Source organism: Cellulosimicrobium cellulans (assembly GCF_006539945.1).
Classification (GTDB): Bacteria; Actinomycetota; Actinomycetes; order Actinomycetales; family Cellulomonadaceae; genus Cellulosimicrobium; species Cellulosimicrobium cellulans.
Genome location: NZ_BJNZ01000012.1, coordinates 57,672 through 114,429, shown reverse-complemented (window position 1 = coordinate 114,429; position 56,758 = coordinate 57,672). Strand labels below are relative to the sequence as shown.

At 74.4% G+C, this 56,758-nt stretch carries 51 protein-coding genes (2 of these 51 only partly in view); 12 read left to right on the top strand and 39 right to left on the bottom strand.

Annotated features, from left to right (window positions below; translation table 11 throughout):
- The 23 genes from CCE02nite_RS11120 to mraZ all read right to left on the bottom strand — a co-directional run.
- On the bottom strand, window positions 1–455 hold the 5' portion of the coding sequence (locus tag CCE02nite_RS11120; protein WP_141389700.1) for an NUDIX domain-containing protein. The gene continues 61 nt to the left of window position 1, outside the view; only the first 455 of its 516 coding nucleotides appear in the window; its start codon is at window positions 453–455; its stop codon lies off the left edge, out of view.
- 5 nt (window positions 456–460) lie between these two features.
- Window positions 461–3,994, bottom strand: coding sequence for a DNA polymerase III subunit alpha (dnaE, locus tag CCE02nite_RS11115; RefSeq protein WP_141389699.1), 3,534 nt, complete (start codon window positions 3,992–3,994; stop codon window positions 461–463).
- Between the two features lie 98 nt (window positions 3,995–4,092).
- Window positions 4,093–4,614: a GNAT family N-acetyltransferase gene (locus CCE02nite_RS11110; protein WP_218027090.1), complete on the bottom strand. Its 522-nt coding sequence runs from the start codon at window positions 4,612–4,614 to the stop codon at window positions 4,093–4,095.
- Window positions 4,611–5,543 (bottom strand): RluA family pseudouridine synthase, encoded by a 933-nt coding sequence (locus CCE02nite_RS11105; RefSeq protein ID WP_141389698.1) that lies wholly within the window; start codon window positions 5,541–5,543, stop codon window positions 4,611–4,613. The genes CCE02nite_RS11110 and CCE02nite_RS11105 overlap by 4 nt, the downstream gene beginning before the upstream one ends.
- Window positions 5,540–6,223: a signal peptidase II gene (locus CCE02nite_RS11100; RefSeq protein ID WP_141389697.1), complete on the bottom strand. Its 684-nt coding sequence runs from the start codon at window positions 6,221–6,223 to the stop codon at window positions 5,540–5,542. Before CCE02nite_RS11100 ends, CCE02nite_RS11105 begins: the two co-directional genes overlap by 4 nt.
- Window positions 6,224–6,292: 69 nt before the next feature.
- Window positions 6,293–6,754: a TraR/DksA family transcriptional regulator gene (locus CCE02nite_RS11095; protein ID WP_141389696.1), complete on the bottom strand. Its 462-nt coding sequence runs from the start codon at window positions 6,752–6,754 to the stop codon at window positions 6,293–6,295.
- A gap of 134 nt (window positions 6,755–6,888) precedes the next feature.
- Window positions 6,889–7,557 carry a DivIVA domain-containing protein gene (locus CCE02nite_RS11090; RefSeq protein ID WP_141389695.1) on the bottom strand — a complete coding sequence of 223 codons (669 nt, stop codon included), beginning with the start codon at window positions 7,555–7,557 and terminating at the stop codon, window positions 6,889–6,891.
- 226 nt (window positions 7,558–7,783) lie between these two features.
- On the bottom strand, window positions 7,784–8,074 hold the full coding sequence (locus CCE02nite_RS11085; RefSeq protein ID WP_255318802.1) for a YggT family protein: 291 nt from the start codon (window positions 8,072–8,074) through the stop codon (window positions 7,784–7,786).
- Between the two features lie 154 nt (window positions 8,075–8,228).
- The gene (locus CCE02nite_RS11080) at window positions 8,229–8,714 is read right to left on the bottom strand and encodes a cell division protein SepF (protein ID WP_047234000.1); all 486 of its coding nucleotides are present in this window, start codon (window positions 8,712–8,714) and stop codon (window positions 8,229–8,231) included.
- 62 nt (window positions 8,715–8,776) lie between these two features.
- The gene (gene pgeF / locus CCE02nite_RS11075) at window positions 8,777–9,667 is read right to left on the bottom strand and encodes a peptidoglycan editing factor PgeF (protein WP_141389694.1); all 891 of its coding nucleotides are present in this window, start codon (window positions 9,665–9,667) and stop codon (window positions 8,777–8,779) included.
- Window positions 9,668–9,694: 27 nt separating this feature from the next.
- Window positions 9,695–11,032 (bottom strand): cell division protein FtsZ, encoded by a 1,338-nt coding sequence (gene ftsZ, locus CCE02nite_RS11070; protein WP_141389693.1) that lies wholly within the window; start codon window positions 11,030–11,032, stop codon window positions 9,695–9,697.
- Window positions 11,033–11,193: 161 nt separating this feature from the next.
- Complete coding sequence (locus CCE02nite_RS11065) at window positions 11,194–11,919, bottom strand: cell division protein FtsQ/DivIB (protein ID WP_255318801.1); 726 nt, start codon at window positions 11,917–11,919, stop codon at window positions 11,194–11,196.
- Between the two features lie 347 nt (window positions 11,920–12,266).
- Complete coding sequence (murC, locus tag CCE02nite_RS11060; RefSeq protein WP_308463694.1) at window positions 12,267–13,745, bottom strand: UDP-N-acetylmuramate--L-alanine ligase; 1,479 nt, start codon at window positions 13,743–13,745, stop codon at window positions 12,267–12,269.
- Window positions 13,742–14,893: an undecaprenyldiphospho-muramoylpentapeptide beta-N-acetylglucosaminyltransferase gene (gene murG, locus CCE02nite_RS11055; RefSeq protein ID WP_141389691.1), complete on the bottom strand. Its 1,152-nt coding sequence runs from the start codon at window positions 14,891–14,893 to the stop codon at window positions 13,742–13,744. The genes murC and murG overlap by 4 nt, the downstream gene beginning before the upstream one ends.
- 100 nt (window positions 14,894–14,993) lie before the next feature.
- Window positions 14,994–16,343 (bottom strand): FtsW/RodA/SpoVE family cell cycle protein, encoded by a 1,350-nt coding sequence (locus CCE02nite_RS11050; RefSeq protein ID WP_141389690.1) that lies wholly within the window; start codon window positions 16,341–16,343, stop codon window positions 14,994–14,996.
- Window positions 16,344–16,355: 12 nt separating this feature from the next.
- Window positions 16,356–17,804 carry a UDP-N-acetylmuramoyl-L-alanine--D-glutamate ligase gene (gene murD / locus CCE02nite_RS11045; RefSeq protein ID WP_141389689.1) on the bottom strand — a complete coding sequence of 483 codons (1,449 nt, stop codon included), beginning with the start codon at window positions 17,802–17,804 and terminating at the stop codon, window positions 16,356–16,358.
- Entirely contained in the window at window positions 17,804–18,886 is a 1,083-nt protein-coding gene (mraY, locus tag CCE02nite_RS11040; protein ID WP_141389688.1) for a phospho-N-acetylmuramoyl-pentapeptide-transferase, read from the bottom strand. The genes murD and mraY overlap by 1 nt, the downstream gene beginning before the upstream one ends.
- Entirely contained in the window at window positions 18,883–20,331 is a 1,449-nt protein-coding gene (locus CCE02nite_RS11035) for a UDP-N-acetylmuramoyl-tripeptide--D-alanyl-D-alanine ligase (protein WP_141389687.1), read from the bottom strand. The genes mraY and CCE02nite_RS11035 overlap by 4 nt, the downstream gene beginning before the upstream one ends.
- Complete coding sequence (locus CCE02nite_RS11030; protein ID WP_141389686.1) at window positions 20,328–21,995, bottom strand: UDP-N-acetylmuramoyl-L-alanyl-D-glutamate--2,6-diaminopimelate ligase; 1,668 nt, start codon at window positions 21,993–21,995, stop codon at window positions 20,328–20,330. The genes CCE02nite_RS11035 and CCE02nite_RS11030 overlap by 4 nt, the downstream gene beginning before the upstream one ends.
- Before the next feature lie 148 nt (window positions 21,996–22,143).
- Window positions 22,144–23,865, bottom strand: coding sequence for a peptidoglycan D,D-transpeptidase FtsI family protein (locus CCE02nite_RS11025; RefSeq protein ID WP_255318800.1), 1,722 nt, complete (start codon window positions 23,863–23,865; stop codon window positions 22,144–22,146).
- A gap of 281 nt (window positions 23,866–24,146) precedes the next feature.
- Window positions 24,147–24,590, bottom strand: a complete 444-nt coding sequence (ftsL, locus tag CCE02nite_RS11020) for a cell division protein FtsL (protein ID WP_141389684.1) — start codon at window positions 24,588–24,590, stop codon at window positions 24,147–24,149.
- The gene (gene rsmH / locus CCE02nite_RS11015; protein ID WP_141389683.1) at window positions 24,587–25,621 is read right to left on the bottom strand and encodes a 16S rRNA (cytosine(1402)-N(4))-methyltransferase RsmH; all 1,035 of its coding nucleotides are present in this window, start codon (window positions 25,619–25,621) and stop codon (window positions 24,587–24,589) included. The genes ftsL and rsmH overlap by 4 nt, the downstream gene beginning before the upstream one ends.
- Before the next feature lie 160 nt (window positions 25,622–25,781).
- A complete protein-coding gene (gene mraZ / locus CCE02nite_RS11010; RefSeq protein WP_141389714.1) occupies window positions 25,782–26,216 on the bottom strand; it encodes a division/cell wall cluster transcriptional repressor MraZ in 435 nt (144 codons plus the stop codon).
- Window positions 26,217–26,578: 362 nt separating this feature from the next.
- Here mraZ and CCE02nite_RS11005 point away from each other — a divergent pair, with 362 nt between their 5' ends.
- From CCE02nite_RS11005 to CCE02nite_RS10995, 3 genes are read left to right on the top strand one after another with little or no spacing between them, the layout of a single operon-like run.
- On the top strand, window positions 26,579–27,586 hold the full coding sequence (locus CCE02nite_RS11005) for an AAA family ATPase (RefSeq protein WP_141389713.1): 1,008 nt from the start codon (window positions 26,579–26,581) through the stop codon (window positions 27,584–27,586).
- Between the two features lies 1 nt (window position 27,587).
- Window positions 27,588–28,928 (top strand): DUF58 domain-containing protein, encoded by a 1,341-nt coding sequence (locus tag CCE02nite_RS11000; RefSeq protein WP_141389682.1) that lies wholly within the window; start codon window positions 27,588–27,590, stop codon window positions 28,926–28,928.
- On the top strand, window positions 28,925–31,225 hold the full coding sequence (locus tag CCE02nite_RS10995; protein ID WP_141389681.1) for a transglutaminase TgpA family protein: 2,301 nt from the start codon (window positions 28,925–28,927) through the stop codon (window positions 31,223–31,225). The genes CCE02nite_RS11000 and CCE02nite_RS10995 overlap by 4 nt, the downstream gene beginning before the upstream one ends.
- Here CCE02nite_RS10995 and CCE02nite_RS10990 read toward each other — a convergent pair.
- The 3 genes from CCE02nite_RS10990 to CCE02nite_RS10980 are packed head-to-tail and all read right to left on the bottom strand — an operon-like array spanning window position 31,173 to window position 33,344.
- Window positions 31,173–31,568, bottom strand: a complete 396-nt coding sequence (locus tag CCE02nite_RS10990) for an SCO2097 family morphological protein (RefSeq protein ID WP_141389680.1) — start codon at window positions 31,566–31,568, stop codon at window positions 31,173–31,175. The genes CCE02nite_RS10995 and CCE02nite_RS10990 overlap by 53 nt on opposite strands.
- A 36-nt stretch (window positions 31,569–31,604) precedes the next feature.
- A complete protein-coding gene (locus tag CCE02nite_RS10985) occupies window positions 31,605–32,861 on the bottom strand; it encodes a DNA polymerase IV (RefSeq protein WP_141389679.1) in 1,257 nt (418 codons plus the stop codon).
- Window positions 32,862–32,900: 39 nt separating this feature from the next.
- Complete coding sequence (locus CCE02nite_RS10980) at window positions 32,901–33,344, bottom strand: SAV_6107 family HEPN domain-containing protein (protein ID WP_141389678.1); 444 nt, start codon at window positions 33,342–33,344, stop codon at window positions 32,901–32,903.
- A 79-nt stretch (window positions 33,345–33,423) separates the two neighbouring features.
- Between CCE02nite_RS10980 and CCE02nite_RS10975 the strand changes: the two genes are divergently transcribed.
- Window positions 33,424–34,383, top strand: a complete 960-nt coding sequence (locus tag CCE02nite_RS10975; RefSeq protein WP_141389677.1) for a spermidine synthase — start codon at window positions 33,424–33,426, stop codon at window positions 34,381–34,383.
- An 85-nt stretch (window positions 34,384–34,468) separates the two neighbouring features.
- On the opposite strand, the gene CCE02nite_RS10970 is transcribed toward CCE02nite_RS10975, so the two are convergent.
- The 5 genes from CCE02nite_RS10970 to CCE02nite_RS10950 form a co-directional block, all read right to left on the bottom strand.
- Window positions 34,469–34,672, bottom strand: a complete 204-nt coding sequence (locus tag CCE02nite_RS10970; protein WP_034655075.1) for a cold-shock protein — start codon at window positions 34,670–34,672, stop codon at window positions 34,469–34,471.
- Window positions 34,673–34,992: 320 nt separating this feature from the next.
- The gene (locus CCE02nite_RS10965) at window positions 34,993–35,919 is read right to left on the bottom strand and encodes a proteasome assembly chaperone family protein (protein WP_141389676.1); all 927 of its coding nucleotides are present in this window, start codon (window positions 35,917–35,919) and stop codon (window positions 34,993–34,995) included.
- Between the two features lie 160 nt (window positions 35,920–36,079).
- The gene (locus tag CCE02nite_RS10960; protein ID WP_141389675.1) at window positions 36,080–36,520 is read right to left on the bottom strand and encodes a response regulator; all 441 of its coding nucleotides are present in this window, start codon (window positions 36,518–36,520) and stop codon (window positions 36,080–36,082) included.
- 49 nt (window positions 36,521–36,569) lie between these two features.
- On the bottom strand, window positions 36,570–38,195 hold the full coding sequence (locus CCE02nite_RS10955) for a sensor histidine kinase (RefSeq protein WP_141389674.1): 1,626 nt from the start codon (window positions 38,193–38,195) through the stop codon (window positions 36,570–36,572).
- Window positions 38,196–38,214: 19 nt separating this feature from the next.
- Window positions 38,215–39,546, bottom strand: a complete 1,332-nt coding sequence (locus CCE02nite_RS10950) for a PP2C family protein-serine/threonine phosphatase (RefSeq protein WP_308463693.1) — start codon at window positions 39,544–39,546, stop codon at window positions 38,215–38,217.
- Window positions 39,547–39,727: 181 nt separating this feature from the next.
- On the opposite strand from CCE02nite_RS10950, the gene CCE02nite_RS10945 reads away from it, so the two are divergent.
- From CCE02nite_RS10945 to CCE02nite_RS10935, 3 genes are all read left to right on the top strand, one after another.
- A complete protein-coding gene (locus CCE02nite_RS10945; RefSeq protein WP_141389673.1) occupies window positions 39,728–42,010 on the top strand; it encodes a HelD family protein in 2,283 nt (760 codons plus the stop codon).
- Between the two features lie 96 nt (window positions 42,011–42,106).
- Window positions 42,107–43,306 carry a phosphoglycerate dehydrogenase gene (serA, locus tag CCE02nite_RS10940; protein WP_141389672.1) on the top strand — a complete coding sequence of 400 codons (1,200 nt, stop codon included), beginning with the start codon at window positions 42,107–42,109 and terminating at the stop codon, window positions 43,304–43,306.
- 118 nt (window positions 43,307–43,424) lie between these two features.
- Entirely contained in the window at window positions 43,425–43,844 is a 420-nt protein-coding gene (locus CCE02nite_RS10935) for a pyridoxamine 5'-phosphate oxidase family protein (RefSeq protein WP_141389671.1), read from the top strand.
- A 58-nt stretch (window positions 43,845–43,902) separates the two neighbouring features.
- Here the strand turns inward: CCE02nite_RS10935 and CCE02nite_RS10930 are convergent, their stop codons facing one another.
- Entirely contained in the window at window positions 43,903–44,097 is a 195-nt protein-coding gene (locus tag CCE02nite_RS10930; protein WP_141389670.1) for a DUF5302 domain-containing protein, read from the bottom strand.
- 164 nt (window positions 44,098–44,261) lie between these two features.
- Between CCE02nite_RS10930 and CCE02nite_RS10925 the strand changes: the two genes are divergently transcribed.
- Window positions 44,262–45,353, top strand: coding sequence for an aldo/keto reductase (locus CCE02nite_RS10925; protein WP_141389669.1), 1,092 nt, complete (start codon window positions 44,262–44,264; stop codon window positions 45,351–45,353).
- A gap of 62 nt (window positions 45,354–45,415) precedes the next feature.
- Here the strand turns inward: CCE02nite_RS10925 and nrdR are convergent, their stop codons facing one another.
- Window positions 45,416–45,949 carry a transcriptional regulator NrdR gene (gene nrdR, locus CCE02nite_RS10920; protein ID WP_255318799.1) on the bottom strand — a complete coding sequence of 178 codons (534 nt, stop codon included), beginning with the start codon at window positions 45,947–45,949 and terminating at the stop codon, window positions 45,416–45,418.
- A 450-nt stretch (window positions 45,950–46,399) separates the two neighbouring features.
- A complete protein-coding gene (locus tag CCE02nite_RS10915) occupies window positions 46,400–46,768 on the bottom strand; it encodes a LysM peptidoglycan-binding domain-containing protein (protein ID WP_255318798.1) in 369 nt (122 codons plus the stop codon).
- Window positions 46,769–47,099: 331 nt separating this feature from the next.
- Here CCE02nite_RS10915 and lexA point away from each other — a divergent pair, with 331 nt between their 5' ends.
- Complete coding sequence (lexA, locus tag CCE02nite_RS10910; RefSeq protein WP_141389668.1) at window positions 47,100–47,834, top strand: transcriptional repressor LexA; 735 nt, start codon at window positions 47,100–47,102, stop codon at window positions 47,832–47,834.
- 96 nt (window positions 47,835–47,930) lie between these two features.
- On the opposite strand, the gene CCE02nite_RS10905 is transcribed toward lexA, so the two are convergent.
- From CCE02nite_RS10905 to hflX, 3 genes are all read right to left on the bottom strand, one after another.
- On the bottom strand, window positions 47,931–48,941 hold the full coding sequence (locus tag CCE02nite_RS10905) for an L-lactate dehydrogenase (RefSeq protein WP_141389667.1): 1,011 nt from the start codon (window positions 48,939–48,941) through the stop codon (window positions 47,931–47,933).
- A 50-nt stretch (window positions 48,942–48,991) separates the two neighbouring features.
- Window positions 48,992–51,103 carry an ATP-dependent DNA helicase gene (locus CCE02nite_RS10900; protein WP_371861919.1) on the bottom strand — a complete coding sequence of 704 codons (2,112 nt, stop codon included), beginning with the start codon at window positions 51,101–51,103 and terminating at the stop codon, window positions 48,992–48,994.
- A 132-nt stretch (window positions 51,104–51,235) separates the two neighbouring features.
- Window positions 51,236–52,783 (bottom strand): GTPase HflX, encoded by a 1,548-nt coding sequence (gene hflX, locus CCE02nite_RS10895; protein ID WP_141389666.1) that lies wholly within the window; start codon window positions 52,781–52,783, stop codon window positions 51,236–51,238.
- A gap of 158 nt (window positions 52,784–52,941) precedes the next feature.
- On the opposite strand from hflX, the gene CCE02nite_RS10890 reads away from it, so the two are divergent.
- On the top strand, window positions 52,942–53,631 hold the full coding sequence (locus CCE02nite_RS10890; protein ID WP_141389665.1) for a class I SAM-dependent methyltransferase: 690 nt from the start codon (window positions 52,942–52,944) through the stop codon (window positions 53,629–53,631).
- A 57-nt stretch (window positions 53,632–53,688) separates the two neighbouring features.
- On the opposite strand, the gene dapF is transcribed toward CCE02nite_RS10890, so the two are convergent.
- Window positions 53,689–54,741 (bottom strand): diaminopimelate epimerase, encoded by a 1,053-nt coding sequence (gene dapF, locus CCE02nite_RS10885; RefSeq protein WP_141389664.1) that lies wholly within the window; start codon window positions 54,739–54,741, stop codon window positions 53,689–53,691.
- Window positions 54,738–55,793: a tRNA (adenosine(37)-N6)-dimethylallyltransferase MiaA gene (gene miaA / locus CCE02nite_RS10880; protein WP_141389663.1), complete on the bottom strand. Its 1,056-nt coding sequence runs from the start codon at window positions 55,791–55,793 to the stop codon at window positions 54,738–54,740. The genes dapF and miaA overlap by 4 nt, the downstream gene beginning before the upstream one ends.
- A gap of 176 nt (window positions 55,794–55,969) precedes the next feature.
- Here miaA and CCE02nite_RS10875 point away from each other — a divergent pair, with 176 nt between their 5' ends.
- Both CCE02nite_RS10875 and CCE02nite_RS10870 read left to right on the top strand, forming a co-directional pair.
- Window positions 55,970–56,470 (top strand): type III secretion system chaperone family protein, encoded by a 501-nt coding sequence (locus CCE02nite_RS10875; protein ID WP_141389662.1) that lies wholly within the window; start codon window positions 55,970–55,972, stop codon window positions 56,468–56,470.
- 98 nt (window positions 56,471–56,568) lie between these two features.
- Window positions 56,569–56,758, top strand: the start of a protein-coding gene (locus tag CCE02nite_RS10870) for an HSP90 family protein (protein ID WP_443092603.1). The gene runs 1,676 nt beyond the window's last position; 190 of the gene's 1,866 nt are visible here — the first part of the coding sequence; the start codon lies at window positions 56,569–56,571; its stop codon lies beyond the right edge, outside the window.

The window sequence follows — 56,758 nt, the reverse complement described above, 5'->3', positions numbered from 1 at the left end:
ACGTGGAGCTCGTGCGGGACGACAGGGTCCGCAAGCGCGTCGAGCGTGAACCACCGCAGGTCGGCCGCCTTGTCCCGCTCCTGGAGCATCGCGTCGCCGTCCCAGGTCTCGGCCGTGAAGAAGAAGTCGGCGCGCTGCTCGAGCGCCGGCCCTCCGGGCACACCGCGGTGCAGCACGGTGAGGGGCCGCAGGTCCGCGGGCGCGATCTCGACGCCGATCTCCTCGCGCGCCTCGCGCGCCGCGGCCGCCACGACCGACTCTCCCGGCTCGACGTGCCCGGCCGCCGCGGCGGCCCAGTACCCGTCCCGGTAGCCGGTGCCCTGCCGGAGCTGGAGCAGCACCTCGTCGCCCCGGCGCAGCAGGACGTACGCCGCGGGGACGACCCGGAACCGGTGCGACGCCGAGCCGTCGTCCCACAACGTCCGGGCGGCGCCGCCGACGGCATGCTCCGTCATCCGGGTCAGCCGACCAGGCACGACGGCCCGAGCAGGGCCTTGAGGTCGCCGAACAGTGCCGGAGACTTCTCGACGCGCAGCCGGTCGCCCGCGCGGACCACCGTCGTCTTGCCGGGCTCGAGCACCTGGACGTGGACCTCCGCCGACCCGGGGTGCGTCGCGAGCACCTCCCGGAGGCGGAGGATGATCGGCTCCACGCACCGCGTGTGCGACACCTTCACTGCGAGCGGCGACTCCGCGCCCACGGTGATGTCGGGCAGCGACACCTCCATGGCCTGGAGCTGCATCGTGTCGTCGCGACGGCGCACGCGCCCGCGCAGCACGACCACCTGGTCCTCCGCGAGGATCGTGGAGTAGGCGAGGTACGTCTCGCCGAAGAACATGACCTCCACGGCGCCCTCGAGGTCCTCGATGGTCACCGCCGCCCACGGGTTGCCGTTCTTGCTCATCTTGCGCTGGAGCGACGTCACCAGACCCGCGATCACGACCGTCGACCCGTCCGGGCGGCCCTCGTCGGCGAGCAGGTTCGCGATGCCCGTGTCGGCCGCCCGCGTGAGCACGTGCTCGAGCCCCGAGAGCGGGTGGTCCGAGACGTAGAGGCCGAGCATCTCGCGCTCGAACGCGAGCCGCTGCTTCTTGTCCCAGTCCGGGAGGTCCGGTACGTCCACGCTGAAGGACATCGCGGGGTCGTCGCCGCCCAGGTCCGCGAAGAGGTCGAACTGGCCCTTGGCCTCCTCTCGCTTGACGCTGATGACCGAGTCGACCGCCTGCTCGTGCACGACGAGGAGCGCGCGCCGGGGGTGCCCGAGCGAGTCGAACGCGCCCGCCTTGATGAGCGACTCGATGGTGCGCTTGTTGCAGACGACCGCCGGGACCTTGTCGAGGAAGTCAGTGAACGACGTGAACCCGCCCTTCTCCTCGCGGGTGCGGATGATCGCGTCGACCACGTTCGCGCCGACGTTCCGCACGCCCGTGAGGCCGAAGCGGATGTCGTTCCCGACGGCCGTGAACTTCGCCGCCGAGTCGTTCACGTCGGGCGGAAGGACCGTGATGTGCATGCGCCGGCACTCGTTGAGGTACAGGGCGAGCTTGTCCTTGTCGTCCCGCACGCTCTGGAGGAGCGCCGCCATGTACTCGGTCGGGTAGTTCGCCTTGAGGAACGCCGTCCAGTACGCGACGAGGCCGTACCCCGCCGAGTGCGCCTTGTTGAACGCGTAGCCCGCGAACGGGACCAGCGTGTCCCACACCGCCTGGATCGCCCCGTCGGAGTACCCGCGCTCGCGGCAGCCCTCCTGGAACGGGATGAACTCCTTGTCGAGGATCTCCTTCTTCTTCTTGCCCATCGCACGCCGCAGCAGGTCGGCCTGCCCGAGCGAGTACCCGGCGAGGATCTGCGCGGCGCGCTGCACCTGCTCCTGGTAGACGATGAGCCCGTAGGTCTCGTCCAGGATCTCCGCGAGCGGCTGCTCGAGCTCGGGGTGGATCGGCTCGATCTTCTGGAGGCCGTTCTTGCGCAGCGCGTAGTTCGTGTGCGAGTTCATGCCCATGGGGCCCGGGCGGTACAGCGCGATGACCGCCGAGAGGTCGTCGAACTTGTCCGGCTTCATCTGACGCAGCAGCGCGCGCATCGGCCCGCCGTCGAGCTGGAACACACCCAGCGTGTCGCCGCGTGCCAGGAGGTCGTAGGACGCCTTGTCGTCGAGCGTCAACGACTCGATCTCGATCGGGTCCTTGCCGTTCATCTCGATGTTCTCGAGCGCGTCGTCGAGGATCGTCAGGTTGCGCAGCCCGAGGAAGTCCATCTTGATGAGCCCGAGGCCCTCGGACGTCGGGTAGTCGAACTGCGTGATGACCGCGCCGTCCTGCGGGCGGCGCATGATCGGGATAATGTCGATGAGCGGGTCGCTCGACATGATGACGCCGGCGGCGTGCACGCCCCACTGCCGCTTCAGGCCCTCGATGCCGCGTGCGAGCTCGACGACGCGCTGCGCCTCGGGGTCGGTGTCGTGGAGCTGGCGGAACTCCGCGGCCTCGGGGTAGCGCTCGTGCTTCGGGTCGAAGATCCCCGACAGCGGGATGTCCTTGCCCATGACGGCAGGCGGCATCGCCTTGGTGAGCTTCTCCCCCATGGCGAAGGGGAAGCCCAGCAGTCGCGCCGAGTCCTTGAGTGCCTGCTTGGCCTTGATCGTGCCGTAGGTGACGATCTGGGCGACGCGGTCGTCCCCGTACTTCTCCGTGACGTACCGGATGACCTCCCCGCGCCGACGCTCGTCGAAGTCGACGTCGACGTCGGGCATCGACACGCGCTCGGGGTTGAGGAACCGCTCGAAGATCAGGCCGTGCTCGAGAGGGTCGAGCTCGGTGATCCCCATGAGGTAGGACGCCATCGACCCGGCGGCCGAACCACGGCCCGGCCCGACGCGGATGCCCTGCTCCTTGGCCCAGTTGATGAAGTCGGCGACCACGAGGAAGTACCCCGGGAAGCCCATCTGGATGATGACCTCGGTCTCGTACTGCGCCTGCTTGCGCGACGCGTCCGGGATCCCGTTCGGGTACCTGCGGTGCAGCCCCCGCTCGATCTCCTTGACGAACCAGCTCGTCTCGTCCTCGCCGTCGGGGACGGGGAACCGCGGCATGTAGTTCGCCTTCGTGTCGAACGACACCTCGCACTGCTCGGCGATGAGCAGCGTGTTGTCGCACGCCTCGGGCAGCTCCGCGAACACGCGACGCATCTCCGCCGCCGACTTCACGTAGTAGCCGGTCCCGTCGAACTTGAACCGGTCCGGGTCGTCGAGCGTCGAGCCCGAGTTGATGGCGAGCAGCGCCTCCTGGCTCGACGCGTCGTCCTCGCGCACGTAGTGCAGGTCGTTCGTCGCGACGAGCCGCGCGCCGATCGTCTCCGCGAGCCGCAGCAGGTCCTGCGTGACCCGGGTCTCGATGTCGAGACCGTGGTCCATGAGCTCGACGTAGAAGTTCTCGCGCCCGAAGACGTCCTGGAGCTCGCCCGCCGTCCGGACGGCCTCGTCCCACTGACCGAGCCGCAGGCGCGTCTGGATCTCCCCCGACGGACAGCCGCTCGTCGCGATCAGCCCCTTGCCGTAGGTCTGGAGCAGGTCGCGGTCCATGCGGGGCCACTTGCCCATCTGCCCGTCCAGCGACGCGAGCGACGACGCCCGGAACAGGTTGTGCAGCCCTTCGTTGTCCTTGGCGAGGAGCGTCATGTGCGTGTACGCGCCGCGCGCCGAGACGTCGTCGGACTCCTGCCCCTGCTGCCCGAACCGCACGCGCGTCTGGTCGAACCGGCTCGTCCCGGGCGTGATGTACGCCTCGACGCCGATGATCGGCTTGATGCCCTTCGCCTGCGCCCGCGACCAGAACTCGAACGCCCCGAACACGTACCCGTGGTCCGTCGTCGCGATCGCCTTCTGGCCGAGGCGCTCGACCTCGTCGAACAGGTCCCCGATCCGCGCCGCGCCGTCCAACATCGAGTACTCGGTGTGGACGTGGAGGTGGACGAAGTCCTCAGTCGCGGTGGGCATGCACCGATCTTAGGCGTGCCCCACCGACACTCCGGCGAGGTCGCGGCGGGTCGTGCGGCACGTCACGCGGACGGCCCGCGGTGCCCCGCCGCGAACGGTCAGACGTCGGTCGTGAGGGTCTTCGCGGCGTCGCGGTGGTCGATCCCCGCGTCGAGGTAGACGGGGCCGGAGACGACGTAGCCGAGGCGCTCGTAGAACCCGATCGCCTGGACCTGGGCGGACAGCAGGACGCGCACGGCGCGGCGTCCGTCCGTGCCCGACGCCGCGTGCTCGGCGAGCGCGACCTCCTCCAGGGCGCGCATCACCGCGGCACCCGCGCCCGTGCCGCGCGCGGACGCGGACACCGCGACCCGTCCGACGTGGACCTCGCCCGGGTGCGCCGGGTCGGTGAGCAGGCGGCCCGTGCCGACGACCGCACCGTCTCGCTCGCGGTCGCGCACGAGGACGTGCGTCGTCGTCGCCGCGGTGTCGAGGTCGTCGATCTCCTCCTCGACCGGGACGCCCTGCTCGTCGACGAACACGGCGAGCCGCAGCGCGTGCGCGGCGGCCAGCCCGGCGTCGTCGACCACGCGCTCGACGACGAGCCGGCCCGTGCCCGCACCGGGGACGCCGTCGCTCACGCGTACGCCCCGCGCAGGACCTCGAGCGCGTGCGCGAGATCCTCCGGGTACTCGCTCGTGACCTCGAGCCACTGCCCGGTCGACGGGTGCTCGAACCCGAGGCGCACGGCGTGGAGCCACTGCCGCGTCAGGGCCACGCGCGAGGCGAGCACCGGGTCGGCGCCGTAGGTGAGGTCGCCCACGCACGGATGGCGCAGCGCGGAGAAGTGGACGCGGATCTGGTGCGTGCGCCCCGTCTCGAGGTGCACCTCGACGAGCGAGGCCGCGGGCAGCATCTCGAGGACCTCGTAGTGCGTGACCGAGGGCTTGCCCTCCGCGGTGACCGCGAACTTCCAGTCGGCGCTGGGGTGGCGTCCGATGGGCGCGTCGATCGTCCCGGTCGTCGGCTCGGGGTGTCCCTGCACGAGCGCGTGGTAGACCTTCTCGACCGTGCGCTCCTTGAAGGCACGCTTGAGCGCCGTGTACGCGACCTCGCTCTTCGCGACGACCATGAGGCCCGACGTGCCGACGTCGAGGCGGTGCACGATGCCCTGGCGCTCGGCGGCGCCGGACGTGGAGATCCGGTAGCCCGCCGCGGCGAGCGCTCCGACGACGGTCGGGCCGGTCCACCCCGGCGAGGGGTGCGCCGCGACCCCGACGGGCTTGTCGACGACCACGACGTCGTCGTCGTCGTAGACGATGCCCATGCCCGGCACGGGCTCGGCGACGACCTCGACCCCTGCCGGGGCGGCGTCGGGCACGTCGACCTCGAGCCACGCCCCCGGGACGAGCCGGTCGGACTTGCCGACCTCCCGGCCGTCGAGCCGGACGGCGCCGTCCGCCGCGAGCTCCGCCGCGCGCGTCCGGGAGAGGCCGAGGAGGCGTGACAGTCCGGCGTCGACGCGCTCGCCCGCGAGGCCGTCCGGGACCGGGAGGGAGCGCAGGCTCACCGCTCCTCCTCGCCGTCGGCGCGCACCGTCGTCGGGCCGGGCTCGGTCGCCGACCGGGTGGCCGTGTCCGCCTCGGGCGTCTCGTCGCCCCCGTGGCGCGTCCCGTCGATCCCGATGCCGAGGATCGAGAGCACGGCGATCATCACCGCGGCGGCGACGATCGCGATGTCCGCGACGTTGCCGACGAACCAGTTCGCGTAGGCGATGAAGTCGACCACGTGGCCGCGCGCGAAGCCGGGCTCGCGGAAGAACCGGTCCACGAGGTTCCCCAGCGCCCCGCCGAGCAGCAGCCCGAGCGCGACAGCCCAGGCGCGCGAGCCGATCCGGCTGACCATGCGCACGATGACCACGACCACGGCGACGACGACGATCGTCAGGACCCAGGTCATCCCCGTCGCGATGGAGAGCGCCGCACCGGGGTTGTAGATCAGCCGGAGCCCCAGGAGGGAGCCCAGGATCGGGATCGTGTCGCCGCCGAGCGTCAGGCTGGACTCGGCCCACCACTTGGTGAGCTGGTCGAGCACCAGGACGAGGGCGGCGAGGACGACGGTCCAGACCACCAGCACGCGCCGCGGACCGGGGCGCGCTGTGCTGGTGTCGGTGCCGGACGCGGCGCCGGGATCGGTGCCGGCGACGGCGTCAGCGGGTTCGGTGGGCTCGGGGCGCGCGGAGGTGGACATCGGCGGCAAGTCTGCCACGTCGGCCCCGGCCTCGGTGCGTCCCCTGCCCGACCGACAGGAGGACGGACCTCAGCGGCGCTCGGCGCGCTGCTTCGCCTCGACGGAGAGGTTGGCCCGCGGGAACGCCTGGAGGCGCGCCTTGCCGATCGGCAGCCCCGTCTCCTCGCAGGTCGCGTACGTGCCCGCCGCGATGCGGTCCAGGGCGTGCGACGTCTGCGCGAGGAGGTCGCGCACGTTGTTGACCAGGGTCAGCTCCTGCTCCCGCTCCAGGGCGCTCGAGCCGGAGTCGGCCTGGTCGTCGCCCGCCCCGTCGCCGGAGTGTCGCAGGAGGTTCGAGAGCTCCTCGTCCGCGGACGCGAGCTCCCCCTCCAGGCGTTCCTTCTCGGACAGGAGCTCGGAGGCGAGCTCCTCGACCTCCCGCAGGGTCCAGGGCTCCTCCCCGTCGCGCACGGGGAAGGACTTGACGTCCTTCGCGAGGTTCGGGAATCGGTCGCGCACGGCCGTTCGGGCCGCGGTGGTGAGCTTGGTCATGTCGCCCCTCCAAGTTCGAGTCACGCGAGAGTAGACGCAGCGGCCGGTACGCACAACACACCACGCCGGTCCGCCGAGGCGGGAAGACGCTGGTGCGAGGCGTACCGGCCGCTGCCGGACGTTCGACGCAGGTGCTAGATGCCGGGAGCGAGGTCGCTCGTGCGGCTCGCCCCGCCGACGTTGCTGCGCGGCGGGAGGGCGCTGCCCCGGTTGTCCAGGTCGCCCAGCAGGTTCTGGAGGTAGCTCTTGAGGCGCGTGCGGTAGTCGCGCTCGAAGATGCGCAGCTCGTCGATCTTGCGCTCCAGGAGCGAGCGCTCCTGCTCGAGCTGCGACAGCGTGCGGTGCGAGGTCTCCTCGGCCTCGCGCACGATGCGCGTGCCCTCCTCCTTCGCCTCCGCGATGAGCCGGTCGCCCTCCTCCTGGCCCGAGCGCACGTAGTCGTCGTGCAGCTTCTGGGCGAGCTGGAGCATGCCGGTCGCCGACTCGGGCTCGGCGCCGTTCTTCGCGACGACGGCCTGCGAGATCGGCGCGACCGGGACGGGCTCCGGCTCGGGCGCCTTGGGCGTCTCGACGACGGCGGGCTGCACCGCAGCGCTGGACGCGTCGGCCCGGCTGAGCTCGGCGATACGACGCTCCGCGGCAGCGAGCTTCGACTTGAGGTCCTCGTTCTCCTCCTGCACGGAGTTGAGGGTCCTCACCACCTCGTCCAAGAAGTCGTCGACCTCTTCGACGTCGTAGCCCTCGCGGAACTTCGTCGCCGCGAACTTCTTGTTCAGGATGTCCTCTGCAGTGAGCAGTGCCATCGGTTCACCTCATAGCGTTTGCGTGTCGGTCCGGGCGACCTCGCGATCACCAGAGTCCAAAGTAGCGGAGATTGCCCGTGGGGGCCGGGAGCGGCCGCGCGTTCGCGCGCCGCGCGCCCGTGTGGATGACGTGACGGTCCGGCGTCCGGCCCGTCACGGTCGGGGCGAACCGGACGTAGCGCACCCCGGCCGGCGGGGCGGGCGCCCAGGGCGCGTGACGTGCGTCTCAGAGCGACGAGACGATCTGCGCGGCGATCGTCACCGCGAAGAAGAGGATGATGAACGCCAGGTCGAGGCGCACCTGCCCCAGCGAGAGCGGCGGGATGAGACGGCGCAGCGCACGCAGGGGTGGGTCGGTCGCCGAGTAGATCACCTCGGCGATCACGAGGACGGCGCCTCGTGGCCGCCAGTCGCGCGCGAAGAACTGCACCCAGTCGAACACGAGCCGACCGATGAGCAGCAGCAGGTAGAGCCAGAGCAGGAATCCGACGATCCCTGTGATGAGGTCCCAGATCACGGGTCAACTGTGCCAGACGTACGTCCCGCGACCGGGCACGGGACACGCGCCGGCCGTGCGCACAGCAGAAGAGGGACGGACGTGTCTCCACGTCCGTCCCTCACTGCCGTGCGCGGGGCGCGTGCTCGGCGGGCGCGACGCGCCCCGCACGTCGTCAGCTCTGGTTGTAGAACCCGGCGCGCCCGGGAGCCGGCGCGGCGGCCTGCTCCTCGCCGGTGATCTCCACGTGCTCGGGCGAGAGCAGGAACACCTTGTTGGTGACGCGCTCGATGGCGCCGTGGAGACCGAAGATCAGACCCGCGGAGAAGTCCACCAGGCGCTTCGCGTCTGCGTCGTCCATGTCCGACAGGTTCATGATCACGGGCGTGCCACCGCGGAACGCCTCCCCGATCACGCGCGCGTCGTTGTAGGAGCGCGGGTGCACCGTCGTGATCCTGCGCAGCTCGGCGGCCGACATGCTCGTCTGCGGCACCTCGCGCGGTCCGAGCGCGCGGTGCAGCGGCGTCACCTGGGCCTGGTAGTCGTGCGACACGTCCGCCCCCGTCTCGTCGAGCTCGTCGACGTACTCGTCCTGCTCGTCCTCGCCGCGATCATCAGCGAGGCCCAGATACAGCATGGTCTTGCGCAGCGCTCCCGCCATGGGCCTTGCTCCGTCCTCGATCGATCCGTCGGTCCACCGGCCGTCGGACCGGTGCGTTCACGCTAACCGAGGGCGTCGGACGAACCGGGGACGACACGCCCGGCGTCCTCAACCTCACCCGGAGGTCGAGACCAGGGCGGTCGTGCGGCGGAGAGCGCCACCAGCCCGGCGAAGCGACCGGTCGTCGTCCCGCCGCGCGCGGCGCGCCGGTGCGAGAAGAACCGGTCGTCCTCGATCGTGCACGCGTCGACGCGGAGGACGTCCTCGACCCCCGCGGCGACGAGGTCGGCGACCACGCCCGCCGGCAGGTCGAGCGCGGGGGTGCCCCACGACGTCGTGGACCGCGTGGCCGGCCGCGCGAGCGCGACGTCGTCGCGCATGGTGGCGGGAACCTCGTAGCACCGGCCGCACGCGCTCGGCCCGACGGCGGCCCGGACGTTCCCGGTCCGGGCGCCCGCCGCGAGCATCGCCTCGAGGACGGCCGGGACGACGCCGTGCGCGAGCCCGCGCCGCCCGGCGTGTGCGACCCCGACGACACCCGCGTCGGCGTCCGCCAGGAGCACCGGCACGCAGTCGGCCACGAGCACGCCGAGCCCCACGCCCGGTGCGGTCGCGACGATCGCGTCGGCCTCGCCCACCGAGTCGACGGGCGCACCGTCCCCGTCCCGGGGCGGGGAGCCCAGCCGCACGACGTCCGTGCCGTGCACCTGGGAGGAGAAGGCGACCGGAGCCCCGAGCCACGCGGACGCGCGCGCACGGTTGCTCCGGACGCGCGTCACGTCGTCGGTCACGTTGAGGCCGAGGTTGAGCGAGTCCCACGGTTCCGGTGAGACACCACCCGTGCGGGTCGTGAACCCGGCACGCACGCCGGGACCGAGATCCACCTCGAGCACGACGGGAGGGGCGGCGTCGAGGACACCGCCCCTCCCGTCGGACGCGGGTCGGGTGCTCATCGGGTCCGGCCCTGGGTCAGCACCGGGTCACTTGAGGAAGTCGGGGACGTCGAGCTCATCGACCTTGCGGCGCGCGGGCTCCTCGTCGAAGATCCGCGGCGGCACCTCGACGCCCGCGTTCTGGCCGCCGGGCACCGCGTCGGCGTTCTGGTTCGCCACGTCGCCCGAGCCGACCACCGTGAACGTCGGGGCGGGCGCCGGCTGGACGGGGACCGGGCCCGAGCCGCCGTCGAGCGTGACGGGCACGTCGTCGGCCTCCGGCTGGATCGGCACCACCGGGCGGGGCAGCGTGTGCGCGCCCGTCGTCGGCGCCGGCGGCACCGGGCGCGCCGCCGGGACGACCGGGATCGCGCTCGTCGCCGGGCGCTGCGCCCCGGCCACCTGGCCGAGCGCGCGGGCGTCGCCGCGGACCTGCGGCGCTCCGCCGTCGAAGCCCGCGGCGATGACGGTGACGCGCACCTCGTCGCCCAGGGCGTCGTCGATCACGGCGCCGAAGATGATGTTCGCCTCAGTGTGGGCGGCCTCGTGGACGAGTCGCGCCGCCTCGTTGATCTCGAAGAGCCCGAGGTCGGAGCCACCCTGGATCGACAGGAGCACGCCGTGGGCGCCGTCGATGCTTGCCTCCAGCAGCGGCGACGAGATCGCCATCTCGGCGGCCTGGACCGCGCGGTCGTCGCCGCGCGCGTTGCCGATGCCCATGAGGGCGCTGCCTGCCCCCTGCATCACCGACTTCACGTCGGCGAAGTCGAGGTTGATGAGGCCGGGCGTCGTGATGAGGTCCGTGATGCCCTGGACACCGGAGAGCAGCACCTGGTCGGCCTGGTGGAACGCCTGGAGCGCGCTGACGTTGCGGTCGGACATCGACAGGAGGCGGTCGTTGGGGATGACGATGAGGGTGTCGACCTCGTTGCGGAGGTTCTCGATGCCCTGGTCCGCCTGGACGGAGCGGCGACGACCCTCGAAGGTGAACGGCCGGGTCACGACACCGACGGTGAGCGCGCCGAGCGAGCGCGCGATGCGCGCGACGACGGGCGCGCCGCCCGTGCCGGTGCCACCGCCCTCGCCCGCGGTGACGAAGACCATGTCCGCGCCGCGCAGCACGTCCTCGATCTCCTCGGCGTGGTCCTCGGCGGCCTTCTTGCCGACCTCGGGATCCGCGCCGGCGCCCAGCCCGCGCGTCAGCTCGCGGCCGACGTCGAGCTTGACGTCGGCGTCCGACATGAGGAGCGCCTGCGCGTCCGTGTTGATGGCGATGAACTCGACGCCCTTGAGGCCGACCTCGATCATCCGGTTGACGGCGTTCACGCCCCCACCGCCGATGCCGACCACCTTGATCACTGCTAGGTAGTTCTGCGGAGTTGCCACGTCAATGCCTCTCGATCGGTCAGCCCTGAACCTTCACCCTCAACTAGAGGGTTATAGTTATGTCAGGTCGTTCATGGGTCGACCGTAGGTGTCGACGTGCCCATCATCAACGACCGCCTCGCGCGTGTCGGGTATCGCCGTCCACGGCCCTTCCGCGCTGCTCATCGCGTCACCGGCATCGTGGGCGCCGAGACGTCGTACAGCGTCACGCCCGCGTTCTCCGGGACCGCCCGCAGCGTCTGGAGGACGCGCACCTTGAGCGCCGCCTCCTCCGAGCTCCCCCACTCCACCACGACGCCGTCCCGGAGCGTCATCCGGACCGCGTCGCGCGTCGGGGCCGAGACCTCGGCGACCTGCGCGTGCAGATCCGGCGGAAGGGCGTTGAGGAGCACGAGCGCCGCGTCGAGCGCCTTCGCCCCGCGCTCGTCGAGCGGGGCGTCGATCTCCGGCAGACCCTCGGGGACCGCGGGGTCGGTCCGGACCTGGACGCCGTCGGCGTCGAGGAGCGCGAACCCGCCGTCCACCGGGACGGCGACCACGGGCTCGCGCGACTCGAGCAGCACGCTCAGTCCTGTGGGCCAGGCACGGCGGATCTCGACGTCGCGGACGCCGTTGAGGGCCAGGACCCGCTCGCGCAGCGCGACCGTGTCCAGCCGCGGCAGCGGCACCCCGGCGGCCTCGGCGACCACGGACTCGACCTGGGTCGGGTCGATCACCGTCCCCTCTCCCGAGATCGTCACGTCCTCCGGGTCGAGCCCGAGCACCGAGGAGAAGAACGCGACCCACACGAGCGCGGCCACGACGAGGACGCCGGTCGTCCATCCCAGCACGCGGGTGCGCACCCGGTGCCGACGCATCGCGTCGCGCTCGGCCAGGCGCTCGGTCATCCCGTGCGACACGACGCCGACCGGAGCCGTCGATGTCCCGCGCGGCGCGGTCGGCGTCCCGGCGCCGCCGTTCCCCCGCCCCCCGCCGTTCCCCGGCCCTCCGCCGCTCCGCGGGTGCGCCGCCCTGCCCGCGGCGGGACGCTCCGCGGTCGACGGCACGAGCTCGCGCCCGGTCGCGGCCACCCGCCGGACCGGTCGCGTGGGCGTCTCCTCGGCCGGGGCCCGAGGAGCCGGCGTCGACGTCCCGGACCGCGACGCCCCCGGGGCCGTCGGCCGCGCGGCGCGCTCCCCCGCGACCGACCGGTCCGGTCGGGGTGCGGCGGGTCGGGGCCGGGGCGGCGGGCGCATCAGGCCTCGCCCCCTCCGGAGGCCCCGGCGCCCGCGGCCCGCTCGGCGATCCGCGCGAGGACGACCGTGCCCAGCTCCGTCACGTCGCCGGCGCCGACCGTGAGCACGAGGTCGCCCGGCCGCGCGGCGTCCGCGACGCGGTGCGCGGCCTCGACCCGGTCCTCCACGGCCGCCACCACGACGTCGGGGGCGTCCATCAGGTCGGTGATCGTGTGCGCGCCCACCCCCGGGTCGGGGTCCTCGCGCGCGGCGTAGACCCCCGTGACCACGACCTCGTCCGCGGCGCCCAGCGCGTCGGCGAACTCGCGCGCGAACGTCGCGGTGCGCGAGTACAGGTGCGGCTGGAAGAGCACGAGCACCCGGCCGCCCGCGGCGACGGGTCGCGCGGCGGCCAGCAGCGCCGCGACCTCCGTCGGGTGGTGCGCGTAGTCGTCGACGACGCGCACCCCGCCGGCCTCCCCGCGCGCCTCGAACCGGCGCCCCGTGCCGAGGAAGCCGTGCGCTGCGGCGACCGCCGCCGACGCGTCCACGCCGAGCAGGACCGCCGTCACGACCGCGGCCGTGGCGTTGAGCGCGTTGTGGTGGCCGGGCACCCGCAGCCGGAGCTCCAGCCCGTCGAGAGCCGCGGTGCCGACGGCCCCCGTCAGAGACGCGCGCACGCCCGCACGCCCGTCGTCGGTCGTCGGGCGCACGTCCGACACGCAGACGTCCGCGTCGGCGGACGTGCCGTACGTGACGACCGCACCCCCGCCCGCGGCGTGGGCCGCCGCGAGCGCCCGGGCCCCCGGGTCGTCGGCGCACGCGACGAGCGTCCCGCCCGGGGCGATCCGCGCGGCGAAGTCGACGAACGCCCGCTCGAACGCGGCGCGCGAGCCGTAGTGGTCGAGGTGGTCCGGCTCGACGTTCGTCACGACGGCGACGTCGGGCGCGTAGTTGAGGAACGAGCCGTCGGACTCGTCCGCCTCGGCCACGAGGACGTCCGACCCGAGGTGCCCCCCGGCGACGGGACCGTCCGCGGTGAGCACCGTGCCGCCGATCGCGAACGACGGGTCGAGGCCCGCACCGCGCAGGACCGTCGCGATCATCGCGGACGTCGTCGTCTTGCCGTGCGCGCCCGCGACCGCGACCGAGCGGTCGCGCACCATGAGCGACGCGAGCGCCTGCGAGCGGTGCAGCACGCGGAGCCCTGCGGCACGCGCGGCGGAGAGCTCCGGGTTCGACTCGCGGACCGCGCTCGAGACCACCACCGTGTCGGCGCTCGCGACGTGGGCGGCGTCGTGGCCCGCCCAGACCTGCACGCCGTCGGCCCGGAGGGCGGCGAGCGTCTCGCTCTCGCGCGCGTCCGAGCCCTGCACCCGGACGCCGTGGGCGGCGAGGAGCCGCGCGACCACGGACATGCCGGCGCCGCCGACACCGACGAGGTGGACGGTGCCGAGCTCCTCGAGCGGGACCGGGGCGGCCGCACCGTGGGTCGTCACGAGCGCGCCCTGGTCTGGCCGGCGGCGACCGCCTCGGCGACGAGGTCGGCGACGCGCGCCGCGCCGTCGCGCACCCCCGCGCCCGCCGCTGCGCGCGCCATCGCGTCGAGGCGTCCCGGGTCGCCGAGCAGCGCCGGGACCTCGCGCGCGACCCACGCCGCGTCGAGCTGCGCGTCGTCGACGAGCAGTCCACCGCCCGCCGCGACCACCGGGCCGGCGTTGAGCCGCTGCTCGCCGTTGCCGATCGGCAGGGGGACGTACACGGCGGGGATGCCCAGCGCGGCGAGCTCCCCCACGGTCCCGGCGCCCGCACGGCACACGACCAGGTCCGCGACGGCGAGCGCGAGCTGCATCTCGGCGAGGTACTCGCGCACGTCGTACCGCGCGCCCGGACGCGACGCGACGGCGGCCGCGGCCGCGTCGCGGACGGCGGCGTCCTTCCCCTTGCCCGTCAGGTGCAGCACCTGCGCGCCTGCGCCGAGGAGCGCGTCGGCCGCCCCGGAGACCGCCTCGTTGAGGCTCTGCGCCCCGAGCGACCCGCCCGTGACGACGAGCGTGCGCCGACCCGGGTCGAGCCCGAGCCGCGCCGCGGCGTCGGCGCGGACCGCCACCGCGTCGGCGGCCCGGGCGGCCACGAGGTCCTGGATCTCGCGGCGCAGCGGCAGACCGGTCACCACACCGCCCTTGAGCGGCGTGCCCTCGAAGGTCACGCCGACGCGCGCGGCCCACCGGGCGCCGAGCCGGTTGGCGAGCCCGGGTCGGGCGTTCTGCTCGTGGATCACCACCGGGACGTCACGACGGCGCGCGGCGAGGTAGGCGGGGGTCGAGACGTAGCCGCCGAAGCCCACGACGACGCGTGCGTCCGTCTCGTCGATCACGGCGCCCGCGGCGTCGACCGCCGACCTGAGCCGCCCCGGGAGGTTGACCCACTCGGCGCTCGGCCGCCGCGGGAGCGGGACGCGCGGCACGTGCCGCAGCGGGTAGCCGCGCGCGGGCACGAGGTCGTCCTCCAGCCCGCCCGCGACCCCGAGCGCGGTCACCACCACGCCGGGCTCACGCGCCCGCAGCTCGTCCGCCACCGCCAGGAGCGGGTTCACGTGCCCCGCCGTCCCGCCGCCTGCGAGCACCACCGAACCGATCGTCGTCACGTACCTCGTCGTCCTTCCCTGCGGCGGTCGCCGCGTCCTGGCTCTGGTCTGAAGCTGTGGGTCGCGGGTGGCCGGGCGTCGCCCGGTCCCGGACCGGGGGTCATCGCGCCCGGCGCCGGGGCCGGGCGGCCCGGCCGACGACCGCGAGCGAGCGCCGCACGACGCTCCCCCGCGCCGCCAGCGCCTCGGCCGCGCCGGGCTCGGTGCGCGCGAACGAGATCACGACGCCGAGGGCGGCCATGGTCGTCACGAGCGCCGTGCCTCCGGCGGACACGAGCGGCAGCGGTACGCCGATCACGGGCAGGAGCCCGATCACCACGCCGATGTTGATGAAGGCCTGCCCGACGATCCAGCAGCCGATGGCCGCCGTGGCGATCTTGACGAACGGGTCCGGGTGGCGCCGCACGATCCTGCTCATCGCCAGTCCGAGGACGACGAACAGACCGAGGACGAGCAGCGTCCCGAAGAGCCCGAGCTCCTCGCCGATCACGGCGAAGATGAAGTCGTTGTGCGCCTCGGGCAGGTACAGCCACTTCTCCCGGCTCGCGCCGAGCCCCACGCCCGTCAGCCCTCCGGTCCCGAGCGCCCACTGCCCGTGCAGGGACTGGTAGCACTCACCGAGCGGGTCCGTGCACTCCCCGTACGCCGATGCGATCCGGCCGAGACGGTCGCCGCCCTCCTGGAGGTAGATCAACCCGTAGCCGACGGCGAAGGCCGCGGCCGCCGCGCCCAGCCCGAGCAGGCGCGCGCTCGCGCCGGACACGACGAACGCACCCGCCGCGAGCATCATGATGACGAGCGCCGTGCCGAGGTCGTGGCCGGCGAGCACGAGACCGACGACCGCGAGCGCTCCCGGCACGGCGGGCACGAGGACGTGCCGCCACTCACCGAGCAGCCGCTGCTTGCGGCCGAGGACCACCCCGAGCCACAGCGCCAGCGCGAGCTTCGCGAGCTCGGAGGGCTGGAACCGGAACGATCCGATCGGCAGCCAGTTCTGGTTGCCGCCGGTCGCGTCGCCGAACACCACGACGGCGGCGAGCAGGCCGACGGCGACGACCAGGCCGGGCCAGGCCAGGCGCTTGTACCAGCGGACGGGGACACGCGCGGCGATCAGCAGCACGGGGAGGCCCATGAGCGCGAACCGCGCCTGCTCGACGAACGCGCCGAACGGCGACTTGCCCGCCGCGATCTGGGTGACGGCCGAGCTGGAGAACACCATGACGAGCCCGATGATCGTCAGCAGCGCGGTCGCGCCGACGAGGAGGTAGTAGCTCGTCACGGTGCTGTTCCACTGCCCGAGCCAGGGCCGCTCGGTCGGGGCGGTCGTGCGGGGGCGCGCCTCGCGGCCCGTCGGCGCCTTCGTCCGGCCTCGCGTCGCGGTGCGGCCCGCGCCCGCACGAGGGGTCGTGCGGGCCGACGGTGCCCCTCGTCCGTTCGCGGTCTGTGTCATGGCCGGACCGGCCTACCCGTGGTCGGGGCGCAGCGCGCGCGCCGCGTCGGCGAACGCGTCGCCGCGCGCGGCGTACGAGCGGAACTGGTCCATCGACGCACCTGCCGGGGCGAGCAGCACCGTGTCGCCGGCCTGCGCGAGGCGGCGGGCGGAGTCGACGGCGCGGGGCATCACGGTCCCAGTGTCGCCAGGATCGACCCGGACCACCGGGATATCGGGCGCGTGTCGGGCGAGCGCGCCCGCGAACGGCTCCGCGTCGACGCCGATGAGCACCACGGCCCGCAGCCGGTCCGCGCGCGCGGCGACGAGCTCGTCGAACGACGCGCCCTTGGCGAGACCGCCCGCGACCCACACGACCGTCCCGGGCGCGAACGACGCGAGCGACGCGGAGGCCGCGTGCGCGTTCGTCGCCTTGGAGTCGTCGACGTAGGCCACGCCGTCGACCGACGCGACCTGCTCGATGCGGTGCGAGCCCGTCCGGAAGGCGCGCAGCCCGTCGCGCACGGCCACGGCGGGCACGCCGTGCGCACGGGCCAGGGCGGCCGCGGCGAGGGCGTTTGCCACCACGTGCGCGCGCACGACGCCGTCGGCCCCGGCCAGGTGGGCGAGGTCGCCCAGCGTCGCGAGCTCGGCGGCATGCGTGTGCCGGTCGGGCGCGTCCGCGGGCGCGTGGAACGCCCGGTCCACGAGCACGTCCTCGATGACGCCGAGCTGGCCGCGGGCCGGGGCGCCGAGCGTGAAGCCGACGGCGCGCGCGCCCTCGACCACGTCGGCCTCCCGCACGAGCGCTTCCGTGCGCGGGTCCGCGGCGTTGTAGACGCACGCGACCTGCGCGTCCTCGAACACGCGGCCCTTGTCCGCGGCGTACGCGTCGAGGCCGCCGTGCCAGTCGAGATGGTCGGGGGCGACGTTGAGCACCGCGCCCGCCTCGGGCGACGTCGTGTGCGTGAAGTGGAGCTGGAAGCTCGAGAGCTCCACGGCGAGCACGTCGAGCGTCGGGTCGAGCACAGCCTCCACGACGGGCGTGCCGACGTTGCCCACCGCCGCGACACGCAGCCCCGCGGTCCGCAGGATCGTCTCGAGCATCTCGACGGTCGTGGTCTTGCCGTTCGTCCCGGTCACGGCGAGCCAGGGCGCCGGACGCCCGGACGGGCCGTCGACGCGCAGCCGCCACGCGAGCTCCACCTCGCTCCACACCGGCACGCCCCGCTCCCCCGCCGCGACGAGCAGCGGGTGGGACGGAGGCCAGCCGGGCGAGACGACGACGAGGTCGGTCGCCGCGAGGTCGACGTCGTCCGCGTCGCGCAGGTCCGCGTCCTCGGCGCGGTCGTCGAGCGTGACGACGGCGGCGGCCCGGGACGCGAGGGCGGCCACGGCGGCCCGGCCCGAGACACCGAGGCCGGCGACGACCACGCGCGCCGCGTCGAGCGGGACCGCGAGGTCGTGACGGTCGCGTACCACTAGCCGACCACCCACTCGGCGTAGAAGATGCCGATGCCGAGCGCGGCGAACAGACCGGCGATGAGCCAGAAGCGGATCACGATGGTGACCTCGCCCCAGCCCGACAGCTCGAAGTGGTGGTGCAGCGGGGCCATCTTGAACACGCGCCGACCGGTCATCTTGAAGAAGCCGATCTGGATGACGTCGGAGAGCACGATGATGACGAACAGGCCGCCGATGATGAGCGCGAGGAACTCGGTGCGCGTGAGGATCGACAGGCCGGCGAGCGCGCCGCCGAGGGCGAGCGAGCCGGTGTCGCCCATGAAGATCTTCGCCGGGCTCGCGTTCCACCAGAGGAAGCCGAAGCACGCGCCGACGATCGCCGCGGCGACGATCGCGAGGTCCTGCGGGTCCCGGGTCTCGTAACAGCTCGGGCCTGCCGAGGCGAGCCGCTGGCACGTCTGGTTGAGCTGCCAGATGCCCACGAGGACGTACGAGCCGAACACGATGAGCGAGACGCCCGTCGCGAGACCGTCGAGGCCGTCGGTGAGGTTCACCGCGTTCGACCAGGCCGTGATGAGGAAGTTCGCCCAGACGACGAAGAGGACGAGCCCGACCGTCGCGCCCGCGAACGCGAGGTCGAGGTTCGTGTCGCGCAGGAAGGAGATGCGCGTGGACGCGGGGGTCCGGCCGTGCTCGTTGGGGAACTGCAGCGCGAGCACCGCGAACGCGATGCCCACGGCCCCCTGGCCGATGATCTTGGCGCGCGCCGTGAGCCCGAGGCTGCGCTGCTTGCGGATCTTCGTGAAGTCGTCGAGGAACCCGACGATCCCGAGCCCGGTCATGAGGAACAGCACGAGCAGGGAGGACACGCTCGGGAACCGCCCCGAGACGACGTACGACATCGCCCAGCCGAGCAGCGTCGCCCCGATGATCACGACCCCGCCCATGGTGGGCGTCCCGCGCTTGGTGAAGTGCGCCGTGGGGCCGTCCTGGCGGACGAACTGCCCGTAGTTGCGGTGGACGAGGAACCGGATGAACAGCGGCGTCCCGAAGAGGGCGACGAGCAGGGAGACGCCCGCCGCGACGATGATCGCGATCATGCGCGGTCACCTCCGGACGCGTCGCCACCGGCCGCGGCCAGCTCGTCGCCGAGCCGCCACAGCCCGGACCCGTTCGAGGCCTTCACGAGCACGACGTCCCCTTCCCGCAGCTCGTCGCGCAGCAGCGCGGACGCCGCCTCCACGTCGGGGACGAACCGGGTCTCGTCGCCCCACGACCCCTCCTGGGTCGCGCCGTCGTGGATCCCGCCGGCGCCCTCGCCGACCACGACGAGCAGCTTGACGTTCAATCGGACCACGAGCCGGCCGAGGTCGTCGTGAGCGACGCGCGAGTCCTCGCCGAGCTCGAGCATCTCGCCGAGCACGGCGACCGAGCGCCGGTCGCGCCCCGCCATCACGGCCAGCGCCTTGAGCGCGGCCCGCATGGAGTCGGGGTTCGCGTTGTACGAGTCGTCGATCACCGTGATGCCGTCCGGCCGCTCGGTGACCTGCATCCGGTGCGGGCTGAGCGCGCGAGCGTCGGAGAGCCGCGCGGCGACGTCGGGCAGTGCGACGCCGAGGCGCAGCGCCGCCGTCGCGGCCGCGAGGGCGTTCGTCACGTGGTGCTCGCCCACGAGGCCGAGGGTCGCGCGCGCGCGCGTCTCCTCGCTCGGCCGCGCGTCCCCGGCCGCTCCCGGACGCACACGCAGCGTGAAGGACGCCCGGCCGGTGCGGTCGATCCCGAGGTCCTCGGCGCGCACGTCGGCGGCGGGGATGGTGCCGAACGTGACGACCTCGCCCGGCGCGAGGTCGGCCATCGCGGCGACCCGGAGGTCGTCGGCGTTGAGCACCGCGACCCCGCCCGGCGCGAGCCCCGTGACGAGCTCGGACTTGGCGCGGGCCACGGCCTCGATCCCGCCGAACTCCCCGAGGTGGGCGCTGCCCACGACGAGCACGACCGAGACGTCGGGGGGTGCGATGCGCGTCAGGTAGGTGAGGTGACCGACGCCGCTCGCGCCCATCTCGAGCACCAGGAACCGCGTGGACTCGTCCGCCTCGAGCACCGTGAGCGGGAGCCCGATCTCGTTGTTGAACGAACCGCGCGGCACGACCGTCTCGCCCTCGGGCCGCAGCAGCTGACCCAGCAGGTCCTTGGTCGTCGTCTTGCCGACCGAGCCGGTCACGGCGACCACGCGCAGGTCGCCGCGCTCGCGCAGCGTCGCGAGCACGTGCCGGGCGAGCTCGCCGAGCGCGGTCTGCACGTCGTCGACGACGACGCACGGCACGTCGAGCTCACGCGCGGCGAGGACCAGGGTCGCGCCGGCGGCGACGGCGCCGGCCGCGAAGTCGTGCCCGTCGACGTGCTCGCCGGGCAGCGCGACGAAGAGCGATCCCGGCGCGACCCGGCGCGAGTCGACGACGACGGGCCCCCCGACCCGCACCTCCGGGTCGGCGGACAGCCGTCCACCGGTCGCTGCGGCCACCTGCGCCGCAGTGAGCTCGATCATGCGTGGTGCTCCTTCAGGTCGTCGGGGGTGCCGTGGGGTGCGCGGGCCGTGTCCCGCTCCTCGAGCGCGGCGCGCGCCTCGACACGGTCGTCCAGAGGGTGGTCGACGCCGGCGATCTCCTGCCACACCTCGTGGCCGCGGCCCGCGACGAGCACCGTGTCGTCGGGGCCGGCGGCGGCGATCGCCTCACGGATCGCCCGGGCGCGCGGCGCCACCTCGAGCACGACGACGTCGCGCGGCTCGGGCGCGGCCGCCGCCGCCTCGCGCGCGGCGTGCGCGCCCGGCAGCACCTCCGCGCGGATCGCGGTCGGGTCCTCGCCGTGCGGGTCGTCGTCCGTCACGACCACGACGTCGGCGCCCTCGACCGCGACGCCGCCCATCGTGGGCCGCTTGCCGCGGTCGCGGTCGCCCGTGGCACCGAACACGACGACCAGGCGGCCTGCCGTCGTGGGGCGCAGCGCGTCGAGGGCGAGCGCCAGCGCGTCCGGGTTGTGGGCGAAGTCCACGACGACGCGCGGACGGTGCGGCGGGCGAGAGACGAGCTCCATCCGCCCCGGCACCGCCGGGACGAGCCCGCCCGCCGCCTCGAGCGCCGCCTCCACGTCGCGCGGGTCGTTCCCCGCCTCGAGCACGAGCGCGAGGGCCAGGGCAGCGTTGGCGACGTTGAACGCGCCCGGCAGGGCCGTCGTCGTGCGCACGCTCCGGCCGTCGCGGTGCCGCAGCGTGAACGTGGAGCCGCCCGCTGCCGAGGGCTCGACGTCGTGCACGGTCCAGTCCGCGACGGGCTGCCGGGCCTCCGGGCTCGGCGCGCCGACGCGCAGCGTCGCGACGGGGATGCGCGCGGCCGCGACCATGCGCTCGCCCCACGCGTCGTCGACGACGACGACACCGCGGCGGGCGTGCTCGGGCGTGAAGAGGAGCGCCTTCGCCTCGAAGTACTCCTGGAGGTCGCCGTGGAAGTCGAGGTGGTCCTGGCTGAGGTTGGTGAAGCCCACGACGTCGAACACGAGCCCGTCGACCCGGTGCAGCGCGAGCGCGTGCGACGAGACCTCCATCGCGAGGGTGCGCACGGCGTCCTCCCGCATCGCCGCGAGCAGCGCCTGGAGGTCGGCGGCCTCGGGCGTCGTGAGCCGGCTCGGTAGGACGCGGTCGCCCGACCGCATCTCGACCGTGCCGATGAGCCCGCCCTTCCAGCCGAGCGCGCGCAGCGCGTGGTCGACCAGGTAGGTGGTGGTGGTCTTGCCGTTCGTGCCCGTCACGCCGAACGTCGTGAGGTCCTGCGCGGGGCTGCCGTAGACCCAGGCAGCGACCGGGCCGAGCAGCGCGCGCGGGTCCGTGGCGACGAGCACGGGGACCCCGAGGCCCGCCTCGGCCACGAGCGCGGCGCCCTGCTCGTCCGTGAGGACGGCGTGCGCCCCGCGCGCGACGGCGGCGGGCGCGAAGCGCGCCCCGTGCGCGCGGGCGCCGGGGAGGGCGACGAAGAGGTCACCCGCGTCCGCAGTCCGGTCGTCGGACGCGACCGACCACACCTCGACGCCGGCCGGTGCGGACGAGCCACCGGGCCCGCCACCTGCGCGGACGTCGAGACCGAACCGTGCGGCCAGGTCCTCGACCGACCGACGGGTGGTCGCGGCAGGACGAAGACGGTCGATCGGGGATGTCACGTGTAGAACCTACCGTGCCGGGGCCGCCACCCTCGCAAGCCGTCGTGCCCCGGCCACCGCAGCGGTGCACGCTTCACCGGACCTTCACCGACGTCGTCACGGACGACGCGACGGCCTCGTGGCGCGAGGTCGGCCGACGGGGTGAGGTTCACCACGTCGTCGGGAGCGGCACGTACGGCTCCGTGCTCGGCTGCACGCCCTGGTGCTCGAGCGTGAAACCCATGATCTCGCTGAACACGGGCGCCGCGACGACGCCGCCGTAGATCGACGAGTGGGGGTTCTTGAGGAACACCGACACCGTGTACCGAGGGTCGTCCGCGGGGGCCACGCCGATGAACGACGCCATGATCCCCGACAACCGGCCGTCGTCCCCGGCGGCCTCCGCGGTCCCGGTCTTGCCCGCGACGCGGTAGCCGGGCACCGCCGCGCTCGACCCCGTGCCCTCCTCGACCACCGACTCCATCATGTGCAGCACGGTGTCCGCGGTCTCCTGCGAGACCACACGGACCGGATCGGGACGATCCGCGGGCACGAGCTCGCCGCGCTCGTCCGTCGTGCCCGCGACGATGCTCGGCGTCGCCCGGACGCCACCGTTGGCGATCGTCGAGAAGACGCTCGTCGCCTGGATGGCGTTCACCGACACGCTCTGGCCGAACAGCACGGCGTACTCGGTGCGCCCGTCCCACGCGTCGGCGGGGTGCAGGATCCCGGCGGACTCGCCGGGCAGGCCGAGCCCGGACTTCTGCCCGAAGCCGAACTTGTGCAGGTAGTCGTAGCGCACCTGCTTGGGGATCTTCTCCCCGACCTGGACCGTCCCGGTGTTCGAGGACTCGGCGAGGACCCCGGCGAGGGTGAGGCGCTGCACCGGGTGGTCGTGGGAGTCCTTGAACGTCTGTCCGTTGGGCGTGGTGTAGCGGTCGGGTACCTCGAACTGCGTTCCGGCGTCCGCGTAGCCGCCCTCGATCGCGGCCGCCATCGTGACGACCTTGCCCGTCGAGCCCGGGTCGAAGACGTTCGACACGGCCCGGCTCGGCCGGGCGACGGCGTCGGTCGTGCGGTCGTTCGGGTTCACCGTCCCCGAGTCCGCGAGCGCGAGGACCTCGCCCGTGCGGACGTCCTGCACGACCGCGATCGCGTACTCCGCCCCCGTCTCGCTCACCGCGCGGTCCACCGAGTCCTGGGCCTTCCACTGCACGTCGCGCGCGACGGTGAGCTGCACGTTCCGCCCGGGCACCGCGTCCACGACGTCGCACCGGCCGGTCGGGATGACCTGCCCGCCCAGCCCGGCCTCGCACTCGCGCGACCCGGAGACGCCGGCGAGGACGTCGTCGTAGGACGCCTCGACGCCGCCGCCACCCGCCTGCTCCTCGTTGACGAACCCCACGAGGTTGCCCGCGACCGTGCCCGCCGGGTACGTCCGCTCGCTCGTCATGGTGGTGCGCACGTAGGCGGAGAGCTGGAGGTCCGCGATCTGGCGCTGCACCTCGGGCGTGACGTCCTTGGCGAGGACGACGTACCGCGAGGTCCCGTTGAGCTGTGCGGCGAGCTCCGGGGAGGACTTCCCCAGGATCGGGGCGAGCAGCTTGGCCACGCCCACGGCGCCACCCTCCTCGAGCGGCTCGCCGTCGACGAGGTCGGCAGGTCGGGGCTCGAAGTCGGCGATCGTCTTGGGGTCCGCCGCGACCGTGTACCGGTCCACGGACGTCGCGAGCACCACACCGTCGGCGTCGGTGATGTCGCCGCGGTGGGCCAGGAGGGTCGAGCTGCGCGTCCGGTCGGCGCGCGCGTCGGCCGCGAGCGCCGGCCCGCGCAGCACCTGGACGTTGACGAGCTGGCCCACGAAGACCGCCGCGACCACGCCGGCGACCACGATGAGCCAGCGCTGACGTCGCTCGGGGCGGCCCGGCTCGCGGGTCGCCCGCGCGGGGCGGGCCGGCGGGCGGCCGCCACCCCGCGGCGACCGGGAGGGGGCGGTCCTCGACGGGCGGGCGGTCGCCGCGACGCGCGTGCTCGTGCCCGCCGTCCTGCGACCGTCGCCGGAAGCACCACGGCCTCCCGGCGAGGGCCGGGAGGCCGTGGGGGCGGGGCGGGACCGCTGCGTGCTCGCCGCGGGTCGCGACCGGCGGTCGCGGCCGGCTCCGGTCTCGCCCGTCACTGCCCGGCCTCCTCCTGCGCGCCGCCGAGGACCGTGCCGTCGGACAGCCGGACCATCGCCGGGTCCTCCGCGGGCACCATGCCGAGGGAGGCCGCGGTGTCCGGCAGCGAGGTCTTCTGGGCGTCGACCTGCGCCTGCAGGCTCTGCGTGTCCTGGGCCACGCGGCTCACCTCCCGGCGCAGCTCCGACATCTCGTAGGAGTTGCGCGCCATCGTCGTGTTCACCAGGAGAGCACACAGCAGCGCCGCGCCGAGGATCGACATGCAGACGACGAGGAACGGGATCTTGGACCGCGCCTGGAGCGGCGCCCGGACGAGCTCGAGACGCGATCGGAGCGCGCGCTCCGACGCGCCGCCCGGCAGCGCCGTGAGCGACGGGCGCGGTGCCGGGCGCGCGGTGCGCGGGAGCGGGCGGGCGGCGGTCGACCTCTGTGCGCTCATCGTGTCCTCTCCCCCGGGTCGTGCGGTCGGTCGGTCGGTCGGTGCGTCGGGCGGCGGTGCGGCGGCGTGGGCCGGGTGCGCTCGGCGGCGCGGAGCCGGACGGACGCCGAGCGCGGGTTGGTCTCCCGCTCGACGGCCGACGCCTCCTCCGCGCCCCGGGTGAGGAGCCGCAGGTACGGCTGGTCCTCCTCCGGCACGACGGGCAGCCCGGGCGGTGCGCTGATCGTCGCCCCCGCGGCCAGCACGCGCTTGACGATCCGGTCCTCGAGCGAGTGGTACGACTCGACGACGAGGCGCCCGCCCACGGCCAGGATGTCCACGGCGGCGGGGACCGCGCGCTCGAGCACCTCGAGCTCGCCGTTCACCTCGATCCGCAGGGCCTGGAAGGTCCGCTTGGCCGGGTTCCCGCCCGTCGTGCGCGTCGCGGCCGGGATCGCGCCGCGCACGACCTCGACGAGCTCCGCGCTGCGCTCCCACGGGCGCTGCTCGCGGCGCCGGACGATCGCGCGGGCGACGCGCTGCGCGAACCGCTCCTCGCCGTAGTCGCGCAGGATCCGGGTGAGCGCGCGCTCGTCGTAGGTGTTGAGGACGTCGGCGGCCGTCCGGCCGGTCGTCGGGTCCATGCGCATGTCGAGCGGCGCGTCGTGCGCGTAGGAGAACCCGCGGTCGGCCTCGTCGATCTGGAGCGAGGACACCCCGAGGTCCATGAGCACGCCCTGGACCGGCCCGCCGACGACGTCGGCCACGACCTCGCCGATGTCGTCGTACACGGCGTGCACCGCGCGGAACCGGTCGCCGAACCGCTCGAGACGGCGCGACGCGCGGGCGATGGCCTCGGGGTCGCGGTCGATGCCGACGACGCGCGCCGTCGGGACCTGCTCCAGGACGGCCTCCGTGTGCCCGCCCATGCCGAGCGTGCAGTCGACGAGGACGGCGCCGGGCTCCGCGAGCGCCGGGGCGAGGAGGTCGACGCAGCGCTGGAGGAGGACCGGGACGTGCCGCTCGGCGGCGTCGTCGGGGGCGCTCGTCATGTCCGTCTCCTCTCCGTGCTGGTCGTGGCCGTGCCGTCCGGTCGTGCGCCTCGCCGGTACCCGTACGGTCAGGTCTCCCTCCGCGTCCTTTCTGGCGCCGGGGAAGTGCGTCAGACCGGGCGGGAGGAGGCCTCACCGTGCGGGAACCGTGGGTCGTGCTCTAGAAGCGCAGGTCAGGGAACACCTCCTCCGCGGTGTCGGAGTACGCCGACTCCTGCTCCGCGAGGTACGTCTCCCAGGCCTGCGCGTCCCAGATCTCGACCCTCGTGCCGGCGCCGATCACGGCGACGTCGCGATCGAGCCCCGCGTACGCCCGCAAGGGCGCGGGGATCGAGATGCGTCCCTGCTTGTCCGGGATCTCGTCGCTCGCCCCCGAGAGGAAGACGCGCAGGTAGTCCCGGGCCTGCTTGCTCGTCACCGGCGCCTGCCGGATCTGGTCGTACATGCGCCGGAACTCGTCCATCGGCAGCAGGAACAGACAGCGCTCCTGCCCCCGCGTCATGACGAGACCCGGTGCGAGCCGCGACCGGAACTTCGCCGGGAGGATGAGCCTCCCCTTGTCGTCCAGACGTGGCGTGAAGGTGCCCAGGAGCAGGCCGGAGGAACCGCCGAGCACGTCGTCCACGAAACCGGACATGCACCTGGCACCTCCCCTCCTGCTCCCTTCTCCTCCACGGTACTCCACTTCCCTCCACCGCTCTCGGTGAAACCCCGGGCTTTCACCCGCCTTCGCAGGATCTCCGCAGGTCACGTTGGGTGGAGCGCGGTGGAGGGGAGCACTCCCCATGGCGCGTCGCGACGTCGGTCCAGGGGTGGCGCACGCAGCGGCCGCGCGGCGTCCGGTCCTCGCGCGGACGCTCGGCGCAGGGCCGGCGGTCCACTAGGCTCTTCCCACCCGCGGTCTCCCTGGTCCGCGGCACTGCGCCACCGACGACGGAGGTCTCCGTGCTCCCCGACATCGCCCCTGTCGCGCCCTCCGACGAGCCCGGGGGCGACGCGCTCGCCGGTCTCGACGAGCTGGTCGAGACCACGGGCCGGATCCGCTCCGGCATCGAGTCCGTCGTCACGGGCCGTCCGGACCTCGTGACCGTCACCGTCGCCGTCCTCCTCGCCCAGGGCCACCTCCTCATCGAGGACGTCCCCGGCGTCGGCAAGACGACGCTCGCCAAGGCGCTGGCCCGCACGATCGACTGCAAGGTCGGCCGCATCCAGTTCACGCCGGACCTCCTGCCGAGCGACCTCACCGGCGTCAACATCTACCGTGCGGCGAACCACGAGTTCGAGTTCCGCCCGGGGCCGGTCTTCTCCAACATCGTCATCGGCGACGAGATCAACCGCGCCTCCCCCAAGACGCAGTCGGCGCTCCTCGAGTGCATGGAGGAGGGCCAGACCACGGTCGACGGGACCACCCACCCGTTGCCGAGCCCCTTCCTCGTCGTCGCGACGCAGAACCCCGTCGAGATGGAGGGCACCTACCCCTTGCCGGAGGCGCAGCGCGACCGCTTCATGGCGCGGCTGACGGTCGGCTACCCCGACGTCGACGCCGAGCTCCGGATGCTCGACCGGCAGGAGTCGGACAACCCGCTGGCCCACCTCCGCCCCGTGACCACCGGCGCGGCCGTCCTGCGGTTCGCCGAGGTCGCGCGCGCCGTCTACGCGTCGAGCGCCGTCAAGCGGTACGTGCTCGCCCTCGTCACCGCGACGCGCGAGCACCCCGGCCTGCGGCTCGGGGCGTCACCCCGGACGACGCTCCAGCTCCTGCGCGCGGCGAAGTCCCTCGCGGCCATGGCGGGGCGCGACCACGTGCTCCCCGACGACGTGCAGTACCTCGCCGTCCCCGTCCTCGCGCACCGGCTCGTCATCACGACCGAGGCCCGGCTCTCGGGCCAGGACGCCGAGGCCGTCGTCGCGTCGATCGTGGCGCAGACGCCGATCCCCGCCCTGGACGCGACCGAGCGACGCTGACGTGCGCGCCCCGTCGTTCCTCGCGCGGCTCCGCGGCAGGGGCAGGAGCCTCGCCAGCGCGCGCCTGACCCGCCGCGGCACGGTGGTGCTCGCCGCCGGCGCCGCGCTCGCCGTCCTGGGCGTCACGCTCGGGCTGCCCGACCTCGTCGGGCTCGGGGTCGCGGGGGCGCTCGCCGTCGGCGCCGCCTGGTGCTGGATGGCCGTGCGCCGGATCGACCGCGGCCGTGGCGCCCTGCACGTGACGCGCCGCGTCCAGCCGAACCCCGCCGTGCGCGGGCAGTTCACGACGGCGCGCCTCACGGTCGCGGCCACGCGGGCGACGTCGTCCACGGCCACGACGCTCGCCCGCCTGCGGATCAGCGAGCAGGCGGCGCACGAGCTGTGCGACCAGGGCTCCCTGCGGGCTCAGGTCGCGACGGTGGGCGACCACATCGCGGTCCGCTACCGCCTGCGCCCGCTCCGCCGTGGCCGGTGGCCGCTCGGCCCGCTCCTCACGACGCGGGTCGACCTCTTCGGCCTGGTCAGCGCGACCCAGGAGCTCGGCGACCCCACCGCCGTCGCGGTGTGGCCGCGCACGGTCGAGCTGCCCGTCCGCGGGTCGCGGGCGTTCGGCGAGCACGAGCGCTCCGCGTCGGGTGCTCGGCTCGCGTCGAGCGATGACTCGGTGCTGCGCGACTACGTGGCCGGCGACGACCCGCGGCGCGTGCACTGGGCCAGCGCGGCCCGGCACGGCCAGCTCATGGTCCGCGCGGACGAGAGCGCGGGCCTGCCGCCCGTCAGCGTCCTCCTGGACCGCGGGCTCCTGCCCCACCCGGAGCTCGCCGCGTCGAGCCCACGCGCCCTCGCCGACGGCGAGTGGGCGGTCGAGTGCGCCGCGTCGATCGGCGTCTCCCTCCTCCAGGCCGGGCACCCCGTCCGGCTCGTCCCGACGTCGCTCGCTCCCGTCGTGTCGGGCACGGGCTTCCGCGTCAACCGCTCGGGCGAAGGCCCGGCCGACCTCCTGGACGCCACCGTCGACCTCCACGGGCACCACGTGGTCGCGGACGCCGACCGCTCGGTCGTCGCGACCTCCGAGGCGCTGCGGCGGGACCGGCGTCCGGGCGAGATCACCGTCGCGGTGCTCGGCCCGCTCGGCTCCGTCGCCCGGCACACGGTCGCGGCCATGGCCGGCGACGGCCTGCACCGCGCGCTCGTCGTGAGCGCACGGCCCTGGGCGCCCGAGCACGCCGACGCGCTCGAGACCGTGGCCACCCTGCGGTCCACCGGGTGGCACGTGGCGCTCGTCGACCCGTCGGCGTCCCTGGAGCACGCCTGGACCCTGCTCGTGGAGGGCTCGCGATGACCACGTCCCGACCGGACACCTCGACCCCTGTCGGCTTCCGCGTGCTCGCGACGAGCGGGCTCGTCGCCGTCGCCGTCGTCGCGTCGACGTACGCGCTCGGGAGCGTCATCGGGCCGGGTGGCTGGACCGGCACCGCGGTGCGCACCGTCGCGGTCCTGGCGCTCGTGACCGGGATCTCGCGCTACGCCCTCGAGCGCGGCCACGCGGCACGGGGCGAGGTCCTCGCCCCGCCGGCAGCGCTGCTCCCCTCGCTCGCCGGTCTCGTCGTCGGCCTCTGGGCGCTGCTCGGGCTCTACGGGGGCCCGACCGACCGCTTCTCCCTCCTCATCGGCCTCTCCAACGTCGACCGGGTCCTGTCCCGGCTCTCCACGGCGCGGGACCTCACGCTCGCGGAGGTCGCCCCGATCGACCCGAGCCTGCCGATCGCACTCATGGCTGTCGGGGGCGCGATCGTCGTCTTCCTCGTCGCCGACCTCATGGCGGGCGGGCTCCGCCTGAGCGCCGGGGTCGCGCTGCCGCTCCTCGCCCTGTGGATCCCGGGGCTCGTCATCATGGGCGAGATCCCACCCCTGGCGTTCGTCGTGACCGTGGTCGCGCTCGTCCTGCTCCTCGCGGTCGACAACCCGCACCGCACCGTGCGGCGCGGCGCGTCCGCACGCCGCGCGGAGGACCGTGCGGCCGGCGGCCTGCGGGCCGCCGGCGCGCTCGTCGTGGCGGTCGCCGTCGCGGTCGTCGCCCTGGGTCTCGGTTCGGCGAGCGCCTCGCTCCCCGAGGTCGCGTCCGCGTCGTGGTCGCGCCTGTTCTCCTCGACCGGGCAGACGGTGCGGCTCTCCGACGACCTCGACATGCGGCGCGACCTCGCGGAGCGATCGGGCGAGGTGGTGCTGCGCTACCGGACCGACGCGGACGAGGTCGGCCCGCTCCGCGTGTTCACCCTCACGGGCTTCGACGGCACGAACTGGCGGCGCGGCGCGGACCGCGACGGCACCCCGATCGAGGGCGCGGACCAGCTGCTGTGGCCCACCGATCCGGCCGGCGTCGAGGATCCCACGTCCGTGCGCGTCACGCTCGAGTCGCTGCGGGACACCAAGCTCCCCGTCCCGACCGAGCCCCGCACCGTGGACATCGACGGCGACTGGTCGTACGACGACGTCCGCGACGAGGTGCTCGGGGACCAGCCGACCGGCGCGGGCACCGCGTACGAGCTCGCGGTCTTCTCCCGGCCGCTGGACGCGGCGTCCCTGCGGGGGGCGACCGGCGCGGACCCGGACGACCCCAACTACCTCGACGTGCCGGCGACCGAGCACGAGCAGGACATCCGCGACCTGGCCGCCGCCGTCGTCGACGGGGCTCCGACGCGCTACGACCAGGCGCTCGCCCTGCAGACCTACTTCCGCGACGTCTCGCAGTTCACCTACTCGACCGAGGTACCGCCGGGCGACTCCGGCGACGCGGTCTGGGACTTCCTCCAGGACCGGACGGGATACTGCGTCCAGTTCGCGACCTCGATGACGATGATGGCGCGGACCCTCGGCATCCCCGCACGTCTCGGCGTCGGGTTCCTGCCGGGCGAACGCGTCGACGACTCGAGCTTCCAGGTCACCGGGCGCGACTCCCACGCCTGGCCGGAGCTCTGGTTCCCGGGGCAGGGCTGGGTGCGGTTCGAGCCGACCCCGGCCCAGCAGACGGGCCCGACCCCGCGGTGGGCGACCCCCGTGGCCGTGACGCCGGGGGGCCCGGGAGACCCCGGCAACGTGCCGACGCCGGGCGCGACGACCGCGGCTCCCTCCGCCCCCGCGAGCCCGGTGCCCACCACGCCCGGCACGGGCGGGACGAACGGCGGCGCTCAGGACGACGGCGCACCCTGGCTGCTCGTCGTGGGCGTCGCGCTCCTCGTCGCGATCGCCGTCTGCGGCGCGCTGTGGCTCGCGCTCCGTCGACGGTCCGAGACGCAGAGCCTGCGGGATGCCGAGGACGCGTGGGCCGAGCTCACCGGACGGCTCGGGGCGCTCGAGGTCCGGTGGCCGTCGTCGACGACACCCCGGCAAGTTCCCGCGGCGGTCGTCGCGGCGCTGCAGGCGCGTCGCGGGCAGCACCCGCGGGACGAGGACGTCGCCGAGGCGGTCGCCGGGCTGGCGTCCGCCCTCGAGGCCGAGCGCTACGCCCCGGAGCCGCGGACGGTCGCCCGCCCCGATCGGCTCCAGGAGCTCGTCGACGCGGCGGTCGACGCGATCGAGGAGTCGCTCAGCGACCGTCCTGCTCGCGCCGACGGTCCCAGCGCTCTTCCAGTCGGCTGAGGAACGGCTTGCGGCCCGGCTTGCTCGGCGCGGCAGGGCGGACGGTACCGTCCGCCTCGACGGTCCCCACCGGTCCCTTGCGCGACGAGCGCGGAGACTGGAAGACCAGGACGACGCCCCCGAACATGAGGACGAAGCCGATCACCCCGAGCCAGGTCTGCGAGAGCGCAGCACCCAGCACGAGGAGGAGGAGGCCGCCGACGACGCCGACTCCGGCCAGGACGTAACGCAGCGCCGAACGTCGCCGTGGCGCCTGGAGCGTGTTGGCCAACCGCGGATCGTCCGAGGTGAGCGCGCGCTCCATCTGCTCCAATACCCGCTGCTCGTACTCAGACAGAGGCATGAGCACCCCGTTTCTCCACGTGGTCGTGTGTCACCCTCAGGATAGATCGACATCCGCGGGGGTGGTAGTCGAGCGGGCCCTCGCGGGCCCCATGGCGATGGATCTCACCCCGAACCGCCCTCGGACCGCGTCGACGGCTTCCTCCACCCGACGCCGGGCCGCGCTCGTCTCCTCGACGGCTTCCTCGAGCGTGGGCTGCACGACGGCCTCCGCACGGGGTTCGAGACCCTCGGCGCGGACCCCCACGAGCCGGACGGCGAGGCCCCGCAGGTCGACGCTCGCGACGAGCTCGCGCGCCACGAGGTAGATCTCGCGCGCGACGTCCGTCGGGGCGCCGAGGGTCCGCGCGCGGGTCACGGTGCGGAAGTCGCTCGTCCGGACCTTCACGCTCACAGTGCGCGCGACGAGACCCTGGTGGCGCAGCCGGCCGGCGCACCGGTCGGCGAGCTCCAGCACGCGCGCCTGGACCGCCGCGAGGTCGCGCAGGTCGTGCGCGAACGTCGTCTCGGCACCGATGCTCCGTTCCGACCGCTCCGGCTCGACCGGCCGGGGGTCGCGCCCCCACGCGAGGTCGTGCAGGTGCGCGCCCGCGACCTTGCCGACCGCCGCCTGGAGCGACGCCACGTCCGTGTCGGCGAGCTCGGCGACCGTGCGGATGCCCCACTGCGCGAGCACGCTCTCGGTCCGCTCCCCCACGCCCCACAGCGCGCCGACGGGCAGCGTGCGCAGGAACGGGACGGTGGCGGCCGCCGGCACGAGGAGCACGCCGTCGGGCTTGGCGTGCGTCGAGGCCAGCTTGGCGACGAACTTGTTCGTCGCGATGCCGACCGAGCAGGTGATGCCGTGCTCGGCCCGCACGCGACGCCGGAGCTCGGCCGCGATCCGCGTCGGAGGCCCGAGGCGCCGCCGCGCCCCGCTCACGTCGAGGAAGGCCTCGTCGACGCTCACCTGCTCCACGAGCGCGGTGATCTCGCCGATCGCCGCCATGACCGCGCGGGAGACCTCGTGGTAGCGCGTGTGGTCCGGCGGGACGACGATCGCCTGCGGGCACAGCCGGCGCGCGGTGACCATCGGCATCGCCGAGTGGACGCCGAACGCCCGCGCCTCGTAGGTCGCCGCGAGGACGACGCCTCGTTCCGCGCCGCCGACGAGGACCGGCCTCCCCACGAGCTGGGGTCGCCGGGCGAGCTCGACGGACGCGAAGAACGCGTCCATGTCGACGTGGAGGATGGAGCACCCCTCTTCGTCGTCGCCCCAGTCACGGCGGACGACCGCGCGCGGCCCGCGGCTCATCGCCGCCTCACCGGGCGTCCGACGCGGGCCGCGCCAGGGTCACGACGCCACCGTCCGCAGACCGGGCAGCCGGACGAACCCGGCATCCGGGTCGACGAGCATCGCGACCTCGTCGCGGAAGTCCTCGGCGCACGCCATGAGCTCGTCGGCCCGGCGCGGGTCCACGGCGTCGAACCGGCCCGCGTCGACGGCGGCGCGGACACGCGCCCCGCTCGCGAAGTAGCCGGACCATGCGGCGAGCGACGGCTCGGCTTCCGCGAGCTGGTCCCACACCGAGCGGGCTCGACCGCGACGCACCGGTCGGGCGCGCAGCGCGACGACCGCCGCCGCGGCGCGCAGCGCACCGAGATGGGCGTGCACGAACCGCTCGCCCGCGTCCTGCGCGAGAGCCGCCGCGACGAGCTCCGCGTCAGCGCGGTCCAGCAGCCGACGGACCTCGGCGGGGACGGCGGCCGCCCCCCTCGCGCCTGCTTCGTTCGACATCGCGCACCTCCTCCTCCACTATCGAACACCTGTTCGATCCTGTCAACGTCGGGCGTCCTCCAGCCCGTACGGTGAGCACATGGCTCGACGCACCTCCCGACGCTCCTCAGGGTCCTCCGCGCCACCCACACCGCCCCGGCGCCGGGGCAGCGGGGGCCGCGGCGCCGCGGCCGGGCCGGAGCTCCCGACCGGGCCCGTGCCGACGTCGACCGGAACCGCGCACGTCGAGCGCGACCTGGACCACCCGTCGGCCGTCACGCTCTACGTCAACGGCGTCCCGAGCTCGTACCTCGACCTCGACGACCCCGGGATGCTCGCGTTCGAGTACATGCAGCAGATGGCGGCCGTCGTGGACGAGCTCGGCCCAACGCCCCTGCGCGCGCTGCACCTCGGCGCGGCGGGGTGCAGCCTGCCCCGCTGGGTCGAGCACACCCGGCCGGGCTCGACCCAGCTCGGGGTCGACCTCGACGCCCGTCTGCTCGAGCTGGTGCGCACGTGGTTCGACCTGCCGCGGGCACCGCGCCTCCGGCTGCGCCCCGACGACGCGCGGCACGCGGTGGCGAGCCTGCCCGACGCCTCGTACGACGTCGTCGTGCGCGACGTGTTCGACGGCGACCGCACGCCCGACCACCTCACGACCGTCGGCATGGCGGCCGAGGTGCACCGCGTCCTGCGCCCGGGCGGCGTCTACCTGGTCAACTGCGCCGACCGTCCGCCGCTCACGACGGCGCGCCGCGAGGCCGCGACGCTCGCGGCCGCGTTCGGGGAGACGTCCGCCGCACAGGACCGGGTCGCGGCGATCGCGGAGCCGGCGCAGCTCAAGGGCCGGCGCTACGGCAACGTCGTGCTGGCCGCGGTCCGTGCCGGGTCGGGTGCGCCGAGCCTGTCGGGCACGACGCTGGCGCGTGCGGTCCGCTCGCTCGCCGTCCCCGCGCGCGTCGTCACGGGCGACGAGCTCCGCGCGTTCGTCGGCACCGCGCCGGTGCTCGACGATCCCGAGGAGGTGCCGACCGGCGGCACCGCGGCGGTCGGCTCCTGAGACGCGACAGGAGCCGCGCCCGAGGGGGCGCGGCTCCTGCACTGCTGCGGCGACCGGGAGGCCCGGCCGCCAGACGTCGTGGACGTCAGAGCGGACGAACCTTCTCCGCCTGCGGACCCTTCGGCCCCTGGGTGATCTCGAACTCGACCCGCTGCGCCTCGTCGAGCGTGCGGTACCCGTTCGACTCGATCGCCGAGTAGTGCACGAAGACGTCGGCACCGCCGCCGTCCTGCGCGATGAAGCCGTAGCCCTTCTCGGCGTTGAACCACTTCACAGAACCCTGCGCCATGCTCTTCCTCTGACCTTCTGTCCATCCGGGGACATCAGCGAGCGGACCCTTCGTCCACCCCCGTGCGCCGCAATGCCATGTCCCACGTCCTTCGCCGGCGCCCCGGCCGTGTGCGGCCGGCAGGCCCGACGCCGGACCACCCCGCCGGGCGGACCCACGTACCGGCCCTGCACCGGGTCGTGCGCAAGTACGTCACTGCAACGGGTGACAGTGTGGCACGGACCACGTCCGGTCCGCCACGGAACTCGCCACCTCTCGTGATGATTTTTCGGCACATTCCACCCCGGTCCGCGGACCGGGGCGAGCCGGGTCGGCGGGGCTCAGTCGCCCGACTGCTGGGCGAGGAAGCGCTCGAACTCGGCGCCGAGCTCGTCGGCCGTCGGGATCGGCGCGGACTCCGCGAGCAGGCTCGTGCGCCCCACGGATCGCGCGAACGCGTCGTACTGCTCCTCGAGGGCGCGGACCACCGCGGCGACCTCCTCGGAGTCGCGCACCTGGCGCTCGACCTCGGTCTTCGCCTCCTGCACCGCCTCGGCGAGCCCGCTCGTCGCGAGGTCCAGACCGGTGACGCGCTGCACGTGCTCGAGCGCGACCACCGCCGCCGGCGGGTACGACGACTGCGCCAGGTAGTGCGGCACGTGCACGGTGACGCCGAGCGCGTCGTGCTCCGCCCGGCCGAGCCGCAGCTCCAGCAGGGCCGCCAGGCTGGCCGGGACCTTCACCGTCCCGAACCACGACGTGTGGTCCCCCAGCAGCTCCGGCCGCGTCGCGTGGGCGGTGACCGACAGGGGCCGCGTGTGCGGGATGCCCATCGGGATGCCGTGGAAGCCGACCGTGAGCGACACGCCCAGGCGCTCGACGACGTCGCGCACCGCGGCGACCACGCGCTCCCACTGCACGTCGGGCTCGGCGCCGTGCAGCAGCAGGAACCCCGTCCCCTCGGCGTCGCGCACGTGGTCGATCACCAGGTGCGGCTCGTCGTAGTCGGACCACCGGTCCGTGCTGAAGGTCATCGTGGCGCGCTTGGAGCGGTAGTCGAGGAGCTGGTCGACGTCGAACGTCACCACACGGGTGACCTCGCCGATCCCCAGCAGGTGGTCGACCGCGACCTCGCCCGCGCTGCCCGCGTCGACGAACCCCGCGACCGCGTGCAGCAGCACGGGCCCCGCGCCCGGCTCGGGCGGCGTGGGCCACAGGCGTGCGACGGCCTGCTCGTCGAGCTCGTAGATCCCGCGAGGGTCCAGCATGCATCCTCCTCGTGACGTCCTTCGCCCGTGCGCTGCCGACGGCGCGCGACGGGCCTGACGAGGACAACACGGCTCGTGCCGCGGTTCTTCCCGACCAGGCGAGACCGGCTCGGGCCCGCGGCGGGTCCCTGACGGGCCCCCGGACCGGCCCGCGCCCGGGTCAGCGACCGGGTAGCCGCACCACGGAGACGAAGAAGTCGTCGATCTGACGCACCACGTCGATGAAGCGGTCGAAGTCGACCGGCTTGGTGACGTAGGCGTTGGCGTGCAGCGAGTAGCTGCGCACCACGTCCTCCTCGGCCTCCGACGTCGTCAGCACGACGACCGGGATCTTGCGCAGCGCCTCGTCCGCCTTGAGCTCGGCGAGGACCTCGCGCCCGTCCATCCGCGGCAGGTTGAGGTCGAGCAGGATCAGGTCCGGCGTCGGGGCGCCCTCGTGCTCGCCCTCCTTGCGCAGGAACCGGAGCGCGCTCACCCCGTCGGCGACCACCGAGAGGCGGTTGGTGACCTTGTGGTCCTCGAACGCCTCGCGCGTCATGAGCACGTCGCCGGGGTCGTCCTCCACCAGGAGGACGTCGATCGGCTTGCTGCCGTGGCTCATGCGGGGCTCTCCTCGTCGTCGTCGCGCGCGGGCAGGGTTCGCTCGGGGATCACTGCTCCGCGCCGTCGTGGTCGGAGCGAGCGTAGCCGACCTGCGCGTGCACGTACGCGTGGGCGAGCGTGAAGCGGATCGTCGTCCCGCCCTCCCGCGGCTCGATCCAGATCCGGCCGCCGTGGTACTCGACGATGCGCTTGCACAGCGCGAGGCCGATGCCGGTGCCCTCGTACACGTCCTTGGCGTGCAGGCGCTGGAAGATGACGAACACGCGCTCGGCGTACTGCGGGTCGATCCCGATCCCGTTGTCCTCGACCGAGAACTCCCAGTGCGTGTCCCGTGCGAGCACGCCCACGTGCACCGCGGGCGTCCGGTCGGGGTCGCGGAACTTGAGCGCGTTGCCGAGGAGGTTCGCCAGGAGCTGGTGCAGGAGCGCCCGCTCGCCGACGACGACGGGCATCGGGTCGTGCGTGATGCTCGCCCCGGTCTCCGCGATCTTCTCGGACAGGTCCTCGAGCACGCCCTCGAGCTCCCTCTCGAGGTCCACGTCGACGCGCTCGTTGCCCGTGCGGCCGACCCGCGAGAAGCCGAGCAGGTCCTGGATGAGCCGCTGCATGCGCTTGGCGCCGTCGACCGCGAAGTCGATGTACTGGTCCGCGCGGTCGTCGAGCTCGCCGCCGTACCGCTTCTTGAGGAGCTGCGTGAAGCTCGCGACCTTGCGCAGCGGCTCCTGGAGGTCGTGGGACGCGACGTAGGCGAACTGCTCGAGGTCGCGGTTGGACCGCTCGAGCTCGCTCGCCTGCTCCGCGAGGAGCTCGTGCGAGCGGGCGGCGTCCTCGTGCGACGCCTTGATCTCGGCGACCTGGTTCACGAGCTCGACACGCATGTGCTCGACGTCCTGGGCGAGGTCCGCGATCTCCGCCGGGCCGGAGGTCACGACCGGCTCGTCGAGGCTCCCGGAGCTCACGAGCCGCACACGGTGCGCGAGCCCGGCCATCGGCTCGGTGACCCACCGCTTGAGGCACACCCAGAGGATGATCCCGACCGCGAGCGCCGAGCCGACGAGGACGAGGACGCTCCCGAAGAGGGCCCTGCTCCAGCGGTCGAGCGTGTCGAGCCGCTCGAGGCGCTCGGCGCGGATCGCGTCGACGTACCGCGCGGTGTCGGCCCGTGCGGCGCCGAACAGCTCCGCCCCGTGCGCCTGGTCCACGGCGCGCACCCGTCCCGGGCCGTCGTCCTCGGTGGTCGCGATCGCGGGCTCGGCGTACTCGGTGACCCAGGCGCGCACCGACGCGTCGGCCTGCGCGAGCGTCGCCGCCTGCTCCTCGTCCAGCCCGAGCAGGTCCACGAGCGCGGGGTCGGGGACGACTCCCTCGGCGTCCGTCCCGACCGCCCGGGTGTAGGCCTCGAGCGCCGTGTCGTCCCCGGTCGCGACGTACGCCCGCACCGCCACCTCGGCGTCGAGCAGGCCCACGTACGCGGCGTCCGCCTCGGTCACCGCGTCGAAGAACGGCCCGGTGACCTCACCCTGGGTGGTCAGCACGCGCGAGAGGGCGATGGCCGACGTCGCGAGCACGCCGAGCAGGATCACGCCCGCGACGACGAGCGCCCACCCGAGCCGGCGGCGCAGGGTGGGGGCGCGCCGCCGCCCGGCGTGCGCCGTGCCGGTCGTCTCGCTCACCGTGCTGGTCACCGGGCCCTCACCGGGCCCACTCGGCCGAGTCCGCGAGGGTCGCCGTGCGCTCGCCGGGGGTGCCCTCGTCCCCGCCCCAACCGAGCACGAGGAGCGCGGCGTCGTCCGCCAGCGGGCCGCCGTGCAGGTCGCGCACGCGGCGGAAGACGCGCTCCACGACCCCCTCGACGCCCTGCTCGAGCGCGCGGTCGACGGCGCGGCGGAGGCCGTCGACGCCGACACGCTCGGGGCGGGCCTGCGGTCCCGCCGAGACCCCCGGCCCCGCGACCGTCGCCTCGACGAGCCCGTCCGTGTAGAGCATGAGCGCCCAGCGCTCCCCGAGCTCGACGGACTGCGACGTCCACCCTCCCTGGACGGGGATCCCGAGAGCGCGGCCGCGGGCCGTGGGCGTGATCTCGGTCGCGGTGTCGCGCAGCAGGAGCGGCGCGAGGTGCCCCGCGAGGTAGACCTCGGCGCGCCGGCGGTCTGCGGAGACCACGACCTGGCAGAGGGTGACGAAGACCTCGGGGCGGGCCCGCTCGGGCACGAGGACGCGCTCCAGGAGCGGGAGGATGCCCTCCGGCTGGGTGTCGGAGAGCACGATGGTGCGCCAGGCCGTGCGCAGCGTCGCGCCCAGCGCGGCCTCGTCGGGACCGTGGCCCGCGACGTCGCCGATGACGCACAGCACGGTCCCGTCAGGGCGCTCGACCGCGTCGAAGAAGTCGCCGCCCAGGAGCCCGTTGCCGCCGGGGACGTAGCCCACCATGACGTCGAGCCGGTCGTCCTGGACGAGCGGCGTGGGCAGGAGCGCGCGCTCGAGCCGAGCGGTCTCGGCCGCCCGCACCTCGCTGCGGTACAGCGCTCGCTGCTGCTCGACGGACATGCGCCGCTGCACGGCGTAGCGCACCGACCGGCCCAGGAGGTCGCCGTCGACCTCGCCCTTCACCAGGTAGTCGTCGGCGCCCGCCGCGACGGCCTGGACGCCGAGGTCGATGCCCGAGTGCCCGGTCAGGACCACCAGGGCGGGCGGGTGGGTGCCGGTCCGCACCCGCTCGACCGCCGACAGCCCGACGGAGTCGGGCAGCCCGAGGTCCAGCAGGACGCAGTCGACGGGCCGCGAGACGAGCATCTCGAGCGCGGCGTCGAGCGTCGTCGCACGGTGGAGCTCGACCGTGAGGTTCCCGTCGGAGAGCAGCTCCTCGACGAGGATCGCGTCCCCGTCGTCGTCCTCGACGAGGAGGATGCGCAGCTCGTCCGTGGGGGCGAGGACCGCGCGCTCGGACAGCACCTGGTCACGCGCGCCGGCGTCGTCGCCCCGCGCCGAGGGCCGCGCGGGGACCTGACGGTCGGACCCGGTCACGACGCCCGCTCCCCTCTGGTCGCCATGGCCCACGATCCTAGCGTCAGCCGCGCGTCGGGGCCGGTCACGGGTGCGGGACGCGCCGAGGACAGGTCCGGGGCCGGACGCGGGTGGGCCATAATGGACGGCCGTGTCACGGGCGGGTGCTCGGGCGCGACGCCCGGTCGAGGGAAGGGACAGCGTGGGACGCATCGACGAGCTCCGGCTCGAGCAGGAGGTCGTGGACACCCTCTACGCGCGCCTCGACGAGCTGCGTGCCGCCGCCCGCGCGCGGCTCGACGGCGTCCGTCGGTCCGGACCGTCCGGCTCGCCGCAGAACCGGAGCGAGCGCGACGCGTTCGCGACGCTGTACGAGGACCGCGTCGCACAGCTCGACGCGGTCGAGGACCGGCTCGCGTTCGGCCGGCTCGACCTCGACGACGGCACGCGCCGCTACGTCGGGCGCATCGGCCTGACCGACGCCGAGCACACCAGCCTGCTCACCGACTGGCGCGCGCCCGCGGCGCAGTCCTTCTACCGCGCGACGGCGGCCCACCCCGACGGCGTCGTCCGGCGGCGGCACCTGGTGACGCGCGGGCGGGACGTGACGGGCCTGGAGGACGAGCTCCTGGACCTGGACGCGCCCGAGGCCGTGACCGGGACGACGCTCTCGGGCGAGGGCGCGCTCCTCGCCGCGATGGCGGCGGGCCGCACCGGGCGCATGGGCGACATCGTCGCGACGATCCAGTCCGAGCAGGACACGATCATCCGGTCCGGGCTGGCGGGCGCGCTCGTCGTCCAGGGCGGCCCGGGCACGGGCAAGACGGCGGTCGCCCTGCACCGCGCCGCGTACCTCCTCTACGCGCACCGGAGGGTGCTGGAGCGCTCGGGCGTCCTCCTCGTCGGCCCGAGCCACTCGTTCCTGCGCTACATCGACCAGGTGCTGCCGTCGCTCGGCGAGACGGGGGTCGTCAGCACGACGATCGCCGACCTCCTCCCCGGCGTCGTCGCCGACGGCGCGGAGGACCCCCGCGTCGCCCGCGTCAAGGGCCGGGCCGTCATGGCCCGGGCGGTGCGACGCGCGGTGCGCGCGCGCGAGCGCGTACCGGCGGCGGACGTCCCGGTGCGCCTCGACGGCCACGATCTGCTGATCCGGCGCCGCGACGTCCGCGACGCGATCGCGAAGGCCCGGCGCACGCACAAGCCGCACAACCTCGCGCGCGTGACCTTCGTCCGCGAGATGCTCTCGCGGCTCGTCGACCAGTACGGCCGCCGGCTCGGCGAGCCGCTCGTCGGCGAGGACCGCGCGCTCGCCCTCGAGGACCTGCGCTCCCACCGCGACGTGCGCGTCGCGCTCAACCTCGCGTGGCTGCCCCTCACGCCGGAGCGCTTGATCGAGGACCTGTGGACCAAGCCGCACCGGCTCGCCGAGGCGGCGCCCGAGCTCTCGCCGGCCGACCGCCGCCTCCTGGAGCGGCCGAAGGGCTCACCGTGGACGCCGGCGGACGTCCCGCTCCTCGACGAGGCCGCCGAGCTGCTCGGCGAGGACGACCAGGCGGAACGGGCCGAGGCCGCCGCGCGGGCGGCGCAGCGCGCGCAGGACCTGGAGTACGCGCGGCAGGTGCTCGAGTCGTCGGGCGCCGGCGGCGGGATCGTCGGCGCGGACGTGCTGGCCGAGCGCTTCTCGGCGAGCGGCCCGCGCCTCACGACGGCCGAGCGCGCCGCGCAGGACCGCACGTGGACGTACGGGCACGTCGTGGTCGACGAGGCGCAGGAGCTCTCGGCGATGGCGTGGCGCATGCTCGTGCGCCGGTGCCCGACGCGCTCGTTCACCGTCGTCGGCGACGTCGCGCAGACGTCGTCGCTCGCGGGCGCGCGCTCGTGGAAGGGCATGCTCGACCCGGTGTTCCGCGACGCGTGGCGCCTGGCGGAGCTGACCGTCAACTACCGCACCCCGGCCTCCGTGGCCGACACCGCACGGCGCGCCGCCCTGGCCGCCGGGCTGCCCGTCTCGCCGCTGACGTCCGCGCGTGACGTGGAGGACGCGCTGCGCGTCGTCGAGGCGGCGCCCGCCGACCTCGCCGCCCGGGTCCGGGCCGAGGCCGACGCCGCCCGCGCGGAGTTCGTCGCCGCCGAGTCGGGGCGTGTCGCCGTCGTCGCCGCCGCGCCGGCCGTCGCGGACCTGCGCGTCGCTCTCGGCCTCGAGGACGCCGGTCCGGACGCCCCGGTCGCGGTGCTCGACCCGGTCCAGGTGAAGGGGCTGGAGTTCGACGCCGTCGTGCTCGTGGAGCCCTCCGACGTCGCGACCGGCCCGTCCGGCGCGTCGGACCTCTACGTCGCCATGACCCGTCCGACCCAGCGCCTCGTCGTCGTGCACGCGCGCGCCCTCCCCGCGGGCGTCGCCGGCACCGGGCCGGGCGCCGACACGCGAGCGAGCGCCCGGGCGCGCACGGACGCGGACGGCGGTGCGCGCGTCGCCCCGTGACGCGGCGGGCCCGGGCCGTGCGGGTCGGCCGTTCACCTCGTCCCGAAGGTCAAGACCCGTTTGGTCCGGACCGCGGACCGGGCGCACCATGGGAGCGTGCTACGCGCCCTCCTCCTTGAAAACCTGCACCCTCTCGCTGCCTCGAACCTCGAGGCGGCGGGCATCGACGTCACCGTCCGCACCGGCGCCCTCGACGAGTCCGAGCTGATCGAGGCCCTCGACGGGGTCCACCTGCTCGGCATCCGGTCCAAGACGAACGTCACCGCGAACGTGCTCGAGAACGCCCCCGACCTGGTGGCGCTCGGCGCGTTCTGCATCGGCACGAACCAGATCGACCTGCGCTCCGCCGCGACGCAGGGCGTCGCCGTGTTCAACGCCCCGTTCCAGAACACGCGCTCCGTGGTCGAGCTCGCGCTCGCCGAGATCATCGCGCTCACGCGCCGCCTCACCGAGCGCGACCGCGCGCTGCACGAGGGCCGTTGGGACAAGTCGGCGGAGGGCGCGCACGAGGTCCGCGGCCGCACGCTCGGCATCGTGGGCTACGGCAACATCGGGACGCAGCTCTCGGTCGTGGCGGAGAACCTCGGCATGTCCGTGGTCTTCTACGACACGGCGGAGAAGCTCGCGCTCGGCAACGCGCGCCGCATGGACACGCTCGACGAGCTGCTCGAGCAGGCGGACGTCGTCACGCTGCACGTCGACGGCCGCCAGGGCAACGCCGGGCTGTTCGGCGCCAAGCAGTTCGCCCGCATGCGTCAGGGCTCGATCTTCCTCAACCTGTCGCGCGGGTTCGTCGTGGACTACGGCGCCCTGCGCGAGGCGATCGTGGAGGGTCGCGTGGCCGGTGCGGCGGTCGACGTCTTCCCGCACGAGCCCAAGCGCAAGGGCGACGCGTTCGACTCCGAGCTCCGCGGCTTGCCGAACGTCATCCTCACCCCGCACATCGGCGGGTCCACCGAGGAGGCGCAGGAGGCGATCGGCCAGTTCGTGTCGGCCAAGCTGCGCGACTACCTCACGACGGGCTCGACGACGCTCAGCGTCAACGTGCCGAACCTCGCGCTCGAGCAGACCACCGGGATCACGCGCATCACGCACCTGCACCGGAACACGCCGGGCGTCCTCGCGGCCGTCAACGCGACGCTCGCGGAGCACGGCACGAACATCGAGGGCCAGCTGCTCGCCACCCGTGGCGAGATCGGCTACGTCGTCACCGACGTCGGCTCGCGCGTCGAGCCCGCCGTCATCGACGCGCTGGCCGCGATGGAGCAGACGATCGCCCTGCGCATCCTGGACTGACGCCCACCGCGGGCGATCTCGCCGCGTGCGCCGGTCGCCCGGCGCACGCGGCGAAGGTCCTCGGGCGGCATGACCTTCGCCGCTGAGCGCCCCGTCCGCGTCGGTGCCACGATGAGGCATGACCGGATACACGCACGACGGGCCGCAGATCCTCGACGCCGACGCGTCGTGGGACCTCGTGGAGGGGACCCACGTCGCACGCCTCGCCGTGAGCGTGCGGGGCGAGCCGGACATCTACCCCGTCACCGTGCGGGCGCACCGGCGCACGCTCGCGTTCCGCACCGTCCCGGGGACCAAGCTCGCGACTCTCGCGACCAACGAGCGCGTCGCGCTCGAGTGGGACCACGTCGACGACGACGGGGCATGGAGCGTCGTCGCCCGGGGGACCGCCCACCGGATCCGGAGCGAGCACGAGGTGGACGCCGTCCAGGACGGTGCGGACCCGCTCGTCCCCACCGTCGACGTGCCGACCGAGGAGTGGGTCGTGGTCGAGGCCCGCGAGCTCACGGGACGGCGCTTCGCCCGGTCGGAGGACTGACCCCGGACACACGTCGTCCGGCCGCCCCGTGCGGGACGACCGGACGACGGGACGAAGGTCAGCCGGACTTGCGGCGGAACGTGCGCTGGACCGGGCCGACGGTCTCGGAGCCGTGCACCGACCCGGTGTTGGTCTCGCCGTCCGCCGTCCGGTGGCGCGCCGCGTTCTTCCGGTCGAGCGCCTCCCGGAACTTCGCCTTGGCCTCGTCGGTCGGTGCGGTCTCTGCAGCGGATCGCTGCTGGTCGGACGCCATGGCGGTCTCCTCGTCGATGGGAACTCGGTCGTGCACTGCGGTCGGCCCGACGGCGCGGGCATCTCGCAAGCCTCCCGCACCCCGTCGCCGGACGCCACCTGATTTGTCCCCCGGCCTGTCGGCTCCCCGACGGTCGTCGGACGGCGTCGGGTAGCGTCGGCACCGTGCCGTCCGACGCCTCCCCCGCTCCCGCCGCCCGACCCAGCGCGGCGCCGTCGCCCACGGACCCCGCCTCGCTGCCGCACCGCCGTCTCGGTCGTTCCGGGCTCGCGCTGCCGACCGTCTCGCTGGGCCTGTGGCAGAACTTCGGCGACGCCGACCCCGGGGCGACGCAGCGCGAGATCGTGCTCCACGCGGTCGACCGCGGGGTGACCCACCTCGACCTCGCGAACAACTACGGTCCGCCGGGCGGGGCGGCGGAGGAGTCGCTGGGGCGCCTGCTCGCGCGCGAGCTGCGGCCGGTCCGCGACGAGCTCGTCGTGACGACCAAGGCCGGCTACCGCATGGGACCAGGCCCCTACGGCGAGGGCGGCTCGCGCAAGTACCTGCTCTCGTCCCTCGACGCGTCGCTGCGCCGGCTCGGGCTCGACCACGTCGACATCTTCTACTCCCACCGCTTCGACCCGACGACGCCGCTCGAGGAGACCGTCGGCGCGCTCGCCACGGCGGTCCGCTCGGGGCGAGCGCGGTACGCCGGCATCTCCTCCTACTCGGCGCGCCGCACCCGGGAGGCGCTGCGTGTCGCGGAACAGCTCGGGGTCGACCTGGTCGTGACCCAGGTGTCGTACTCGATGCTCAACCGGTGGGTCGAGGAGCCCGACCCGCACGACCCCGCGGGCGCGTCCGTGCTCGACGTCGCCGGGGCCGAGGGCCTCGGCGTCGTGGCCTTCTCACCGCTCGCCCAGGGGATGCTCACCGACCGGTACCTGCACGGGGTCCCGGACGACTCCCGTGCGGCGCGCGGCGGGCCCCTGCGACCGGCGTTCCTCTCGGACGCGAACCTCGACCACGTGCGCCGGCTCGACGGCCTCGCCCGCGCCCACGGGCGCAGCCTCGCCACGACGGCGATCCTCTGGGCGATGCGGGACGAGCGCGTCACCTCGGTCCTGCTCGGCGCGAGCTCGACGCGCCAGCTCGACGAGAACCTCGCCGCGCTCGACGCGCCGGGCCTCTCCGCGGAGGAGCTCGCTGCCGTCGACGCGCTGCCCGCAGACACGGGCATCAACATCTGGGCGTCGCGGTCCAGCGACCTGTAGCACCGCCGACGCGGTCCGGTGACCACGACGCGGGAGCGACGACGAGGCGCGGCATCGCCTGCTCAGGCGTGCGGCGCGGGCTCCTCGCGCACGTCCGCAGCGGGAGCGGCGTCGTCCGAGCCCTCGGCCCGGGCCGCCGACTCGCGCTCCTCGCGCTCGACCCGGAGCGAGGTGATCGCGCTCTCGAAGTCCTCGAGCGAGTCGAACGCCTGGTAGACGCTCGCGAAGCGCAGGTAGGCGACCTCGTCGAGCTCACGCAGCGGCCCGAGGATCGCGAGCCCGATCTCGTACGCGTCGAGCTCGGCGCTGCCGCTCGCCCGGATCGTCTCCTCCACGCGCTGCGCGAGCACCGCGAGGTCGTCCTCGTTGACGGGGCGCCCCTGGCAGGCCTTGCGCACGCCGTTGACGATCTTCTCGCGCGAGAAGGGCTCCGTGACGCCTGAGCGCTTGACCACGGACAGGCTCGCAGTCTCGATCGTCGTGAAGCGGCGGTTGCACTCGGGGCACTGGCGGCGCCGACGGATCGACGCGCCGTCGTCCGAGGTGCGCGAGTCGACGACGCGGGAGTCCGCGTGGCGGCAGAACGGGCAGTGCATGGCGGGCTCCTCCGCGGGTTCGCGCCGACGGGTCGGCGCGACGAACGTATGCCGTCGCGGCGGGGCGGTGCAACACGCCTCCGACGCCGGGGCCTCGCGGAGGGTGGACGACGGCGCAGCCGGGACCCCGCGGAGGGTGGACCCCGGCGCACAGACGGCCGTCCGCGGACAGCAGAACGGGGGCGGTCGTTGTCGACCGCCCCCGTCGGGACGCCCCCGTCCCCATCTCGCGCGTGACTCGCCTCACGCGCGGCGACGTGCACAGGAGTCGCGGTGGACCGCGTGCTCCTCGCCTCGTGCGCCCAGCCCCCCAGCCGGCGTGGTGAGGTAGCACTAACTTAGGTGGACCTAATCAGGGATTGCAACCCCTGGGACACCGCACACGGGGGTTTTGTGCCGTGTCCTGCGTCACACCGCAGTCCGGCCCATGACGGCCGACGGGCGCGCCCCCTAGGCCGGCGCCGGAAGGAGGATCTTCTGCCCGGCCTGGAGGCCCGACGACGAGAGCCCGTTGAGCTCGGCGAGCCCGCTCACGACGTCCCGCAGGTCCTCGCCCGGAGCCGCCACGCCCTGTGCGAGCTCCCACAGCGTCTCCCCCGCGGCCACGACGTGGACCCGGACCTCCACAGGCTCGCCCGGTCCGCTCGCGACGGCGACACCCACGCGCGCGGCGAGCAGCAGCACCACGGCCGCCAGAAGCACGAGGACCACACGGCCCCGCCGCGTGAGCCGCAGCGGCCGCTCGCCCGCGCGCTCCGGCATCGCAGCCCCGCCCGCGCGGCCGAGTGGCCCGACCGCCGAGATCGCCATCGCATCCATGCCTGCTCCGTCCCGGCCCGCGGACCCGATCGCCTTCCCCGGTCGATCGGACGCCGCGAGCCCTTCGCCTCCATGCCGACCGGGTCGGTCGAACACGTGTACGTAGAACACCTGTACGAAGGTGTATCACGAACGACCGGCAGAGTCGAGACATGCTCGAACAGGTGTTTGATTCGTGTCGCAACCTCCCCTAGCCTGGGGTCAGGTCGGTTCGCCGGACATGTCCGCCCGGACCTGGAGGAACGACCGAGGTCCCGGGGCGCACGCCCCGGGGAGGGAGGCCGCAGGCCGGGAGGCGTCGGCGGCCGCGACGGACGAAGGCGGAGCGACCATGGCGGCACGAGGCACGGACAGGGCACGGGGGCTCGCCGAGGTGCGCGAGCTCCCGGACGGGTCGGCAGGGGGTGACGGGCTCACGCCGCGGCAGCGCCTCGTGCTCGAGACCATCCGCGCGTGCGTCGAGCAGCGCGGCTACCCGCCGAGCATGCGGGAGATCGGCGAGGCGGTGGGCCTGACGAGCCCGTCGTCCGTGAAGCACCAGCTCACGACGCTCGAGCGCAAGGGCTTCCTCCGGCGCGACCCGAACCGTCCCCGCGCGATCGAGGTCGTCCAGCCGGACGACGCGCGACGCGCGACGCCGCTCGGGGTGGCGGGCGCCGCGCCCCAGCCCACGTACGACGAGGCGCACCCCGCGCCGTCGTACGTCCCGGTCGTCGGACGCATCGCCGCCGGCGGGCCGATCCTCGCGGAGCAGGTCGTCGAGGACGTCTTCCCGCTGCCCCGCCAGCTCGTCGGCGAGGGCGAGCTCTTCCTCCTGCGGGTCCAGGGCGACTCGATGATCGACGCCGCGATCTGCGACGGAGACTGGGTCGTCGTGCGCCGCCAGCCGGTCGCGGAGAACGGCGAGATCGTCGCGGCGATGATCGACGGCGAGGCCACGGTGAAGTCCCTGCGCCGCACGGACGGCCACGTGTGGCTCATGCCGCACAACGCCGCGTACGACCCGATCCCCGGCGACGACGCCCAGGTCCTCGGGCGCGTCGTCTCCGTCCTGCGCAGCCTCTGAGCGACCGCGGTCCCACCGCGCAGCACGCCGAGAGCCGGGTGGTCGTCGACCACCCGGCTCTCGCGGTGCTCGGGCCCGGTCGGCGGGCCCGGTCGGTCAGAGACCGAAGCGGCGTGCGACGGCGCGCAGCGACTCGGCGGACGAGCGCAGGCCGGCGAGCTCCTCGTCGGCCAGCGGGACCTCGACCCGCTCGGCGGCGCCGCGGCGGTCGACGAGCGTCGGCAGCGAGAGGCACACGTCGTCGAGCCCGTACGCGCCGTCCAGGAGCGTCGAGACGGGCAGGATGCGGTGCTCGTCGTCGAGCACGGCCTCGATGATGCGCGTGCCCGCGAGCCCGACGGCGTAGTTCGTCGCGCCCTTGCCCTCGATGATCCGGTAGGCCGACTGCACGACCTCGCGCGCGATGTCGTCACGCACCTCCCCCGTGAGGGGCCCCCGCCCACCGAGGCCGGGCCACTCGAGGAGCGGCACGCCGCCGATCGTCGCGGAGCTCCACAGGGGGATCTCGCTGTCGCCGTGCTCGCCCGCGATGTACGCGTGGACGTTCTGCACCGCGACGCCGCAGTGCTGGGCCACGAGGAAGCGCAGGCGCGACGAGTCGAGCACCGTCCCGCTGCCGAAGAGCTGCGTCGGCGGCAGCCCGGAGAACTTGAGCGCCGCGTACGTGACGATGTCGACGGGGTTGGTCACCATGACGTAGACCGCGTCCGGGGCGACCTCCACCAGCCCGGGCAGGATCGTGCGCATGAGACCGATCGTGCCCTCGGCGAGGTCGAGCCGCGTCTGGCCGGGCTTCTGCTTCGCCCCCGCCGTCACGACGACCACGTCCGCCCCCGTGCACACCGCGACGTCGTCCGAGCCCTCGACCCGGGCCATCGGCATGAACTGGATGCCGTGCTGGAGGTCGAGCACCTCCGCCTCGACCTTCGCCTTGTTGACGTCCAGGAGCGCCACCGTGCGCGCGGCGCCGCGCATGAGGGCCGCGTACGCGAGCGTCGACCCGACCGCGCCGGCCCCGACGATCGCGAGCTTGGTGGTCCGCGCTCCCCCTCCCGGACCGCCCGTGGTCGCGTCGCCGGTGCCCTGCGGGGACGTGCTCGTCGTCATCTCGCCTCCGTGAAAAGTTCGCTGGAATCCCTGGTGCTCGCGGGAAGGACTCAGCCTAGGGCGGCGAGGCGCCGTAGCGCAGCGGTAGCGACGTCGCGGTCGGTCGTCTGCCAGAACCCCGGCATGGACCGCGTGAGGAACGTGCCGTAGCGCGCGGTCACGAGACGCGGGTCGAGGACCGCGACCACCCCCCGGTCCGCCGTGGACCGCACGAGCCGGCCGGCGCCCTGCGCCAGCAGGAGCGCGGCGTGCGTCGCGGAGACCTGCATGAACCCGTTGCCGCCCGCGGCCTCGACCGCGCGCGCCCGCGCCGACTTGACCGGGTCGTCCGGGCGCGGGAACGGGATGCGGTCGATGAGCACGAGCTGGCACGACGGGCCCGGGACGTCGACGCCCTGCCACAGCGACAGCGTGCCGAACAGGCACGTCGCCGGGTCGGCGGCGAACTCGCGCACGAGCGTGGGGAGCTGGTCGTCGCCCTGGCAGAGGACCGGCACGTCGAGCCGCTCGCGCATCGCCTCCGCCGCGGCGACCGCGGCCCGGCGCGACGAGAACAGACCGAGCGTGCGCCCGCCCGCGGCCTCCACGAGGGCCGCGATCTCGTCGAGCTGGTGCTCCGTGGACGCCTCGCGGCCGGGCGTCGGCAGGCGCTTGGCCACGTAGAGGATCCCCTGCCGCGCATAGTCGAACGGGCTCCCGACGTCGAGCCCGCGCCACCGCGGCGCGTCGGCGTCGCCGCCCTCGCCACCGCTCCCGAGGCCGAAGGTGCGCGCCACGGCGTCGAAGCTCCCGCCGAGCGCGAGGGTCGCGGACGTGAACACCCCGGTCCGCTCGGCGAGCAGGTGCGTGCGGATGAGGCCGGCGACACCCAGCGGGGCGGCGTGCAGGCGGCTGGCGCCCTCGCCGAACCGGTCGGCCGACCAGCCGCCCTCGCCGGGCCGGGAGCACCAGAGCACGTCGTGCCCGGTCGGGTCGGCGGCCATGCGCTCGGCGACCTCGAAGAGCTGGAGCATGGTCGACTGGGCCATCTTCAGCCCGGAGTCCGGCTGGGCGGGCTTGGTGACCCCGGTCTCGGGCTTGAGCGTCGAGAGGACCTCGCGCGCCGCGTCGCGCACCGCCGCGACGGCCGAGCGCGCGTCGTCCGGCAGCCCGTCCGGGAACCGCTCGGCGGGCAGCGCGCCGACGACCGTCCCGAACGCCGCCGACGCCGCGTCGAGCGCGTCCGTCGTGACACCGCCGTGCCGGCGCGCGAGCCGTGCGGCGCTCTCGATCGCCGGGACCGACAGGTCGACCGTCGCGGCAGCCGTCACCCGGTCCGCGAGCTCGTGCGCCTCGTCGACGACGAGCACGTCGTGCTCGGGCAGCACGCCGGGCGACCCCATCGCCGCGATGCCGAGCATCGCGTGGTTGGTCACGACGACGTCGGCCTCGCGGGCCGTCGCGCGCGCCTTCTCGGGGAAGCACTCGGCGAGCATCGGGCACCGCTGCCCGAGGCACTCGAGCGCCGTGACGGAGACCTGGCGCCACGCCTTGTCGCTCACGCCGGGCACGAGGTCGTCGCGGTCGCCGGTCGACGTCTCGTCGGCCCACTCGCGCAGCCGCACGACCTGCTCGCCGAGCGCCGCCGCGCCGGTCCCGCCGCGCGCGGCGGGGTGGTCGGCGGCGCCCGCCGACTCGCCCGGCAGGTCGAAGAGCGTCGGCTCGTCGGCCGGGTACCCGCCCGCGATCTTGTGGACGCACAGGTAGTTGTGCCACCCCTTGAGGAGCGCGATGGTGGCGGGGCGCGGGAGACGGTCCGCCACGGCGTCGGCGACCAGCGGCAGGTCTCGCGTGATGACCTGGCGCTGGAGCGCGAGCGTCGCGGTCGAGACGATCACCCGCTCGTCCGTCGCGACGGCGTGCCGCACGGCGGGCACGAGGTACCCGAGCGACTTCCCCGTGCCCGTACCCGCCTGGACGACGAGGTGCTCCGAGCCCTCGATCGCCTCGGTGACCGCGCGCGCCATCGCGTGCTGACCGTCGCGCCGCGCCCCGCCCAGCCGCGTGACGGCGACGTCGAGGAGCGCGTCGACCTCGGGCACGTCGCCTCCCGAGGCGCCGGCCGTCGTGCCCGGCCCCTCGGCGTCGACATGGTCGGGGGCGGGTCGTGTGGAGGGGGGCACCCACCGAGTCTACGGTCGGGCACCCACGGGCCGGCGGCCCTGTGGACGACGGCGCGGGCACGGCACGACCCCGCACGGCGCGCGCCGTACGGGGTCGTGGAAGGGGTCGGGCGGGAGACCCGCCCGGCGCGCTCAGCCCTGCGCCGAGGCCCCGACGAGCTCGGTCGCGAGCGCCTGGGCGACACGTCCGCGCAGGAGCGTGCCCTCGGGCGTGTGCTCCTCGTGGTCGATCTCGCCCTCCGTGTGCACGCGGTGCACGAGGTCGCCGCGGTGGTAGGGCACCACGACGTCGATCTCGACGTCCGGGCGCGGGAGCTCGTGCGCGATGAGCTCGCGCAGGTGCTCGATCCCCTCGCCCGTGTGCGCCGACACGACGACCGTGCGGCGCTCGCGCAGGCGGATCCGCGCGATGGTCTCCGGGTCCGCGAGGTCCGCCTTGTTGAGGACGATCACCTCGGGCACGTCCTCCACGCCCGGGATGTCGGCCAGGACGTGCCGGACCGCCGCGATCTGACCCTCCGGGTCGGGGTGCGACGCGTCCACCACGTGGAGCAGCAGGTCGGCGTCGCCGACCTCCTCGAGCGTCGAGCGGAACGCCTCGACGAGCTGGTGGGGCAGGGCCCGCACGAACCCGACGGTGTCGGCGAGCGTGTAGACGCGACCGTCCTCGGTGCGCGTGCGGCGCACCGTCGGGTCGAGGGTCGCGAACAGCGCGTTCTCGACGAGCACGCCCGCGCCGGTGATGGCGTTGAGCAGGCTCGACTTGCCCGCGTTCGTGTACCCGGCGATCGCGACGGACGGGATCGCGTGCCGCTTGCGCGAGGCGCGCTTGGTCTCGCGGCCCGGGGCCATCGCCTGGATCTCGCGGCGCAGCTTCGCCATGCGGTTGCGGATGCGGCGGCGGTCCAGCTCGATCTTCGTCTCACCGGGGCCGCGCGACCCCATGCCCGCGCCGGCGCCGCCGACCTGGCCACCGGCCTGCCGGGACATCGACTCGCCCCACCCGCGCAGGCGCGGGAGGAGGTACTCGAGCTGGGCGAGCTCGACCTGGGCCTTGCCCTCCCGGGACTTCGCGTGCTGGGCGAAGATGTCGAGGATCAGCGCGGTCCGGTCGATCACCTTGACCTTGACGATGTCCTCGAGCGCACGACGCTGGGAGGGCGCGAGCTCGCCGTCGATCACGACCGTGTCCGCGCCGCCGGCCGCGACGACGTCGGCGAGCTCCGCCGCCTTGCCGGAGCCGAGGTACGTGCCCGGGTCGGGCTTCGCGCGGCGCTGGATCACGCCGTCGAGCACCTGGGAGCCCGCCGTCTCGGCGAGGGCCGCGAGCTCGCGCAGCGAGATCTCGGCCTCCTCCGCGGAGCTGGGCGCGCCGTCCTCGCGCGGGTCGGAGCCGGGGCTCCACAGCCCGACGAGCACGACCTTCTCGAGTCGCAGCTGCCGGTACTCGACCTCGGTGACGTCCTCGAGCTCGGTCGACAGGCCGACCACGCGGCGCAGTGCGCTGCGCTCCTCGAGCTCGAGCTGCTCGCCGTCGTGCCGTGCGTGGACCGTGCCGCCCTCGGCGCGCGCCGTCCCGGCCCGAGCGAGCACCCGCGCCACGACGTCGCTCGCGATGTCCCGCGTCGCGCCGGTCGGCTCGTCCTGAGCCGGGGTGGGGGTCGCTGGGGTCTGGGTCATGTGCCGCCTTTCGTCACGGAGCGGCGCTCGTGCGCCGTGGTAGGAGAACAAGCGTGGCACGGGAAATCGTCCCGAGGCCAGCGGATAAGCGGGTGAGGGCCGCGCGGACGGACCGCACCGCCGTCGCCGACGGGTGTGCCCGCGTAGGATCGGCCGACGTGACCGAGGACCAGGACTCCGCCGTCGACCCCGCGCAGGACGGCGCGCACGACCACTACTTCACCGCGAGGCCGGCGTCCGCCGCCGAGCGCCGCACGATCTCCGTGCGCCTGGCAGGCCGGGACGTGGAGGTCGAGGTCGCGTCCGGCGTCTTCTCCCCCGGTCGCCTCGACCTCGGCACGCAGGTCCTGCTCCGCACCACCCCGCCGCTCGACGCGGTCGTGGCGGCACGGGCCGGCGGCGGCCCGGCGCACGTCGTCGACCTCGGCTGCGGCTGGGGCCCGGTCGCGCTGACGATGGCGATCGAGGCCCCGGACGCGACCGTGTGGGCGGTCGACGTCAACGAGCGCGCGCTCGACCTCGTGCGGCGCAACGCGGAGCGGCTGGGCCTGCCGAACGTCCGCGCGGTCCTCCCGGACGACGTGCCCGACGACGTCGCGTTCGCCGCCCTGTGGTCCAACCCGCCGATCCGGGTCGGCAAGGACGTGCTCCACACGATGCTGCTGCACTGGCTGCCGCGCCTCGCGCCGGGGGCGAGCGCGCACCTCGTCGTGCAGCGCAACCTCGGCTCGGACTCGCTCCAGCGCTGGCTCGGCGAGGCGCTGCCGCCCCTCCTGCCGGGCGCGGTCGTCGAGCGCGCCGCGAGCGCGAAGGGCTTCCGGGTCCTGGAGGTCGTGGCGCCGGGCTGAGCCGGACCGCTGCGTCGCGTCCGGCGCGCCGGACCGACCGCGCGCCGCGGCCGCCCGTCAGACCGCGGTGCGCTCCGCCTCCGGCGTCCCGTCGGGGACGACCTCACCGGTGTCGGCGCGCGGAGCGCCCTCCGACCCGGCGTCGCCCTCGGGAACCGCGTCGGCGGCGTCCTCGGCACCCGCTCCGGCCGGGGCGGGCAGGAGCGACGCGAGGTCGACCTCGCCCGCGTACACGAGCTCGGCGGGCCCCGCGAGCTCGACCCGGTCCCCCTCGAGCGCGCGCACGCGGACGGTCCCGCCCGGGACGTCGACGAGCCAGGTGTCCGGCGCGTCCGGGCCGCCCCAGACGCGGACCGCGAGCGCCGCGGCGCAGGCGCCGGTCCCGCACGACGGCGTCTCCCCGACCCCGCGCTCGTGCACGCGCATGCGGACGCGCCCGACGAGCGTGCCGTCGTCGGCCGTCGTCTCGCCCAGCGGCACCACGAGCTCGACGTTCGTCCCGTGCGCCGGGTGCGGCTCCACGACGGGCGCCTCGGTGAGGTCCGCGCGGTCGAGCAGGTCCTCGCGCGCGACGGCGAGCACGGTGTGGGGGTTGCCGAGGTCGACGCTCAGCGCGGGGCGCGGGACCTCCCAGCCGCGCACGACCACCGTCGCGTCGTAGCCGTCGTGCAGCGCGGGGCGGCCGCCGGGCAGGAACCAGCGGCCCATGTCGACCGCGAACCAGCCGTCGGCCTCCTTGCGCACGCGCTTGACGCCCGCGCGCGTCCCGACGGGCACCTCGGTCCCGCCCGCAAAGCTCACGAGCCCGAGCCGCTCGGCGAACGCGGCGAACACGCGCACGCCGTTGCCGCACATCTCGGCCACCGAGCCGTCGGCGTTGCGGTAGTCCATGAACCAGATGGCGTGGGGGTCCTCGGCGAGGACCTCGCGCGACTCGGGCACGAGCGCGGTCGGCACGAGGCGGATCACGCCGTCTCCGCCGATCCCGCCGCGGCGGTCCGCGAGCGCGCGCACGAGCTCGGGCGTGAGGTCGAGCTCGCCCTTCGTGTCCGCGAGCAGCACGAAGTCGTTGCGGGTCCCGTGGCCCTTGGTGAAGCGGGTGCGCGTCATGAGCCCAGACTACGGCGCACCGGCGCGTCGCTGTCCGCTTCGTCCGGCTCGGGGACGTCGCCCCGCGCGACGGCGTCCGCGCGCTCGTCTGCGTGGGCCACGAGCACCAGCGCGTCCTCGACGCGGGTCGGGGACTGCGCGTCGAGCCAGTGCACGCGCGGGTCCCGCCCGAACCAGCCCATCTGCTTGCGCGCGAGACGACGCGTGTTGGCGGTGACCGCCTCGCGCGCGGCGTCCTCGGTCACCTCCCCGTGGAGCGCCGCCAGCACCTCGGCGTACCCGACGGCGCGACGCGCGGTGCGCCCCATCCCCTGCGACTCCACCCGGCGCACCTCGTCGACGAGCCCCTGCGCCCACATGCGCTCGACGCGTCCGGCCACGCGCGCGTCGAGGACCTCGCGGTCGCAGTCGAGGCCCACCTGGACGGTCGGGCGCACGTAGGCCTGCCGCGGGAGGTTCGCCGTGAACGGCTCCCCCGTGAGCTCCATGACCTCCAGGGCGCGCACGATCCGCCGCGTGTTGGCGGGGCCGATGCTCGCGGCGGCCGCAGGGTCGCGCCGCGCGAGCTCGTCGTGCAGCGCGCGCGTGCCCTCGGCCTCGGCGCGCGCCTCGAGCGCCGCGCGCACGGCGGGGTCGGTGCCGGGAAACCGCATGTCGTCGAGGAGCGCGCGCACGTAGAGGCCCGACCCGCCCACGACGACGGCGCGCGCCCCGCGCGCGGCGATCTCGTCGAGCGCGCGCCGGGCCTCGGCCTGGTAGCGCGCGACCGACGCGTCCTCGACGGGGTCGATCACGTCGAGCAGGTGATGACGCACGCCGCGGCGCTCGTCCACGGGGACCTTCGCGGTGCCGACGTCCATGCCGCGGTAGAGCTGGTAGGCGTCGGCGTTGACGATCTCCGCCGGCGCCCCGGGGACGGACAACCGCTCGGCCAGGTCGAGGGCGAGGTCCGACTTGCCGGTGGCGGTCGGCCCCACGACGGCGACGACGACGCGGCGGCCGCGCCGGTCGCCCCCGTCCTGCGCGCCGGTCGGGTCGTGCTCGGTTTTCACCCGCGCAACGGTACCGGCCGGGTGGCACGGACCTGGGTCGTGTGGGCGGTGATGCGTAGTGTGTCCGGTGGACGGCCCGCCTGCTCGCGGGCCCGCCACCGACCCCGTCGCGTGCCCCGACCCGCCCTCTCGCGGGCGGCGCACGGACCCTCACACCGACGACAAGGACTCGAGACATGGGTTTCTTCACCAAGCCGGACGCCGCCCCGACGAGCCAGAACGCGCCGCTGACGCGCGAGCGGGTCGAGGCGTTCCTCAAGAGCCGCGACTGGAAGTACTTCGTCGACTCCGACGGCGACCTCGGCGGCAACTGGGACGGCAAGGTGTTCTTCTTCTTCCTCATGGGCGAGAAGCAGGAGATCCTCCAGGTCCGCGGCCGGTGGAACCGGACGCTGCCCGCCGCGGCGGAGGCGCAGGTCGTGCTCGTCGCCAACGAGTTCAACCGCGACAAGATCTGGCCCAAGGTCTACACGCGGGTCGAGGACGACCAGGTCGCCGTCTACACCGAGGTCGCGACCGACCTCGAGTTCGGCGCGGCGGACGACCAGCTCGGCCAGCTCGTCGAGTGCGGGCTCTTCACGGGCCTCCAGTTCTTCGACGCGCTCGACGAGCGCTTCCCCGACACGGCGGCGCAGGGCGTGGTCACCGACGGCACCGCCGACGTCGACGCGCGGTGAGCGCGGCGCACGAGCGCGCCGACGGCGGGAGCCACCCGAACGCCACGGCCCCGGGCGGGGACGCGACGGCGGCGTTCCAGGTCGACCTGCGGGGCGTCGTGGACCTCCTCGCCCGGCACCTGTACTCCAGCCCGCGCGTCTACCTGCGCGAGCTCCTGCAGAACGGGGTCGACGCCATCACGGCGCGCGTCGCCCTGGAGGGCCCGGAGACCCCGAGCCGCATCCTGCTGCGCCCGCTGCCTGACGGTGGTCTCGAGGTGCACGACTCGGGCGTCGGCCTGACCCGCG

Bases quoted from the DNA above. Each gene is read 5' to 3' on its own strand.
- rsmH (WP_141389683.1), bottom strand. From the start codon at position 25,621: ATGACGAGCGCCCCCGACGACGCCGCCGAGCGGCACGTCCCGGTCCTC.
- pgeF (WP_141389694.1), bottom strand. From the start codon at position 9,667: ATGAGCACCCGACCCGCGTCCGACGGGAGGGGCGGTGTCCTCGACGCC.
- CCE02nite_RS11050 (WP_141389690.1), bottom strand. From the start codon at position 16,343: ATGACACAGACCGCGAACGGACGAGGGGCACCGTCGGCCCGCACGACC.
- hflX (WP_141389666.1), bottom strand. From the start codon at position 52,783: ATGACCCAGACCCCAGCGACCCCCACCCCGGCTCAGGACGAGCCGACC.
- lexA (WP_141389668.1), top strand. From the start codon at position 47,100: ATGGCGGCACGAGGCACGGACAGGGCACGGGGGCTCGCCGAGGTGCGC.
- CCE02nite_RS11080 (WP_047234000.1), bottom strand. From the start codon at position 8,714: ATGGCGGGAGCGCTGCGCAAGACCATGCTGTATCTGGGCCTCGCTGAT.
- CCE02nite_RS10935 (WP_141389671.1), top strand. From the start codon at position 43,425: ATGACCGGATACACGCACGACGGGCCGCAGATCCTCGACGCCGACGCG.
- CCE02nite_RS10915 (WP_255318798.1), bottom strand. From the start codon at position 46,768: ATGGATGCGATGGCGATCTCGGCGGTCGGGCCACTCGGCCGCGCGGGC.
- CCE02nite_RS11065 (WP_255318801.1), bottom strand. From the start codon at position 11,919: ATGACCGAGCGCCTGGCCGAGCGCGACGCGATGCGTCGGCACCGGGTG.
- CCE02nite_RS11035 (WP_141389687.1), bottom strand. From the start codon at position 20,331: ATGATCGAGCTCACTGCGGCGCAGGTGGCCGCAGCGACCGGTGGACGG.
- CCE02nite_RS10960 (WP_141389675.1), bottom strand. From the start codon at position 36,520: ATGAGCCACGGCAGCAAGCCGATCGACGTCCTCCTGGTGGAGGACGAC.
- CCE02nite_RS10980 (WP_141389678.1), bottom strand. From the start codon at position 33,344: ATGTCGAACGAAGCAGGCGCGAGGGGGGCGGCCGCCGTCCCCGCCGAG.
- CCE02nite_RS11095 (WP_141389696.1), bottom strand. From the start codon at position 6,754: ATGACCAAGCTCACCACCGCGGCCCGAACGGCCGTGCGCGACCGATTC.
- nrdR (WP_255318799.1), bottom strand. From the start codon at position 45,949: ATGCACTGCCCGTTCTGCCGCCACGCGGACTCCCGCGTCGTCGACTCG.
- CCE02nite_RS10965 (WP_141389676.1), bottom strand. From the start codon at position 35,919: ATGCTGGACCCTCGCGGGATCTACGAGCTCGACGAGCAGGCCGTCGCA.
- CCE02nite_RS10990 (WP_141389680.1), bottom strand. From the start codon at position 31,568: ATGCCTCTGTCTGAGTACGAGCAGCGGGTATTGGAGCAGATGGAGCGC.
- CCE02nite_RS10905 (WP_141389667.1), bottom strand. From the start codon at position 48,941: ATGACGACGAGCACGTCCCCGCAGGGCACCGGCGACGCGACCACGGGC.
- CCE02nite_RS10930 (WP_141389670.1), bottom strand. From the start codon at position 44,097: ATGGCGTCCGACCAGCAGCGATCCGCTGCAGAGACCGCACCGACCGAC.
- CCE02nite_RS11100 (WP_141389697.1), bottom strand. From the start codon at position 6,223: ATGTCCACCTCCGCGCGCCCCGAGCCCACCGAACCCGCTGACGCCGTC.
- ftsL (WP_141389684.1), bottom strand. From the start codon at position 24,590: ATGAGCGCACAGAGGTCGACCGCCGCCCGCCCGCTCCCGCGCACCGCG.
- mraY (WP_141389688.1), bottom strand. From the start codon at position 18,886: ATGATCGCGATCATCGTCGCGGCGGGCGTCTCCCTGCTCGTCGCCCTC.
- CCE02nite_RS10975 (WP_141389677.1), top strand. From the start codon at position 33,424: ATGGCTCGACGCACCTCCCGACGCTCCTCAGGGTCCTCCGCGCCACCC.
- dapF (WP_141389664.1), bottom strand. From the start codon at position 54,741: ATGACGCGCACCCGCTTCACCAAGGGCCACGGGACCCGCAACGACTTC.
- CCE02nite_RS10995 (WP_141389681.1), top strand. From the start codon at position 28,925: ATGACCACGTCCCGACCGGACACCTCGACCCCTGTCGGCTTCCGCGTG.
- CCE02nite_RS10985 (WP_141389679.1), bottom strand. From the start codon at position 32,861: ATGAGCCGCGGGCCGCGCGCGGTCGTCCGCCGTGACTGGGGCGACGAC.
- CCE02nite_RS11090 (WP_141389695.1), bottom strand. From the start codon at position 7,557: ATGGCACTGCTCACTGCAGAGGACATCCTGAACAAGAAGTTCGCGGCG.
- CCE02nite_RS10970 (WP_034655075.1), bottom strand. From the start codon at position 34,672: ATGGCGCAGGGTTCTGTGAAGTGGTTCAACGCCGAGAAGGGCTACGGC.
- CCE02nite_RS10875 (WP_141389662.1), top strand. From the start codon at position 55,970: ATGGGTTTCTTCACCAAGCCGGACGCCGCCCCGACGAGCCAGAACGCG.
- dnaE (WP_141389699.1), bottom strand. From the start codon at position 3,994: ATGCCCACCGCGACTGAGGACTTCGTCCACCTCCACGTCCACACCGAG.